Raw genomic sequence first — 47,431 nt, forward strand, 5'->3', positions numbered from 1 at the left:
TCCGCTCGACTTGCATGTATTAGGCACGCCGCCAGCGTTCGTCCTGAGCCAGGATCAAACTCTCCATATAAGAGTAAGATTTAGCTCTGATAAAAAATTAAGATTAACGTTGACGTTTTTATTCGTTCAGTTTTCAAAGAACAATCTTTTTGTTGTCGCTCATTAGGCGACTTAACTATCTTATCATAACCAAGTTAGTGAGTCAATAGTTTTTTTTATTTCTTTTTTTCGGCTTGCTTGCTGTCTTGCAGCAACAGATATTAATATACCACCTATATAAGAGGTGCGCAATACATTTTTATTAAAAATATACACCATTATTAAAGAAAAACTATTCTTATTTTTCCGCTTTTGCTTAGCGTGGACACTTGCAGGCCAGGAGCTAATTTTTCTCTCTTAATTGTCCGCTCCCGCTCTTAAAAACCCCATTTCCTTCTATAATAAAAAAGCTGGAGGCAGGCCCGGTTGATCGGGTCTGCCTCCAGCAGGCAAAAAAGCTGCGGCCTTATTTTTTCTATTAACGGTGGCGCATCAGCGGGAACAGCAGTACATCCCTGATGGAAGGGGAATTTGTCAGGAGCATGACAAGGCGGTCAATCCCGATTCCCAGTCCTCCTGTCGGCGGCATACCGTATTCAAGGGCTTCAATAAAGTCATCATCCATCATATGCGCCTCATCATTTCCTTGCTCGCGCTCTTTCAGCTGTGCTTCAAAGCGTTCGCGCTGGTCGATAGGATCATTCAGCTCCGTGAAGGCATTAGCGTGCTCACGGGCAACAATGAATAATTCAAAGCGGTCAGTGAATCTCGGATCCTCTTCGTTCTTTTTCGCAAGAGGGGAGATCTCAACAGGATGCCCGTAGATGAATGTAGGCTGAATCAGCTTTTCTTCTACTTTCTGTTCAAAGAATTCATTGACGATATGGCCATATTCCATTGTTTCTTTGATTTCTACATTATGTTCCTTTGCAAGGGCCTGGGCCTCTTCCTTGCTCATCTGTTGCCAGAAGTCTACACCAGTATGCTCCTTGATTGCATCAACCATATGAAGTCTTGTCCATTCCGGCTTTAAATTCACTTCATAGTCACCGTATTGGACAGTCGTAGTTCCAAGGACTTCTTCAGCTATATGCGCAACCAGGTTCTCGGTCAGGCTCATGATATCGCGGTAATCTGCATAAGCTTCATAAAGCTCGATCATTGTAAACTCTGGGTTATGCCTTGTAGAAACACCTTCATTACGGAATACGCGGCCGATTTCATACACTTTCTCCAGCCCGCCCACAATCAGGCGCTTTAAGTGCAGCTCGATTGCGATACGCATATACAGTTCCATATCAAGAGCATTGTGATGGGTAATGAACGGGCGTGCAGATGCTCCTCCTGCGATTGAGTGCATCATTGGCGTTTCCACTTCAAGATAGCCGTGGCTGTCCAGATAGCGGCGCATCGATTGGATGATGCGGCTTCTTGTAATGAATGTCTTTTTGCTTTCCTGGCTCATGATCAGATCCAGGTAGCGCTGGCGGTATCTTTGCTCAACATCCTTTAAGCCGTGGAATTTCTCAGGCAGCGGACGCAGTGACTTGGTCAGAAGCTCGAATGCCTCCACCTTGATGGAAAGTTCGCCAACCTTTGTCTTGAACAGTGTGCCTGTTACGCCGACAAGGTCGCCAAGATCAGCACTGTTAAAGATTTCATAGCTTTCTTCCCCTATAGCGTCCTGTCTTACATAGATCTGGATCTGGCCCTTAAGGTCCTGGATGTGTGCAAAGCCCGCTTTTCCTTTTCCGCGCTTTGTCATGATCCGGCCGGCAAGAGTGACAGAAATATTCTGTTCTTCGATTGCTTCTTTCTCCTGTTCGCCATACTCATCAATCAAATCCTGGGACTGATGGGAACGCTCAAATCTCTTACCGAATGGATCCATTCCTTTTTCCCGCAGGCTGTTCATTTTTTCCCTGCGGACTCTCATTAAGTCATTTAACTCTTCACGGCTTTCGCTCACGGAAAATCATCTCCAATACTGATCTTTTTATGTAAACCCTCATTCAGGAACATCAGGTTTGTTTTGTATACTTCTATTATTTTACACAATTGACGTGAAACAGACATCATAAATGCAGAAATAGCGAAAAACTGCCAGCAAACCACTGGCAGTTTCTAATTATAACAAAAGTGTTTCAGATAGAGAAGAAAATGATAGCATGTTAGCCTGCCTGGATTTCCTTGGCTTCCGCATCAAGAGCAAGCGCATTAAGGAGAGTTACAAGCTCTTCTCTTGTATTGCATTCATTGACTGCATTGCGGGCCTTGCCATTCCCTCTTATTCCCTTTAGATACCAGGCCGCATGCTTTCTCATTTCGCGCACAGCGATATACTCGCTCTTCAGGGCAATCAGGCGGTCAAGGTGAAGGATGCATACATCTATTTTTTCACGCACAGATGGTTCATCCATCAGCTGCCCCGTTTCGAGGTACTTAACGGTACGGTAGATCATCCACGGATTCCCGAGTGCAGCGCGTCCAATCATAACGCCGTCCACCCCTGTTTCTTCCAGCATTCTTTTCGCGTCCTGCGGAGTCTGGACATCGCCGTTTCCAATCAGCGGTATGGAGATACTCTGCTTCACTTCTTTAATAATATCCCAGTTTGCCTGGCCTTCATACATTTGTACACGCGTCCGTCCATGAAGGGCAACTGCCTTTCCTCCGGCACGTTCGACAGCCTGGGCATTGCGCACAGCATATATATGGTCATCGTCCCAGCCCATCCGCATCTTAACGGTTACAGGCTTTGAAACAGCCGCTGTTACAGCCGAAACCATTTCATAAATTTTATCGGGATCCAGCAGCCACTTGGCGCCGGCATCACATTTGGTGATCTTCGGAACCGGACATCCCATATTGATATCAATGATATCAGCGTTTGTATTTTCATCTACAAACTTGGCGGCTTCAACCAGTGTATCTTTTTCTCCGCCAAAAATCTGCAGGCTTAAAGGCTTTTCCCGCTCATCTATATACAGCATGTTCATCGTCTTTTCATTTTTCATGACGATTCCTTTATCGCTGATCATTTCGGCACAGACGAGGCCTGCCCCGAATTCTTTAACGGTCAGGCGGAAGGCTGAGTTGCAGATTCCGGCCATCGGCGCCAGGACAACAGGATTCTTCATCTCAATGTTGCCAATCTTAAGCATGTCGGTACCTCCTGTTTCTTTCAATCTCTATTAGTCAATCTCCTGTGTCGGAGTTAATTCTTCAATGCTGATTTTCAATACATGCGCTACCTGGACGATGAAATCATCAGCGGGCATACGATTGCCCCTTTCAATTTCGCCAAGTACAGAGACTGAGACACCCAGCTCCTTCGCAAAGCTTTCCTGTGTAAAACCTTTTAATTTTCGAAAAGCCCGAATACGTCTTCCCCATTTTTCTGCTTCCATATTCGCACTCCTTCTCTATCAGGTATTTCCTCCAGCAATGCTTCAAGAGGCGTGTCCATTACCGGAACATCCGTTCTCTCCCCTATTTCAGCAAGAGGCACAATGACAAATGCCCGTTCCTTCATTCGGGGATGAGGAATGATAAGGTCCTCTGTTATCATATTTTCGTGATTATACAGCAGAATGTCAAGGTCTATAGTGCGCGGACCCCACCGGATATCCCTTTTTCTGCCAATCTTCTGCTCGATGGACATGCATGTTTCCAGCAATTCATGCGGCGATCTGTCTGTATCTGCAGCTATGACCATATTTAAGAATTCCCCCTGGTCCTCGTAGCCGACCGGATCTGTTTCATAAATGGAAGAATAACTTGCCAAATCTATTCCAGGATGCTCTGAAAGCATTCGGATGGCTTCCTTGAGATTCGCCGCTCTGTCCCCCATATTGGAGCCCAATGCGATAAATACCCTATTTTCCACGCTTATCGTCCCCTTGTAATTTCAACTGCTACAGAATCATAGTGGCCAGGGATCGGCGGATCCGGCTTGATGACTCTGACGGTTACTGAGCTGATTGCAGGGAACCGCCCCAGCATCTCAGCAGATATTTTTTCAGCCAGCGCTTCTACGAGTTTGAACGGCTTTCCTTCAACAACCTCTTTGCAGACCTGATAGATCTCTCCATAATTGATGGAATCCTCGAGATTGTCGCTTTTACCCGCTTTCTCTAAATCCGTCTCTACAATTACATCAACAGCAAAACGCTGTCCTAGCTTTGTTTCTTCGGGAAAAACACCATGATAGCCATAGAATTTCATATTATTTAAATATATTTTATCCATGCAGCTCCCCCTTCCCCATCAGGGCATCCATCATTTTCGCCAGACGGCTCATCTCCTTTACATCATGGATCCTGATGATCTGGCAGCCTTTTTGGATGCCATAGCAGACGGTTGCCCCTGTTCCTTCCACCCTTTCCTCCACAGGGAGATCAAGGATGGTGCCGATAAAAGATTTCCTTGAGGTACCTAGAAGCACCGGATAACCGAGACTGGTGATTGTGTCAAGATTCCTCATCATCTCAAGATTGTAAGGCAGGTTTTTCGCAAACCCGATTCCCGGGTCAAGAATGATATTTTCCTCTTTAACCCCCGCATTCCTGGCAATATGGATGCTTTCATACAGATCATTGAGCACATCTCGGACAAATACGGAATAATCCCCGTTTTCCCGGTTGTGCATCAGGATGATGGGTACCTCAAGCCTTGATGCCGTTTCTGCCATCTTAGGGTCCTTCTTCGCCCCCCACACATCGTTGATGATGTGGGCGCCCGCGCTGATGGCTTCTTCTGCCACAGCCGCTTTATAGGTATCGATCGAGATTGGCAGAGGCACTTCCTTCGCAACTGCCCTGATCACCGGAATCACCCGCTCAAGCTCTTCTTCTGCAGAAACCTCGTCAAAGCCCGGCCTTGTCGATTCCCCGCCAACGTCAATGATATCAGCTCCGTTAGCAGCCATCTCCAGCGCATGCTTCACCGCCTTGTCAGCATCAAAGTATTTTCCTCCGTCAGAAAAAGAGTCGGGGGTCGCGTTCAGGATCCCCATCACTAATGTTTTTTTTCCATAGTCCAGCTCATATGGCCCGCAATTTATGATTTGTCTGTTCATCTCTGTCCCTCCATTAGAAGTCCTTCTCGTCCCCATAGATGACTGCTGTATTTCCTGTACTCTTTGTGCAGCATTCCGGCAAGACGGCCGGCGCCCCCTGGAAAAGAAACACCGGCAAAGCTTGCGGCAGGTGCAATCTCCTGAATGGAGTTGGTAACAAACACTTCGTCTGCACGCATCATTTCCTCTGCCTGATAAAAGCCTTCCTGCACCTGCAGGCCATTTTTTTCGGCAAGCAGCAGCACAAATTGCCTGGTGATGCCGTTCAGGATGCCCGTTTCCAAGGATGGGGTATATAAAATATTCCCTTTCGTCCAGAAAAGATTAGAGACAACCCCTTCAGCCAGAAACCCTTCTTTTGTCAGAAAGATCCCTTCCTGTCCAGGTGTATTCCCAAGCTCTCTTTTAGCAAGGATGTTGTTCATATAGTGGTGGGACTTCAGCCGTTCATCCCCCTCTGGCGTATTGCGCCTCATTTTGAGGAGGACCAGCTGTTTTTCCGCCATTTCCCCCGCTGGCGGCAGCGGCCGTGCAAAAAGGATCGTCTGGGGGCTGCTGTAAACATCAGGGGGGAGGCCAAGCTCTTCAATGCCTGCAGATACATTCAGCCTTACATTGGCATTTGTGCAGCCATTCCGTTCCAGCACCATGCTGATTTTCCCCGCTAGTTCCTCTCTTGAAAAAGCAGCCTCGATATTGAGAGTGCTGAGCCCCCGGTTAAGCCTGTCCAGATGATCATCCAGCAGAAACGGATGGCCATCATATACCCTGAATGTTTCGAAAAGCCCCATTCCGTAGAGAAAGCCATGGTCAAAAGGCGAAATCACCGCTTCTTCAGCTGAAATAAGCCGGTCGTTTATTAAAATATGCATACTTAAGCCCCAACCATCTTAGCATTTTTATAATGGGCGATGAAGTTGCTTAATAGTACTTTCCCCGACTGTGTCATGATGGATTCTGGATGGAACTGGACACCTTCTGCACTCAAGGTTTTATGGCGGATGGCCATGATTTCGCCTTCCTCTGTCCATGCAGAAATTTCAAAGCAGTCTGGCAGGGTTTCTTTTTTCACAATCAAAGAGTGATATCTGGTTGCCGGGAAAGGGTTCGGCAAACCGGCAAAAATGGTTTTGCCGTCATGGTAGATTTCCGAGGTTTTCCCATGCATCAGCCTTTCTGCCTGCACAACATCCCCGCCGAATGACTGGGCAAGAGACTGGTGACCAAGGCAGACGCCAAAAATGGGGATCTTTCCTGCAAAATGGGAGATCGCTTCCAGGCTGATTCCTGCTTCATTCGGGCTGCAGGGTCCTGGGGAGATCATCAGAAAAGAAGGGCTGGCTGCTGCAATGTCCTCCAGTGCCGCCTCATCATTTCTTTTTACAACCAGCTCTTCTCCCAGTTCCCCCAAATATTGAACGAGATTATAGGTAAATGAATCAAAGTTATCAATCATATAGATCATATCAGATGCTCCCCGCCATTCTCGGCCAGCTCCTTCGCCTTCCAGAGGGCCATCGCTTTTTTGAGTGATTCTTTATATTCATGCTTCGGATTGGAGTCGATGACAATGCCGGCTCCTGCCTGCACATGGGCCTTGCCGTCTTTTACGAGCATGGTGCGGATGACGATATTCAGCTCCATATCCCCGTTGAAGCCGATCCATCCGATTGATCCTGTATACAAGCCCCTTCTGACAGGCTCCAGCTCTTCAATGATCTCCATCGTCCTGATCTTCGGCGCCCCGGTAATCGTCCCGCCGGGAAAAACAGCATCTATGACATCATAGGGAGATTTGCCTTGTGCGAGAACTCCCCTGACATTGGAAACAATATGCATCACATGGGAGTACTTTTCAATCACCATGAATTCATTCACTTCCACTGATCCGTATTCGGCAACACGGCCGAGGTCATTCCGCTCCAGGTCTACAAGCATGACATGCTCTGCCCGCTCCTTCTCATTCTGGATCAATTCCTCGGCAAGCCTCAGGTCCTCCGCTTCATCGGCCCCTCTCGATCTAGTGCCCGCTATCGGCCGCGTGCTGATCTCCTGCCCGTTCTTCTTGACCAGCAGCTCAGGCGAACCGCTGACAATCTGGTAATCAGGTGTATGGATAAAAGCCATATATGGCGACGGATTGAGCTGGCGGAGCTGGTCGTACACATCAATCGCTTCGACACCGATCGGTCTTGTCTGCCTAACCGACAGATTAACCTGGAATACATCCCCCTTGGAAATGTAATCCTGAATCCTGCTTACCGCTTCCTTGAATTCTTCTTCTTTCATTGATACTTCAAGATCTTCGCCAGCCTGTGTTTTTTCCGGGATATGAAGGGCAGGAACAGTGCCTGTCCAGCGGCTCACCCAGTCATCCGCCCTTTTTTCAATACGGCCGGCATCAACTGAGGAATCATATAAAAACAGAAGCCAGAGTTCCTCCTCTTCATGATCAAAGACAAACCATTCCCTGAACAGAAAAAAATGGACATCAGGAAGCTCTAGGTCGTCTTCTGACCAGACCGGGAGCTTTTCAACATATCTTGCATAATCATAGCTGATATATCCAATTGCCCCTCCCTGGAAGTCCGGCAGCTCTTCCAGCCTGTCAGCTTCATAGCGGCCCATATATTCCTTCAGGCAATGAAGCGGATTACCTTCCAGCAGCTCTGTGCCTGCTTGGGTTACAGCCTTAAGCTGCACGCCCCGGCCAGTCAGGATCACTTCCGGGTCAAAGGCTGCCATGCTGTACCTTCCGCCACGTCCGCTCTCCAGGAGGACATGATTCTCTTTGCCTGCAGATAAATGACGGTAATGCTGATAAAACTCTGTATATGTATAAGCAGTTCTCCTGCTGTAGATTGACAGCTTCTCCAAACTGAACACTCCCATCCCAATAACTACTTTTCATCATACATGATTTGGAGCCGCCAGGACAGGTCCTCTGCTCTTTGTAAAAGCAGAAAAAAAACAGCAGCCGGGCGGCTGCTGCTCTTTGTATCTTCTATTCTTCGAACTGGTACAGCGGTGTGCTCAAATAGCGCTCCCCATTGCTCGGGATGATGGCAAGGACTTTCTTGCCTTTTCCGAGCTCTTTGGCAACTTTGAGGGCCGCATAGATGGCTGCACCTGATGAGATTCCACCCAGGATTCCCTCTTCTTTTGCCGCACGGCGGGCATATTCAAAGGCATCATCATTCGTTACCTTGATTACCCCGTCATATACTTCAGTATCAAGGATATCCGGTACAAACCCGGCGCCTATGCCCTGGATTTTGTGAGGGCCCGGCTTCCCGCCGGAGAGGACCGGTGAATCTGCGGGCTCTACCGCATAAATCTTAACTGAGCCAAACTTCTCCTTAAGCACCTCTCCGGCACCTGTGATCGTTCCGCCAGTGCCGATTCCTGAGATAAAAGCGTCGACCTGATCCATCTGTTCAGCAATTTCCTTTCCTGTTGTCCTTCTGTGGACCTCTGGATTGGCTTCGTTCTTGAATTGCTGAGGCATGAAATAGCCATGCTCCTTCGCCAGCTCTTCAGCCTTGCGGATCGCTCCTCCCATTCCCTCAGGCCCTGGAGTGAGCACAAGCTCCGCTCCATAAGCGCGAAGAAGATTGCGGCGCTCCATACTCATCGTTTCCGGCATGACGAGGATGGCCTTATAGCCTTTCGCTGCTGCGACCATCGCCAGTCCGATCCCGGTGTTCCCTGAAGTCGGTTCGATGATTGTATCACCGGCTTTCAGATTCCCATCCTGTTCAGCAGCTTCAATCATGGCAAGCGCAATCCGGTCCTTGACGCTGCTGCCTGGATTCATATATTCCAGCTTCAAGTAAACATCAGCACTATTGTCATCTGTCAGCCGGTTCAATTTGACGATCGGGGTCTGCCCGACCAATTCTGTAATCGAGTTTGCTACACGCACCATTTACATCCGCTCCCTAATCCGAGTATTTTTATTGGTTTTATAAAAAACTTAACAGCGCAACAGAGAATTGTCAATCAATATGCAGTCAAATCGACCCTATTTTTTAGAATTTTCTTTTAATAAAGGAGCCTTGGAATTCACTATGTAGTATTATATACCCTCATGCCTGCCTTTATGTTGCGGATAAACAAAAACGGACAGGCTGCCTGTCCGTTTTCATCCTATTGCTTTTCTTCCTGTTTATCATAGAAAGAGTCGACCTTGATTTCATTCCAGAAAGGTTTGGCCGAAGCTGGGGTGTCCATCTGCTCGAGAGCGACCTGCCGGCGGATTTGGTTTTTCACATCCTTGAAAGCATAATTGCGTCCATCCAGATGCTCATGCAGCAGGATTACTGCATACCCGTCCTCTACTTCAACCGGTTCACTCCATTCCCCTTCTTTCAGCTTTGCCGCTTCATCAATGAAATCCTGTGAAAAGCGCTCATCCTCTTCGCTGATGAAGCCAGTTTCCCCGCCCTGGTTTGCCGTGAATTCATCAATCGACCTCTCCATGGCCAGTACCGGGAAGCTGGAGCCATTTTCAAGCTCTTTTATGGTCTGTTCAGCTTCCTTTTTTGTTTTAACGACAATTTGGGAAATATGATAGGAATCCGGAACCTGAAAAAGACTCTTATTTTGATCATAATAGTCCTTCATTTCCTCTTCAGTCACCACAACATCCCTTGTCAGCAGTTCCTCCAGGAGCAGGCTGTATTTAATCTGCTCCTTCCACTTGCTTTCATCAAGCTGCTGCAGCCGGTTGCCCTGGTACATGGTTTTGACCAGCGTGAGCTCCCTTTCGACCGCATCCTTTGATACCTCAACATCGTATTTCTCCGCCATGGCTCCGATCACTTTCTGGTCAATCAGATCATTCAGCACTTCCTTGCCATAGCGCTGCTCCATTTCGTTCAGCCATTCTTCTCTCGTAATTTTATCTTTTCCGACCTCGGCCACTGTTTCCCCGCTGCCGGCAAACAGCACAGCTGGCCTGATAGTCAATAATAAGATAAAAATGATGTTCAAAACGAACAGGCTGGCAATAATCAGCCAAAGATGCTTTTTTTTCACAGTTTCCTCCCCCAGAAAACAGCTTTATACCGCTTCGCTTTTTAGTGCCTCAAGCTCTTCTTTTGAGTAATGGTATTTTTCGTTGCAGAAATGGCATTGGGCTTCTGCTTCGCCGTCTGTATCGATCATATCCTGGATCTCATCCCTGCCCAGGCTGATGATGCTCGTTGCAAACCGCTCCTTGGAGCATGTGCATTCAAAGGATACTGGCATTTTTTCCAGAATCTTGACATTTCCCTCTCCAAGAATCTCATTCAAGAGCTCTTCCGGTGTAAGGCCTTTTTCAATCAGCTTGGACACAGGAGGAATTTCCTTCAGCCTGTTCTCAATTCTTGTAATTGTCTCTTCATCTGTTCCTGGAAGGAGCTGAAGAATGAACCCTCCAGAGGCAAGAATCGTATTGTCCGGATTTACAAGAACACCGACTCCGACAGAGGAAGGAAGCTGCTCAGACATAGCAAAATAATAAGTGAAATCCTCTCCAAGCTCACCTGAAACGATTGGCACCTGTCCTGTGAAATGCTCTCTCATCCCGATGTCCTTGACGACAGTCAGCATGCCATCAGTACCGACTGCCCTGCGGACATCCAGCTTCCCTTGCTCATTCAAGTCGAAATGGGTCTGCGGATGTGTCACATAGCCGCGGACCTCTCCCTTAGAATTGCTGTCAACCAGGATTGGGCCAAGCGGGCCGCCGCCTTCAATTTTGATGGTCAGCTTTTCCTCGCCTTTCAGCATCGCCCCCATCATCACACCTGCAGTCATTGCCCTGCCAAGAGCAGCAGAAGCCGTCGGCCACGTGTAATGCCTTCTTTGCGCCTCTCCCACCGTATCTGTGCTGCGGGCAGCGTACGCACGCACCTGTCCATTAAAGGCAAGCGCCTTAATCAAATAATCTTCCATCTTGTACTCCTTTCAAAGCTGTATTTCCTATTTCTTTATACTTTCCCTATTTCGTTTATAAATTAACTGTAATCCTTTCAATGTTAAAAACGGGTCGACAATGTCGATCATATTTGATTCCTGGGCAATCAGATTGGCAAGTCCACCGGTGGCAATGACCAATGGATTTTCATCACTCTGGTCCTTCATCCTCTTCACGATGCCCTCTACCTGTCCAACATATCCGTACACAATGCCTGATTGCATGGCGGCTACCGTATTCTTGCCGACAATATGTTCAGGACGGGCAATTTCTATCCTCGGAAGCTTAGCGGCCTTTGAATATAATGCCTCAGTCGAAATGTTGACGCCTGGTGCAATTGCTCCGCCCATATACTGCTTATCAGCATTAATATAGCAGTAAGTTGTCGCAGTCCCAAAATCGACGATGATAAGCGGTCCTCCATACTCATGGATGGCTGCAACTGCATTTACAATCCTGTCAGCGCCCACCTCGCGCGGATTTTCATACTTGATATTAAGACCGGTCTTAATGCCGGGGCCAACGACAAGGGGCTTATGATGAAAGTACTTCTGGCACATTCTTTCAAGCGCAAACATGATCGGCGGCACAACCGAAGAAATAATGATGCCATCTATGTTAGAAAATGAGAGATTCACATGCTCAAAAAGAGATTTCACGATCATCCCATATTCATCTTCTGTTTTATTCCGGTTCGTCTCTATTCTCCAATGGTGCTTCAGCTCTTCGCCATCATATACACCAAGCACAATATTTGTATTTCCCACGTCAAATACAAAGATCAACATTCTCACCACTTTTATAATTTTTCTAACACAAACACACTGCCAACATCATATCACAACTCCTGCCGAATCGTAATAGAAAAAGACCTGCACCCTGTCCTTGCCCGCCAGGAGATCCTGCATGCCTGAAAACAGACGCTGCTGCTGAGCCTGTGCCCATTTAAAGATACCCTTATTGTTTCCCAAAAAGCAAAAAGCTGACTCAGGCGGCCAGATTGTGGCTTTCCTGAGTCAGCTTCTTTATCGATTATAGGTCGCGCTTTTCGTCAGCGCTGCCGGTTGGGCCGGCATCATCCTTCGGTGCAACCGGATCATTTGAATCTGCCGGATGGATTTCCTTCACAGCATCTTCATCTTTCTTGATGTTGATATTGACCTTCACATCATCTGTGCTTGCGTCGATCACTTTGCGGTCAGGCAGCTTGCCATTGTCCACAAGGCTCTTGATCTGTTCAGCATCAAGAGTTTCAACTTCCAGAAGTGTGTTGGCAATCAAGTCAAGCTTATCGCGGTTTTCTGTAAGGACTTTTCTTGCTTTTTCATAACACTCTTTAATGATGCGCTGGATTTCCAGGTCGATTTCGTAGGCAATCGCATCAGAGTAGTTCTGCTCGTTGTTGAAGTCCCTGCCAAGGAACACTTGGCCCTGGGACTGTCCGAACTGAAGCGGTCCGAGCTTATCGCTCATACCGAATTCAGTCACCATTCTCCTGGCAATGCCGGTTGCGCGCTGGAAGTCATTGTGCGCGCCTGTGCTGACTTCGCCAAAGACAATCTCTTCGGCAACACGTCCGCCCAGGAGGCCGACAATCTTATCCAAAAGCTCCGGCTTCGTCATGAAGTATCGGTCTTCCTTCGGCAGCATGACGGCATATCCGCCAGCCTGGCCGCGTGGAACGATGGTTACCTTATGGACCATTTCAGCCTCATCCAGCATGACACCGATCACAGTATGCCCGGCTTCATGGAATGCCACGATATTTCTTTCTTTCTTGGAAATGACGCGGCTTTTCTTGGCAGGTCCGGCTATAACTCTGTCCGTCGCCTCATCAATATCGGTCATATCGACTTTTTTCTTATTCTGGCGTGCCGCGACAAGGGCAGCCTCATTCAATAAGTTTTCAAGGTCGGCACCTGAGAAGCCTGGCGTCCTTGCTGCAATAGCCTTCAGATTTACAGACTCATCAAGCGGCTTATTGCGGGCATGTACCTTCAGTACTGCTTCACGTCCATTAACGTCCGGACGGTCAACAGTGATCTGGCGGTCAAATCGTCCCGGACGCAGAAGGGCCGGGTCAAGAATATCCGGACGGTTCGTTGCGGCTACGATGATGATTCCTTCGTTAGCCCCGAATCCATCCATTTCAACAAGCAATTGGTTCAGCGTCTGTTCGCGCTCATCATGGCCTCCGCCAAGTCCGGCGCCACGCTGGCGTCCCACTGCATCAATCTCATCAATGAATATAATACACGGTGCATTTTTCTTGGCGTTCTCAAACAGGTCACGCACACGGGATGCACCGACACCAACAAACATTTCAACGAAATCGGAACCGCTGATCGAGAAGAACGGTACGCCTGCTTCACCGGCAACAGCACGCGCCAGCAGGGTTTTACCGGTACCCGGAGGTCCGACCAGAAGCACCCCTTTAGGAATTCGGGCCCCAAGATCCGCGAATTTGCGTGGATCCTTCAGGAACTCGACGACTTCTACAAGTTCTTGCTTTTCTTCATCCGCACCAGCAACATCCTTGAAGCGGACTTTCTTTTTTTCTTCACTATAAAGCTTGGCTTTGCTCTTGCCGAAGTTCATGACCCGGCTGCCGCCGCCCTGTGCTTGATTAAGCAGGAAGAAGAACAGGATGAAAATGATGATGAACGGAATGATGCTAGTGAAGAATGTTACCCAGCCGCTCGTTTCCTTGGCAGGCTGTACATCCACCTTCGCATTGGCTGCCGCCTCATCTATGCGGTCCAGCAGATTGTCGCTGTTCCATACATATGTGATAAAGAATTTATCTTCATCATAGCCTTCAAGCTTGCCCCGCACCTCAAATACCCCGCGCTCAGGCTGCATTGAAAGCTCTGTTACCTCGCCGCTGTCCAGGTAACCGACGAATTCGTCATAAGATATATGGTCTGTCGGCTCATTGTTGCCGTTAAAGAAGCTGACAACGCCTATAATGACTAAAAAGATTAATAAATAAAAGATGGTATTCCGGAAGATCCGATTCATCCCTTACCTCCTCCCACGGTAAACAAACTATATTGTATAGTATCATAGTAAATCATGCCAATTCAAGAAATTACACTTTTGAAAACCGGGCTGGTCCATGCTTTTAGCAAGGCTTGTCATAAACCTCTCACATATAGGATTGCTTAATCATTGTTTGTGTATACTTCAGGCTTCAAAACCCCTATATATGGAAGGTTGCGGTATCTTTCCGCATAGTCAAGGCCATAGCCAACCACGAATTCATCCGGAACGATGAACCCTACATAATCGGCTTTGATATCTGCCTTTCTGCCGGTCGGTTTATCCAGAAGAGTGACAATCTTGATGCTTTTTGCTTTCCTGTAGCGGAACAGTTCAACCAGATAGCTTAGTGTCAGGCCGCTGTCGATGATGTCTTCAATGATCAGGATGTCCCTGCCTTCCACTGAAGTATCCAGGTCTTTCAGGATTTTGACTTCTCCGGAAGAGACTGTTGAATTGCCGTAGCTGGAAACGTCCATAAAGTCCATCTCAAGATACGTATCAATGCGCTTCAAAAGGTCTCCCATGAAAGGCATTGCCCCTTTCAGGACGCCGATTGCCAAAGGATAGCGGTCCATATATTCCTCAGTCAGCTGCTGGGCAAGCTCTTTAGTCTTTGCCTGGAGTTCCTCTTCGGAAATTAGTACTTTTTCGATATCGTTTTTCATGAATAGTGTGCCCCCTAGAAGATCAATGCTTTATATATGTTAAAAAAATATTCCTGGTGTCAGAACCTGCAGGCAGCATATAAGCAGATTTGCTCAATCCGGGAATCCAGAGGATTTCCCCGCTGCTGTCAGTCACGATGGGCCAGCTGTCCCGTTCATGCAAAGGGATTTTCCTGTCGATAAAAATAGATTTCACTTTTTTCGTCCCGTTCATTCCTTTTATCGTCATTCTGTCCCCGGCTTCGCGGGTGCGGACAATAAGCGGAAAATGCACATTATCCCTGCTGACTTCAAAGCAATTCAGATCTGCCGTTCCTCTATGATCTCCGCTCTCTCCTGCCAGTAGGGCACCGGCGCTCGGAAGCTCGATTTTTCCGGGCTGATTTATCTCAAAACGATAGGCTTGCACCTCAGAGTGGCTGTACCTGAAGTGGCAAAAGCCGTATGATCGCACAATTTTTAAGCCGTTTGGGAAATCAAGTGAACCGGAAGGATGAGGATTGTTCAATATTGAAAATATCTTCTCAATATGTAAGGCGGATAATGATGCAGGCCTCTCTTGATAGAGATAGTTTAATATTAGTTGAATACCTCTCCTTTGTAAAGGCATTGGCATTAGCATGAAGCGTTCTGCATCAATCGTGATTTCGGCATCTTCCTTCTTCTTCATTACTGTATTCATTTCCCGGGCCGTTAATTCCTGAAGGAGCTGTTCATCGCCGCGCAGCTCTTCGCTGAAACGCTGAAAATGAACATGGGCCTGCGGGTTTTCCGACTTCAGGAATGGCAGGACGTTTCTCCTGAAACGGTTTCGGCTGTAAACATCCTTTTCATTGCTCGGATCTCTTCGGGGGTCCAGCTCATTGCTTAAACAATACTCTTCAATCTCTCCCCGCTCAAGGCACAGGAAAGGACGGATGATCTCCCCGCCGCCAAACGGACGGGAGAAAGGGATCCCTGATCTTGCTTCCCCTGTGCTGCCTCTTGTCAGCCGCATCAGGATGGTTTCCATCTGATCATCCCCATGATGGCCGAGTGCCAGGTATGATGCCCCTGATGCCTTCATGGCCTCTTCAAAAAAGCGGTACCGGCATTCGCGCGCCGCCGTCTGGGAGCTTTTACCGGATTCCTTCATATATGCCGATACATCCTCCCTCCTCATCTCAAACGGAATGTTCCGCTCTTCACAAAAGGATTGGACAAATCGGGCTTCCTGATAGGATTCCTCACCCCTGAACATATGGTCAAAATGAATCGCCGCGGGTTCAGCTCCCCACACCTTGCGTTTTTTCCACAGCAGGTGGAGAAGTGCAAGGGAATCGGGGCCTCCGGACACGCCTACAAGCACCTTTTTGCCTTCAAGCCGCACACCATGATGCCGAAGGAAAGCTTCGGCTTTTGCATCAAGCATAATAAATTCTTCCTTACCTGAAAAATCTATAGTCCCTTATACCCCTGGTGATGGGTGAATAACCTTATTGAAGGAAACTACTATATTAAGAATAGCATCTTTGCCTGCAATCTCCAAAGCATAACCCTGATGGAATGCATATTGCATCCAGGGGGCTTCTGCCTGCTCCATTATGTACGTATGCACAAGCGAAAAGTTTCATCATTTTTCTTTAGACCAGCTGTCCATAAATATAAACGAAATAAAGGACTGAAATAACAAAGACAATGAGCACCGTTTCCAGGAATCCGCCTTTCTTCTTCTGATCCTTGGCTCCCTGCCTGGTCCGTGAGGGGGCTGGCCGAGGACCGGCAGCCTGGTTCCTGGCTGCACTCCGCCTGGCCGTGCGGCTTTCAGGCTGCCCCGCTGCAGGCAATGCAAGAAGCTCTTTCCTCATTTCAGCAGCGGATGCATACCTTCCCTCCAGTGCCTTCATGAGCATAAGCTCATATTTCATCAGCTCTTTGTTCTGTCTGATCATATCCCTGAGCTGGCCGATGCCACCTGCAGTCTTATTGAACCGCTTAGGATAATATAGATTAATCAGCACCATTGCAGCAGCGAATAAGTCATACTGCGGATCGGCCTTCCTTGTACCAAGCCCCCAATATCCGCGGTCGTAAAACTCAGTAAATTCCTTGATTGCCCTCCCTTTGATGGTTGTACCGCCCACATCGATGCAGCGTATCCTCGGAGGAGGGGAAGTCACTATCAGGTTTTCCGGCTTAAGATCGCCAAACACCCATCCGCTCTGATGAAGCTTTTCCAGATCGCTGAGCAGCTGGGAAAGAAGCACTTCTGTCCAGGAAGGACCTTTTTGCCGGATGAAGCCGAGCAGATCAGGTCCGTGTATGTATTCCATTGCATAAAAGGAAATCCGGGCATCCTTCCTCTCCCAGTCATCGACATCAAGCAAAGAAGGCCCGAGGGCAGAACCCTGGACCTTGGCAAAGGATTTGAGCACATTTACTTCAGAGGTAACGGACATTCCATTATCACTCATCTTTAAGGCAACCTGCTGATTCCGGCACTGGGCAAGATAGACGATCCCATTCGCCCCCCAGCCAAGCTCCCTTATAATCGTATACCGGTTGCGATGCCATTTCCCTTCGATAATCGTCCCAGGGCTTACTTTACATAGACTCTTCAATGTATTGTTCATCATCACGGGAAAGCAAGCTCCTTAGTGAACGTTTTTTCTTGAAATAGCTTAAAGCTTCACGGATTGCCGGCCCGGTAGGGGTGATGCCTCCTGTTGACAGCTTTGAAAAAATGCTTGTCAGTGATTCGAGCCTTGGCGTCCAATCCAGCAGTTTTTCGACATCATTCTTTTTCCCGGGAAATACAAAAACTGCAAAACGGTTATCGCCAGAACGGGCATTCAAGCTCAAAGACAAATCGAGAAGGGCTTCCTTGACCGTCGGGAGTTTATGCTTCATGCTCGCACTTGTATCGACGAGGACCAGCACCTCAAGCTCGACTGTTTCCCCAAGCTCATCTACAACCTCCATGACCTCTCCCCTTTTTTCCGGCGGAAGGTCTTCAACCGTCTGGGAGCCGCCCAATATTTGCTGGAGCTCCTTATTCACCACACCCTGGAGTGTTTGCGTCATTGCCTTTCTCGTTACCATCTGGACCGTCTGGGATAACGCCTGCGAGTATACGACCTGGCTTACCCCGCCCCCGGAGAGGGCAATCCCGTCAATTTCATTCATGCCCCGTTCGTCAATGACATCCTTCTCCATTACTCCGATGACATTTACCGTAATGCCCTGTTCTTTCGCCAAAGCTGACATGGCCACAGGATCTTCGCCCTGATTGGAGCAGCCGTCTGTAATAAGCAGAATCTGTTTCAGTGTTCCGGTCTTCATATAATCTCCCCTCCTGTTCCTTATTGGTACCATTTTCGACGGAACAGGACGGAAATATACATGTTCGGAGGAAGAGAGGGACAAAATAATCAGTTGGCTTTTTGGCGCAGCTTCTGGACCGGGATGGAAGCCCATTTTGGCGTATTATGCTTTATTTTGGATACTACCACAGTCATATCATCCTCGATCAGGCCTGAACGAGACCTGATGACCTCCTCCATGATCAGGTCGGCTATTTCCTGAGGATCCTCTGTTTTCAGCTCATGGATCTTCCGCTTCATCCACAGGTCATAGTTTTCCACATGCTTTGGACCTTCAAAAACACCATCGCTCATCATGATCAGGAGATCGCCTGCCTTCAGCTGCTCACTGACCACATCCACCTCGAATTCCTGCAATATCCCCATCGGCAGATTGCTTGCCTGAACCTTGAGGACCTTGCCGCCTCTCTTAATGAAGCTTGGTGTCGATCCAATCTTCAGGAACTTGGCTGCTGCATTTTGCAGATCGACCATGGCCAGATCAAGAGTGGAAAAGATTTCGTCCGTCGTCCTCAATGACAGTACAGAGTTGACCGACTTAATCGCCACCTTCTCCTCTATCCCTGATTGAAGAATCTTTTGAAGCAGCTGGAGGGTTTCCTTGCTCTCAATATGGGCCCTTTCGCCGTTCCCCATCCCGTCGCTGATGGCAATGGCATATTTACCTCCTCCAAGCTCGATGGTCGAGTAGCTGTCACCGGAAATCAGCCCGCCATCCTTTGCTGCATGGGCCACCCCGGTTTCAACCGCATAGGCTTTAGCCGATCGGAAAGTCACGTAGCAGCTGCCGCTTCCAAATGTGGAACACTCCTCTGAATTGACAAGAATGGTTTCTCCCAATATATCTGACAGCATCGGGGCTATCAGTTTTTCACACTCGCCGTGCCCCCTGCAGTAGGGGATCGTCATATCAATATCGACATTCCCCTGCTCCAGGCTGTAAATCTCCACCTGTTCGATCTGGATGCCAAACCCCTGGAGTGCGTCGAGGATGGACTCCTCCTGCTTATGATGATTTTCCCTCTCCCGCTGGATTTCTTTCGCAAAATCGCCCATTACCTCTGACACGCCCAGCAGCTGGTCTGCCACAAGCCTTCTGCTCTCCTGAACCTGCTTTTTGAGCTTCAGATTTGCCTGATAAAACGTCAGCTCCTGATGCATCGTTTCCAATACCTTTTTAGAGCGGGTGCAATGTTTTTCCCACTCCCTTGTCAGCCTTCCGGAAACGGTCCCCTGCTGGGCATCCATTTCATGCATAATTTCCTTCATATATTCATAGGTTGTATCAAAGTTCCTTGCCCAGCAATGATCTTTCTTGAAACAGGTCTGGCATGTTTTCTCCGTGACATTGCTCAGGAAATAATCCATCTCCCTTTCCTCCCCATCCCAATCAATGGGATTATCATGGGAAGAGAAACTTTTGGACAGAGCCTGGAATACAGTCGAGAATTGGGCAACGCGCTGGGCTGTAACGTCCCGCATCTTCCGCATATACTGCTGCTGCTCAGCCGCATACTCTGGGGTCCCCGGTATATGCCTGGCAAGCTTCCCTGTCAGTGCCTGCGGGGTCAGGAAAAATAAGACCGTTGCTGCACCAGTCTCCAGAACTGTTTTCAGCAAGGTACCCGTTCCTTCCCCATACATCCCGATTAATAAGGTGGCAATCAGCAGTCCGCACGCTACGCCAAGCTTTCTTCCTTCCTTCAGCAGGCCGCCCAGGAGGCCGGAGAAAGCAAGAAGGCTCATATGATAGAAACTAGAAACATTCGCCAGGCTGAAAATCAATCCGGTCACCACCCCGACTGTTGACCCGACCGTTGCGCCTGCAACAAATGCAAATAATAGAACCAGATATCTGGATAATATATGTTCAACAGACAGGTCATACACCGACCAGCCGATCGTTCCGGTCATGACTGAGGCTAGCATGATGATCAGGCAGACTATTTCCTCAGTTTTCAAAGACTGCCTTCTTTTTGATATGCTGAGCAATGGCAGGCTCTGCAGGAAAATCAGAGTAAGGATAAAGCCGAGGCTTGCTTCCACGCCGGCCATCATCGCATCATAAAGCGCCAGCTGTCCTGAAACAATATAAGCTTCTGCAATCTTCCCGATCGCCAATACGAAAAATGTATAGACCGGCAGGGCCCTTACTTCATTTTTCAGCCACTTTTTAGAAACCCGGAAGGCGAAGAGGAATATAAAGCAGATTCCAAACACTGATGCTGCATTCATCATAGATAAAGTGAATGCACCGGCAGTAAGCCCAATCAGGGCCAGCGGTGCCTTATCCCTCTTGATCAGATAGACCGCTGCAAAGAACGGCAGGCTGAAGGGCGTCAATTTCGCCAGGATGAGCGCCCTTCCCAAAAGAAATCCGATCAATAGAAGGATATAGCCCTTTTTGATAAAAAAGGTCTCCATCTTCATCTGGAACTTGTGAAGGCCTTTTGCCAATTCGAGCTTCGATCCGTTGAAATCAACTTCCCCAGCAGGATCCATTACCGTCTGTTCCGCCTTTTCCATTTATTCCACTCCCCGTATTTGTATCGTTGCTGATTATTATAAAATTGGTTATGCATAAAAGTTTGTCAAAAGAGGAGACAAGCCCATGTTTTTCTTTCGACGGCTTTCCTCCTAATAACAAAAAAGCAAACAATATAATGGAAGATAATCCCTAAAATATAATTTATGTTTTGAATATTCACTCAAAAAGAGGTTGATAATGCCTTGAAAGCGCGATTTGCCCGCCAAAAAAAATTGGCGAACCGAAAAAAAGGAGAACCGACATTTTTCTTTTAAAATATTATTGACACCACGGTCAATCCTTTGTATTATATTCCTTGTGCTTATATTATGGCGGTGTAGCTCAGCTGGCTAGAGCGTACGGTTCATACCCGTGAGGTCGGGGGTTCGATCCCCTCCGCCGCTATCCTTATCTTTAATACGGCCCCTTGGTCAAGCGGTTAAGACACCGCCCTTTCACGGCGGTAACACGGGTTCGAATCCCGTAGGGGTCATCTGAAATGCGGAAGCGGCTTGCTCAGAGCCGACAAGCTTAAGAAAAGAAGGCTGGAAGGTTGCTTTTTACCTTCTGGCCTTCTTTTCTTAAGACCTCGAGGCTCTAGCCGCTGGAGCTGGACAAATCGAAGTGCGCAGGCGACTGTTTAGGTGCGACAAGCATAAGGCGCTTTAGAATTGAAGGCGTTCTTTGCCTTCGGTTCTAAAGTGACTTATGACCTCGAGCACCTAGGAGCCGCAGCTGGACAATGAAATGCGGAAGCGGCTTGCTCAGAGCCGACAAGCTTAAGACGCCTCAGAAATGAAGGCGTCTTTTTAGTTCTATTTTTGAGACCTAGATTAAGACTCGATGGTTGTCTGATTCTTCCCATACATCCAAAAACACCTGCTCAATTGGGAGCAGGTGTTTTTTCGTTCTGTTAAAGCGCAAAAAAAAAAGACAAGCCCCTCGGCCTGTCATGGTCATGCAATATATAGAAAAAATCAGCAGCAAGTTATCCTCGTTTAGCGCCTCTTCCTCCGCGTTTGGATTCAGTATTGCGTTTTAGCGAGGCCAATCGATCTTCACTGTCTTTCAGGAACTTGGCCATTTTAGACTCAAAGTTCTCTCTTGGCGGACGGCTGTCATTGGATCTTCCGTGGCGCGGACGCTGGGATCCGGAATATCCGCCCCGTGAATCGCGGCGTTCAGGCCTGTCAGTTCTTTCTGGTCTGGCAGGTCTCTCTGGCCTGTCTATTGCTTTCTTGATGGATAAGCCGATCTTTCCATCCTTCTCCACATTAATGACTTTAACCTCTACCTGGTCACCGACCTTCAGGTGATCATTAATATCCTTAACATAGTTATCTGCGACCTCACTAATGTGGACAAGACCGGTTGAACCTTCCGGCAGTTCTACGAACGCGCCGAAGTTTGTAATGCCGGTTACCTTTCCTTGTAACTTGCTGCCTACTTCGATTGACATAAAAAGATTTTGCCTCCTTAAAGATTAAAAGAATTAAACTTACTTTATATTATACAGAATTTCAAAAAAGAGTGTCAATAAGACTGCTACTCGGATGTTTTTTCCTTTTCCTTCTTTCCATCCTTGTCCTCAGGCAGATTAAAGATGATTTCATCCTTTTCGGAAAGGAAATAGTTCTTCCTCGCAAGCTTGGCTATATATTCATCATCATTCAGTTTGACGATTTCTTCTTCCAGGAGGACCTCATTCTTTTTAAGGGAGGCGAGCTTCTTTTCAAATTTCTCTTTTTCGAGGGCCTTTTCTTCAAGAGCAGAGGATTGCGTGACGAGTGTAGAGATCATCAATACGGCGATGGCTGCAGCGACAACGAAAAAGACAGTCAGCCTGCGGATAAGCAGGACTCTCTTCCTGGCTGTGCTGATCTCTGCATTCTCTTGCTGTTTGGCATAGTTTGTCTCGATTTTTGCTACTTTGCGTTTCCTGATGGCACTCACTCTCGCAGCCCCTCCTTGCCCATTTATTTATTTTTCCATCTGGTTATTAAGCTGTTTAAGTTATTCTTGAATGTGTGTAAATTTCCTGCCAATTTATTATATAACTTCTCGACGCTATTTTTAATCTTTTTCGGCAAAATAAACCAAAAAAGTGACCAAATCCATTTGACAGGGCTTAAAATCACTTTTAAAAGGGTCCATATGATCCTAAGTACCAGCTGCATAAGGGCCAGTATGCCTTTTCCGAGCAGCACAATAAGGGAAATAATACCCATGATGATCGATTGGATCGGTTTATAAACCAAAAGGTGCGCCATTCTGACAAAAAAGCGGAATATCGCGGCAATCGCTCCTATCAAAATTTCAAGCAGCCGGAGGAATCCCTGCTTAAGCAGGCTCTGGTAGGCGGCAAATCCGCAGAACAGGGCAATAAAGATGTAGAACCTCAGCTCTCCCTGGTTGATTACGAACAATACATAAAAGACAGCAAGTCCCTGCAGACTCCAAAATAAAAAATCATTGATGAAGACAATCCAGCTTTTTCTTTTGGCGCGGCGCAGGAAGCGGTTATATGTATCGAGCGACGCGCCGAACGCGCTTCCCATGCCAATCATGGCAAGCATGGTAAGAAACTGCGCAGAAAGGGTCATCGGAATATCTTGCTAAAGAACCCTTTAGCTTTTTCCCCTTGCTGTTCATCCATATATACGAGGTCAAATACTTTCCCCTTAATGGATACGATCCCTTTCTCCACGTCCAGATTCTTCATCTGGAGATTCTGGCCGCGGATGGCCAGGAAGCCCATGACTGTCTCCAAAAGGAATTCTTCATTATCAAAGCTTTCGACCTGCTTGACGCCGGTAATATCCAGAAGCTTTCGTCCCCTCATGATGACATCATGATCAGGAGCATTGCTTTTGCCTGTGTTTGATTCATAGTATTGACTCATCCTCATCCCCCACAATCGCATAGTACAACCTTTTGTACATGTTATGAGGGAGGGGGGCCGTTTAGAACAATTCAGTCAGGTCCGGCCATTATACAATACCTGTTTCCCCGCTGGTGCTGACTTAAACATTAATTTTCCTGCTGGCCGGTGCGCTCTTCCTTCAGGATGGTGTACATTTCAGCGGCTTCTTCCTTGCGGCTTGTTTCCTGGAGGCGCTCGATCTTCGCTGTTACAATCCGCTGCCCGAGCCTGACCGTCAGCTCATCGCCGACCTTTACGGTTGAGCTGGCCTTCCCCTGCTGTCCGTTGATCAGGATCCTTCCCTGGTCAGCCACTTCCTTTGCCAGCGTTCTTCTTTTAATCAGTCTTGATACCTTCAAAAATTTATCCAGTCTCATTCTTGTCTCCCCCTTTATAGTCCTTGCTGTTTCGCTTCATCCCAGAACCGGTCCAGCTCTTCCAGGCTGTATCCGCTGAAGTCCCGGCCGCTCTCCCTGACTTTATCTTCAATATACTTAAAACGTCTGATGAACTTCTGATTGGTCGTGAAGACCGCCTGCTCCGGATCGATCTTGCAGAATCTCGCAATATTCACAAGTGCAAACAGGATATCGCCGAACTCTTTTGCTGCTTCTTCTGATCGCGGGTCCCGGTTCATTTCCTCTTCAAATTCAGACAGCTCTTCTTTAACCTTCTCCCAAGCCGGCCCGATTTCCTGCCAGTCAAAGCCTGCGCCGGCTGCTTTCTTCTGGATATCCGCCGCCTGGAGCAGCTGCGGCATTGATTTGACGATTCCGCTTAAGAGCGACTCAGGAACTGCTCCTTTTTCTTCAGCCTTGATTTCCTGCCAATTTTTCAGCACCTGCTCTTCTGTATCCGCCGAGGCGTCGCCAAAAACATGGGGATGCCTGCGGATCATTTTTTCGCTGACACCCTGAATGACATCATCTATAGAGAAATAGCCGTCATCTTCCCCGATCTGCGCGTGCAGAACTACCTGCAGGAGCACATCTCCCAGCTCCTCGATCATATGGTCGATATCTTCATTATCAATCGCTTCGATAAGCTCATAAGCTTCCTCGATCAAGTATTTCCTGAGCGATTGGTGCGTCTGCTTGAGATCCCACGGACAGCCGTCCGGCCCCCTCAATGCGGCGATGATTTCCCGGAACTTGCTGAATTCCCTGTAAAGGAGGGTTGCATCCTTTACCGGCGGCACATAGACTGAGGTCAGGTTATTGATTTCCGCTTCCCGGTCAAGCTCAAACAAAGGCACCTTCCTGATGCTTTCCCTGCTGCTCCCTGCTGCCGTGGCAATATAAATTTCATAATCGTACGGAAGCATTTCCATCAGGGTCAGCTTCACATTGCTCGCCACGTAGGTATCATACACCTGCCCGATGATCATATGATGCTTAAGCATCACTTCATCTTTCTTCAGATCAGTGGCATCCAGCAGCTGAAAGCCTTCGATCGGATCTATTTTCAGTGCCTGAAACAGGGCGTCCAGAAAGCTCTGGCCTCCCCCAATCACGATATCAATTCCCAGCACAGGGCCTTTCTCAAGCAGAATCTGAACCGTTTTCTCCGCAACCAGCGGATGGCCCGGTACAGCATAGACAACATCCCTATCTGCTGCTTTCGCCAGGAGAATATCGCAAATTTCCTCATATACCTCTTCAAAGCGGCTGTGCTTTTCGTATATACAATCAAATGATTGAAAAGCCATCCCTTCATCTTGAAGCTCCCGGATCACCGGGTGGTCCTCTGTCCTTAAATATACCGCCCCCTCAGCCTGAAGAGCTTTATAGACGCCAAAGGGCAGCTGTTCAAGGTCTCCCGCCCCAAGGCCGTAAATCGTAATCTTATTCATGTCAAATCATCTCCTGTTCCTGCCGGGCAGCAAATAGCCCAGCTTGCTTCCAAAAGGCAGCATGCTGATTTCTTCTTTTCTAAAAGTCTCTCCTTTTAAAGCTAAAAGCATGAATACAATTCCGCCTGTTGCAGCTGCACTTAAAGCTATAAGGCCGGCCGCAAGGCGCCCTTCCCCTGCCAAAGATCCTGCTGCCAGCAGGTAGGCCTTCAAATACAGCAGCATGACAGCAGCAGCAGTTCCGAGCCCCAGGATGAAGCGGCCCCGCACTAAAGGCTGCCGGAATAAGAAGCGGAGCCTGGCGAGCAGGACAAGCAGCACAACGGCGAGTGCTGCACATGCAGCAATAGCTGCTCCCATCGTCCCTGCAGCCGGCACAAGCAGAATGTTAAGGATATATTTTATCCCGAAGCCTCCAATAATCACTGCCGCCGGGAAAAAGGTGTGGCCCAGCCCCTGCAGAATGGCCGCCAGGGTCATGATGATCGAGGCAAAGAAAATGAACAGGCTCAGCACTGAGAGCACTTCTGATCCTTCCGCATTCTCAAACAGCATGATATTGACCGGCTTGATAATGGCCCATAATCCTAAGGCCGCACCTGTCCCAAAGAGCAGGCTGACACGGAGGGCTAGGCCTGCCTTTTCAGCAAGGAACTTCTGATTGTTTTTCAGCTTTTCAGCTGTGATGAGCGGAACAAGCGAAAGCGACATTGAGGTGGCAATAACGGTCCCAAGCTGTATGAGCGGCTGGCCCCTGTCATAAATCCCTTTCAGCTTCTTTGCCTCTTCAGCATCCAGCCCTGCCGATACAAGCAGGGAATACAGATTCAGAGAATCTGCCAGCTGAAGAAGGATAAGCAGCATAGAAGCCGCACTGATGGCCGCACCCTGGAGAGCGATGGTTTTCATCGTCTTCAGGACTGCTTTTCCACTCAGTTCAATACCCTCTGCCCCAGCTGCTTCCTTTTTTATCACACGCCAGAAAAAGGCGGACAGGATGACTGCAGAAGCAATGCCTCCTGTCACTGAACCGAAAATGGCCCCGCTGCCGGCTGTATATAGTGATGCTCCTTCTTTCATGAGGATGAACGCAGCAGCCAAAATGGTCGCCACACGGATGGCCTGCTCTCCCACCTGGGAAACAGCAGTCGGAAGCATGTCGCCCCGGCCCTGGAAATAACCCCTGAGAAGAGCTGTCGCCGGCAGAAGAAGGAAGGCTGGTGAAAGAGTCCTTAAAAGGATACCCAGCTTTGGATCTCCCATTTGCGAAGCAATCCAATCTGCCCCGGCAAACATTATCAAGAAAGCAGCCAGACCAGCGGCCAAAAGGAAAAGACCGGAGGCCGCCAGCAGCTGAAGAGCTTCTTTCCTGCTCTTTGCCTGTTCGGCATAAAGCTTTGAAATCACGACCGGAAAACCGTATGTAGACAGCACGATGGCAATCCCGTAAAAAGGATATACCTGCTGGTAAATATAAAAGCCGACATCCCCTACGATATTCTGGAAGGGGACTCTGTAAACTGCGCTCAAAACCTTTGTGATCAAAGCGGCAGCTGCAAGGATCAGGGCTCCTTTGAACAGATCTCCTGATTGATTAACGGGCTTCATTGCCCATCTCCTTCCAATAATGAATTCGAAAAGTATTATAGCATAACTATTGGCCGCAGGATGGGATGATAGCGCATTAACCTTGTTTCGTTATCCGTCTGTCATAAAACAAATAGCTTTGAAGCATTCATTTTCATTTTTCCCATAGAAAAAAGGCAGCCAGGCTGCCCCTTTTCATCTCTATAAGATTCAAAATTGGTATTAGGACTCCATCTGCCTTGCCAAGAATCCAGCTGCCGTTTCTACAGCCTTCTGTTCTACATCACCAAGCGAATCTTCCTTCGCATAAATGATGACTGCGCCTATCGGATCGCCATTGGCAATGATCGGACCGATTGTATAAGCAGAAAGGCTTTCCTCATTCCCATCCGCAAGGGCATACTCACCTTGAGTGTTGACGAGGACAGAAGTTCTGTCTTCCATTGTTTTTTCCAGCAGATCACTGATGTTTTTGTTCAGATAATCCTTTTTTGATCCGCCTGCCGTTGCGATAAATGTATCCCTGTCACAAATCAGGACCGGGTTTCCAAGGCTGTCATACAGAGCTTCTGCATATTCTTTTGCAAAATCGCTTAATTCGCTGATTGGCGAGTACTTCTTTAAGATGACTTCACCATCGCGGTCTACAAATATTTCCAGCGGGTCACCTTCACGAATTCGCAGTGTCCTGCGGATTTCCTTCGGGATTACTACACGACCCAAATCATCGATACGACGAACTATACCAGTTGCTTTCATCCTGCGTTGCCTCACTTTCATCTGATGATTTTTAGCAGGAGTAGATTTCTGCTTCCTTTTGTTGAAATCTTCTCCATGTTTGAACTTAGTATCTTTCATATGGAAAGTTCTATACACTTGCAAATATTTTTTCTCTCGGGTGATAACATTTCCTCAATAGGATAAACATTCCAGTATAAAAATCCTTACCATTTGAAATACCCTTGTCTACTCTAATTAAACACTTTTCTCATTTCATTTAGGTGACAGGAACTTTTCCATTACTTTACGATATTGGATTTTGCTGCTTCTTTTTGGCCTTATCTATTCCAAGAATCATATCATAGGCGGTGTTAAGCCATTTGTCTGTACTGTAACCCTTTGTCTGGATGACCATCTTCAGCTTCTTGCCTTCCATGCCGAGGCCGACCATCCGTCCATGTTTGGTGCTTTCCTGGAAGATTTTCTGTCCGTCAATCAGAGAGCTTGCCTCCTCTGACAAGAGAATCAGGACTTCAGCCTTGGACTGTTTGATGAGCTCTACACCGGCCTCCTGGGCATGGACCTTCATCTCGGCGACCCGGAACAGGTAAGCGACCTCATCCGGATAATCTCCGAACCTGTCTGTCATTTCTTCCTTCAGCCCTTCGACCTCATCCATCGAGTCGATGCCGCGGAACCTTTTATACATTTCAATCTTCTGGTTTCCATCCGCCAGATAAGCATCAGGGATGTAGGCATCGATTTCAAGATCGATTTCCACAGAAGGCTTTTTATATGTTTCCGGATTTTCCTTCCGTTCTTCTATCGCCTCTTTAAGCATCTGGGAATACAGGTCAAAGCCGACAGAATCGATGAATCCGTGCTGCTGAGAGCCGAGCAGATTGCCGGCACCCCTGATGGAAAGATCGCGCATCGCAATCTTAAATCCAGACCCCAGCTCCGTGAACTCCTTGATGGCCTGGAGGCGCTTTTCTGCCACTTCAGTCAGCACTTTATCCTTCCGGTAGGTGAAATACGCATAGGCAACTCTGTTTGAGCGGCCAACCCGCCCCCTCAGCTGGTACAGCTGGGAGAGCCCCATCCGGTCTGCATCAAATACGATCAAGGTGTTCACATTCGGGATATCGACTCCCGTTTCAATGATCGTTGTGCTGACAAGGACGTCCGCTTCTCCTTCAAGGAAGCTCAGCATAACTGATTCGAGCTCATTTTCAGTCATTTGGCCATGGGCGGCAACCACCTTGGCATCCGGGACAAGCATGGAGATTTCCTCTGCCTTCCGTTCGATGTCCTCAACCCTGTTATACAGGAAATATACCTGGCCGCCCCGCGCCATCTCCCGTTCGATGGCTTCACGGACAAGTCCGCCATTGTATTCCATTACATAGGTCTGGACCGGGAATCTGTTCTCCGGCGGTGTCTCGATGACAGACAAGTCTCTCACGCCGAGCATCGACATATGCAGGGTCCGGGGAATCGGCGTCGCAGTCAATGTCAGGACATCAACATTTGTTTTGAGCTGTTTGATCTTTTCTTTATGAGTGACGCCGAACCGCTGCTCTTCGTCAATGATGAGCAGCCCGAGGTCTTTATAAATGATTTCCTTTGAGAGCAGGCGATGGGTGCCGACAACAATATCAACGGTGCCGTTTTTAAGGCCCTTGACTGTCTCGGTCTGCTGCTTCTTTGTCCGGAAGCGGCTTAAGAGCCCGATCTCAACAGGGTATTCCTGGAACCTTTCTCTCATTGTCTGGTAGTGCTGCTGGGCAAGGATCGTTGTCGGCACAAGGATGGCCACCTGTTTGCCGTCCGCAATTGCCTTAAAGGCAGCCCTGATGGCCACCTCAGTTTTCCCGTAGCCAACATCGCCGCACAGGAGGCGGTCCATCGGCCGCTCTTTTTCCATATCCAGCTTGATTTCATGGATGGACCTCAGCTGATCCTCTGTTTCCTGGTAAGGGAAGGACAACTCGAATTCGCGCTGCATGTCCCCGTCAGGAGAGAATGCATAACCTTTCGACGCTTCCCTCTCGGCGTACAATTTGATCAGATCGTCCGCTATATCCTGAACAGAGCTTTCAACCTTCTTCTTGACACGCTTCCAGTCATTGCCGCCAAGCTTATAGATCTTCGGCTCTTTGCCTTCAGACCCTACATACTTCTGGACAAGATCAATCTGATCGACCGGAACATACAGCTGGTCGCTGCCTGAATAGCGGATATTCAGATAATCCTTATGAAGGCCATTGATTTCGAGTGTTTCAATGCCAAGATATTTGCCGATCCCGTGGTTCACATGGACAACATAATCGCCGATTTTAAGCTCTGAATAGCTTTTGATTCTTTCAGCATTCGAAAGCTTCTGCCTGCGCGGTGACCGCTTTGCTGTTTTCTTGTTGAAAAGCTCTTCTTCCGTGATGACGGCAATTTTCTGGATCGGCAGTTCAAAGCCTGTCTGCAGGCTTCCTTCCGTGATCTGGAACTTGCCCTTCAGCACTTCTTTATCAGGCTCGATGACAGCAGCCTCAATTTCATAGTCTGCCAAAACGCTTTGAAGCTTTTTGACCCGGGCCATGTCAGGGCCGAGGAACAAAACAGAGAAGCCGCTCTTCCTCCAGCGTTCCAGCTCGCTTTTCAGCACATTCAGCTGGCCGTGGAAGTTCTGCATCTGCCTGCAGGAGACATTGATGATATTCTGCGGATTCGTATTCGGGACATGCCTTAAAAATAGGGACATGTAAACGATCGGCTGATATGACCGGGCGATGAATTCCTTCAGGCTGTGGGAAATTTTGACGTCATGGACAATTTTTCCTTCGCCAAGCAGGCTTGTATACCATTCTGCCTCCTCTTTCTCAAGGGACTCATTCATCTCCTGGACCCTGCTGATTTCATCGATAAAAATAAGCCCATCCTGCGGAAGGTAATCTAGCAAACTATTATTGGATTCATAAGCATAGGAGAGGTATTTGAACATCTGCTCAGGCCTTTGCCTGTTCCGGAGCTGCTCCAGTTCATACCCGATATTCTGGGCCAGCAGCTCTTTTGCCTTCTCATCCTTCAGCTTCTTCAGACTGGCTGAAAGGCCTTTTTCCAGCTTCTCATATACCCTGTCATAATGCTCATCCTCAAAAGGATTCTCGGTTGCAGGGCCGATATGGACCTGCTTCAGCTTTTCTTTCGATCGCTGGTCTTCCAGGGAAAAAGAACGGATGCTGTCAATTTCGGTGTCAAACAGCTCAATCCTGATCGGATCCGCTTCGGTCAGCGGATAGATGTCCAGGATGCCGCCCCTGACGCTGAATTCTCCCGGGGATGACACCATATCAGTTCGGCTGTAGCCCATTTTGACAAACTCAAGAAGCTGCTCCTCTATTTCTATATCATCGCCAAGCTTTAATATCAGCTGGCGCTTCTTCCAAAGGGAAGGAGGCGGAAGCACCTTCCTCATCCCGGCCATAGGGATAATGACAATGCCGGTGCCCTTCCCGCTCCAATGGTTGAGCGCGTCGATTCTCTGCGCCCTCAGCTCGGGGCTTGCAATGCTGAGCTCCGATGCGATCAGTTCATTGGCGGGATAAAGATATACATCATCCTCGCCTATCAGATTGACAATATCATCATATAATTTCTGTGCTTGTAAAAGATTGTGAGTTACAACCAGCATAGGCTTTTTTGTCTGCTCATATATAGAGGCAAGGAAAAGCGTCCGTGCCGAGCCGGTCAATCCGGCCACCAGCTGCTCTTTCAGCCCCCCGTTCACTCCGGTGATGACTGTCTTGATATCATCCTGCCGGGTGAAAAGCTGTTTTAATCCTAGCATGGCAACCCCTCCTCTCGTCCTAAGTCGTTATGTGTGCATATGAAAACAGAAAAACGCTTTGGAGTGTCCGTCCAAAGCTTTTTAATGAATAAGGTAATCGTTCTGATGGTAATCAGGATTTCTTTCCAGTGATTCCTGGCAATCCTCGCAGATCGATGTTATGTGTATATCCCCGGATGACCCATAGAGAATCATATCCTGGCGTTCTTCTTCATTCAATTTATGGAACCCAAGGCTTTCTGCATGCATTGACAAGTTATCCAGCGTTCCCATCTTCATGCCGCAATGGCGGCAATGATAATGAAGTGCCATGCCTGTCCCTCCCTGTCTAACAATTGTTATTGCTAGTATTGCCCCGGGAAGGAATCTTATTCACTTACAGAGTGCAGCAGAAAACGCTAACTTAACTTTATCATATGTAAGACCAAATGAAATAATGAAAAGCTAAGATTGGTTATATTGATTCATGACCTCAAGGAAAGGCTTCCTGATCCAATCTATGCAGGCATCAGCCGAGCGGTCTGTCGCCTCATCCATGACCTTCTGCTCTTCTGCTGTAAAACGGCCGAGCACATAATCAGTCACCTTCATCCCGCCTTCAGGGCGCCCGATCCCGACGCGGATGCGGCTGAATTCCTGTGTGCCTGTGTGCGCAATTGTTGATTTGATGCCATTATGGCCGCCTGCGCTGCCCTTCTGCCTGAGCCGGATTTTCCCCGGCGGCAAATCAAGATCATCATAGATGACAGCCAGATCTTCTGTGTCAATATCATAATAGTCCATCAGCGGTCTGATCGATTCTCCTGACAGATTCATATATGTAAGCGGCTTTAGAAGAAATACCTTTTCTCCATCGACGCGCCCCATGCCGAACACACCCTTGAACTTTGCCTGGTCCAAAGGGATATTCAGCTTCCCGGACAGCCTGTCAATAACATCAAAGCCTATGTTATGCCTTGTTTTCTCATACTCTTTCCCTGGGTTCCCCAGCCCTACAAACAATTTCATGTCTTATTACCTCCGCCTATCAACGTAAGAAAAGGTCTGACCAGAGCGGGCCAGACCCTTTATTGTTTACTCTTCGTTTGCTTCAGTTTCCCGGCCTTCCTGATTCTCAGGGATGCCTGGCTCCTGCTCTTCGCCTGTGCTTATTTCCTCTTCCTGCCTTGGCGCAAGGATGGAAGCAATGACTGTTTCATCATCCGTATTGATCGTGAAGCCGCGGCCCGCTTTAATATCTGCGGCCGTAATGCTTTCTCCGACCTGGAGATCTGCTATGTTTACTTCTACGCTCTGCGGAATGTCATTCGGCTTGGCCGATACAGATAACTCATGGACAGGCTGCTGAAGGACTCCGCCGTCTTTAACGCCTGCCGCATCGCCGACCAGCTCGATCCTCACCTCTGCCGTGATTTCCTGCGACATATCAACCGCCCTGAAGTCCAGGTGGGTGATTTCATTTTTCAAAGGGTCCGCCTGATAGTCGCTCAGCACCACATCATGTTTTGTGCCTTCTACATCAAGAGAAAAAACAGCATTCCTGCCTGTTTCCCGGATTGTTTTGATAAAATCAGGGCCATTCAGGTAAATTGCTTTGCTTTCGATTTTATTCCCATAAACAACACCAGGAATATTCCCCTCATTGCGCAGCTGCGTCAGATTGGAATTGCGGAATTCTTTTCGTTCTTTGGCTTGAAGTACAGTGCTCATAAAAAACGTCCCCTTCCTCAATTTAAGGTGTAATTAAAATGAACCATGCAAATGGACTGCATACTTATCTTTTTAAAAATGCCCTAAATGGAGATGTTTTAAACACATTTGCCTGCAAGCTGTTTTATAACATGAGTATAGCATAAAAGGCTTGCCCTGCGGCAAGCCTCTTGTACTGCTGAATTAATCGAACAGAGTGCTGACAGACTGCTCCTCGTGGACGCGGATGATCGCTTCCCCGATAAGAGGGGCTACAGACAGCTCCCTGACTTTTGCGATTTTCTTTTCTTCAGGCAAAGCAATGGAGTTTGTGACAGCCAGTTCTTTAATATTTGAGTTCTGAATCCGCTCGATCGCCGGCCCTGACAGCACAGGATGTGTGCAGCACGCATAGACTTCCTTCGCGCCATTTTCAATCAGGGCGTTCGCAGCAAGGGTGATCGTGCCGGCCGTATCGATGATGTCATCGATAAGGATAGCAATCTTGCCGTCGATATTTCCGACGATATTCATGACTTCCGCCACATTCGGCTTAGGACGGCGCTTGTCGATGATGGCGATTGGAGCCTTCAGGCGCTCAGCAAGCTTGCGTGCGCGGGTTACTCCCCCATGGTCCGGTGATACGATGACAATATCGCCATCCAGATCTTTGTTTCCGAAATAATCGGCCAAAATCGGCACACCCATCAGATGGTCGATCGGGATATCGAAGAAGCCCTGGATTTGCGGCGCATGAAGATCCAGCGTGATGACACGCGTCGCCCCTGCCGTTTCAAGCAGGTTGGCTGCAAGCTTGGCCGTGATCGGTTCACGGGCTCTCGCCTTGCGGTCCTGGCGTGCATAGCCGTAGTAAGGCATAACAATGTTGATTGTCTTGGCAGAAGCCCTCTTCAGTGCGTCAATCATGATCAGAAGCTCCATCAAGTGCTCGTTTACAGGAGAGCTTGTGGACTGGATCACGAATACATCACAGCCCCTGATGCTTTCCTCGATGTTAATCTGGATCTCTCCATCACTAAAACGCGTAACAGAGCACTTTCCAAGCTCCACTCCGATAACCTTTGCAATTTCCGATGCCAGATCACGATTTGAATTCAGGGAAAACACCTTCAAGTTTGGATCTAAATACTGGTTCGACATGTTAACCTCCATTAGCTTTTTATCACTATTATTTCTTGTTATTAAGCTTGCTCACATAATCTTCTTTATTCGTCTGTCTTGCACGGGCCACTGCCAGCGCTTCTCCAGGCACATCTTCCGTGATGGTAGAGCCGGCCGCTACATACGCGCCTTTTCCGACCGTTACAGGTGCAACCAGATTGGAGTTGCAGCCAATGAATGCACCGTCTTCGATTTTTGTCAGGAATTTATTTTTTCCGTCATAATTGACTGTGATTGAGCCGCAGCCGAGGTTCACATCGCTTCCGACTTCCGCATCCCCAATATAACTGAGGTGGGAGGCCTTGCTTCCTTTGCCGAAAACAGACTTCTTAATTTCAACGAAATTGCCGACCTTCACTTCATCATGGATATCTGACTGAGGACGGATATGGGCAAACGGCCCAATCGCTACACCACTGCCGATGCTGCTGTCGTGGGCGACAGAATGCCTGATAACAGTGGTGTCCCCGATCGTACAGTCCTTGATTTCCGTGTTGGGGCCGATCACGCATTCTGAGCCGATCACCGCAGCCCCCTGGATGACTGTTCCCGGATAGATGACTGTATCCTGGCCAATCACCGCTTCAGGGCTGATATACGTCTGTTCAGGATCGATGAGCGACACACCGTTTCTCATATGCTTCTCATTTATGCGCCTTTTCATGATGCGTTCTGCCTGAGAAAGAGCAACACGGTCATTGACGCCCAGTGACTCATCGAAATCGCCTGTTGCGAAGGCTGATACCGTCTCACCTTCAGTTTTCAGGATTTCAATGACATCAGGCAGGTAATACTCTCCTTGGACATTGTCATTGCTGACATTGTTCAGGGCACGGAAAAGCGATGCGTTATCAAAGCAGTATGTACCTGTGTTGATTTCGGTGATGTTTCTCTCCTGCTCTGTCGCATCCTTATGCTCGACGATTTTCTCGACATGCCCCTCTTCATTCCGTACAATTCTTCCATATCCTGCAGGATCAGGAGCAATGGCAGTAAGGATGGTTGCTTTTGCACCAGTTTCCTCATGATGGCGGAAGAGCGACTCCATTGTTTCTGCCTTGATGAGTGGTGTATCCCCGCACACAACGATGGTCACACCCTCTTTTCCTTCAAGGGCATCCTTAGCCTGCATGACAGCATGGGCTGTGCCGAGCTGTTCCTCCTGAAGCGCATAGCTGCTTGCATCACCCAGCTGGGATTTGACAAGCTCGGCGCCATGCCCGATGATGGTGACGATTTTTTCTATATGAAGATTCGATACTTGATCCACAACATGCTGAACCATTGGTTTGCCGCAAACGGGATGAAGCACTTTATAAAGCTTTGACTTCATGCGTGTCCCTTGGCCTGCGGCTAAAATTACCGCGAAACGTGTAGACATTTACAGGCCTCCAATTTACCTTTTTATCCATTAAGAATATATCTCAAAAAGCCTTTCATTTCAAGGAATGTTGCCAAAGTACATATTTTTGTCATAAGGAAGATTTTCTGGGAAGGAAATTATTTGAGAAGGATGGTTTATACAGGGGTCTTACAGGGGAAAGGCAATAATAAGGAGCAGGCAGTGAAAATGGCCATAAAAAAGAGCCTGACTAATGAAGTAGGCCCTCGTTGCAATTATACTTAAGAAGCTCCGGCTTCTTCAAATTCAACTTCTAATTCGCCTAAGCGGTGATATTCTGCCAAAACAGCTTCTTGGATCTTGCCGCGCGTTCCGGAATTGATCGGGTGAGCGATATCACGGAACTCTCCATCAGGTGTACGTTTGCTTGGCATTGCGACAAATAGGCCATTATTGCCGTCAATGACACGGATATCATGAACAACAAACTCATGGTCTAAAGTAATTGAAGCAATTGCTCTCATCCGTCCATCTGTATTTACACGGCGCAATCTTACGTCAGTTACCTCCATTTGGTTCACCACCTTTACTAGTAAATAAATTCTAATTTTATTAATTCAACAAATTTTCCAATTCTCCTTCTTAAATGGGAATTTTTTTTTTGGGTTTTTTCCCGTGCTCTGGGGAAAAGGAAGCAAAAGGAGGCGCTTACAGCATGTGCGGACCTTCCACAGCAGTACAAACCACCTAAATTTACAGGTAATTCAGAAAATATTTTGAGGTAAAAAAAAGCCCCCGTTTTATTTAACGAGCGCTATTACTTCAATTTCAACCAGTGCATCTTTTGGCAGCCTTGCTACTTCCACACAGGAACGGGCCGGCTTGTGCTCTCCGAAATATTCTCCATACACTTCATTGATCTCCGCGAAGTCATTCATATCTTTGATGAAGACCGTCGCCTTTACGACCGTTTCCAGCGAAGCACCCGCTTCCTTCAGTACAGCCTGGAGGTTCTTGAACACTTGGTGCGTCTGCTCCTTGACATTGCCATCCACCATGATGCCTCCGGCAGTCAATGGAATCTGGCCTGAGCTGTAAAACATATTGTTTACGACAATTCCCTGTGAGTATGGTCCGATTGCAGCCGGAGCCATCTCTGTATGAACTTTTTTCATGGCTTCTCCCACCTTTATCCGTTCTTATGCCTGAAATAGTTTCCCTCTGTCACATTGATTTTCTTCTCTTTGACATCCACATCTGCAAGCTGGACAAGAGACAAATATTCATCAACAAGGCGTTCTTCAGCTTTTTCTGCTTCCACCAGGACCGCAATCCCGGCAACATGTGCCTTGAATTCCTCCAGCATGCTGATCATGCCGTTGACCGTACCGCCTGCTTTCATAAAATCATCGACAATCAGCACCTTCGATCCTTCTTCCAGGCTTCTTTTCGAAAGCACCATCGTCTGGATGCGCTTGGCTGACCCTGAAACATAGTTGATGCTCACTGTCGATCCTTCTGTCACCCTGCTGTCTCTCCTGACGATCACGACCGGCACATTTAAGTATGCCCCGACAGCGTAGGCAAGCGGGATCCCTTTTGTTGCCACGGTCATGACTACATCGATATCAGCATCGGCAAAAGCGGAGGCAAAGACTCTTCCCGCCTTCTGGACAATCGCCGGATCGCCGAGGATATCAGTCATATACAGGTAGCCTCCCGGCAGGAGCCTTTCGGGGCTAGCAATGACCTCACAAAGCCCGCTTATAAAAGGGCGTGCCTCATCATCGCTTACCTTTACAGAGTATTTCACTCCACCGGCTGCACCCGGCACTGTCTGAAGGGTGCCGATTCCCCGCTGTTCGAATGTCTCTTTTATAATGGCCAGGTCTTCGCTGATCGAAGATTTGGCAGAGCCGTAACGGTCGGCAAAAAAAGTGAGGGACACCAGCTGCCGGGGATGCTCCAGCAGATAATTCGTCATATCTATTAAGCGCTCGCTGCGGCGAAACTTCATCATTACGAAACCTCCGGAATCCGAATAATTAACGATAATATACCACTAATATACGGATTTAATCAAGCTTATGCTGATCACCCAGCATTCGTACCGCGAAGACCTGATCACAGAAGCCTTTCAGGCCGTTATAAATCCGGTGCATTCTTGAATCATGGTGAACAAGGCCGAACACCGTAGGCCCCGATCCGCTCATCAGCACAGCATCCGCTCCGAACCTTTTCATCTGATCTTTGATTTGTGCGACTTCAGGATAAAGATTGAGCGTCACATCTTCCAGTACATTCCCGACATTTTCGCATACGCTGCTGTAATCGCCATCCTTGATCGCCTCTACCATGCCCGCGGTATTCGGATGATGGATCCCTTTCAGATCGAGGCGCCTGTATACATCCGCAGTCGATACCCCGATGAATGGCTTCGCGAGGATCACCCAGCATGTCGGCGGTGCCGGCAGATGCTTAATCATTTCTCCCCGCCCCGTCGCCAGCGCAGTACCGCCATAGACACAGAAAGATACATCTGATCCTATTTCCGCTCCGATCTCTGCAAGCTCATCCAGTGAAAGGCCGAGCCCCCACAGCTTATTCAAGCCTCTCAGGGCTGCTGCTGCGTCGCTGCTGCCGCCGGCAAGCCCTGCCGCGACCGGAATGGTCTTTTCTATCGTAATGGCCACTCCCTGTTTTACCTTGAACCGCTCCTTCAGCAGGGATGCCGCCTGGTATGCGAGATTCCGCTGGTCATCAGGCACAAACCGGTTATGGGAAATGATCCTGATTTCGTCTTTTTTCAATTCAGTCAATTCAAGGCGGTCGGCGAGATCGATCGTCGTCATGATCATCTCCACCTCATGGTAGCCATCCGGCCGTTTATATAATACATCCAGCGATAAATTGATCTTAGCCGGCGCCTTTACTAAAAGCTTCAAAATACCCACCTACTTCTGCTCATTTCAACGTCTCAGTTTTTGTCCTATTTTACCACAAAACAGGGCTTGTAAGACGTTCGAATCAGACATTCTTCAACAAATAAGTAATTTTACCATGCGAATGGGAAAGAGAAAAGGCAGAATGAGCTGTCTGGAAGGGCCTTGGAGCCCCTTAGACGCAAAAAACCCGGGGGTTGCCCCCGGGCCCGCAAATGCAGCTGTTTGGTTTCAAGCTTGAAGCAGTGAACATCATTTTTTACTGAAGGAGGCTCTGCTGTGCTTTTTCTACCGCCAGTTTCACCATATTGCCGGCATCCTTCGCACGGATGCCTCCCCAGCCTTCCTTCTGGACAACATCATAGAAGCCGAGCTCTTTCGCCAGTTCTTCCTTGAATCCTTCTGACATGACGCCTTTTCTCCTGCTCAATGCAACATCCCCTTTTTAAGCATTGCGGTATTTTTATTGTAGGCGGCATCAAGCCTGCCCATGCAAACCTATATTTGACTGTTTCTGCGGGAGCAAATTAAAAAGCAGGGGCGGCAAAAATCGTTTTGCCGCCCCTGCTTTTTAGAAAAGGATATATATCAGCTTAAAGCCATATGTCCTGATGCGTCTTCGTAGAAGGTAATTTGAACCGTTTCTGTTAAAACATCTGCATAACTGTAAGATACGCGTTCGAATGCATTTTCATCCTGATCAAGTTCAATCACAAATACAGAGGGATATGTTTCTGCCAGCACGCCTGAACGTTCAATCGTTTTCCTGCGCCCGCCATTGGCTTTAAGCAAAAGCCTTTTCCCCAAATTTGAATCAAGAGCCTTTTTTATGTCCGTTAATGTTTTTGCCATTCGGTCCACCTCACTATGTAAAGTATATCACACTGACACAGTAGAGTCAAATAAAAACATAAATTATAACAGTCTTTAAAAAAGATTGTCAATATATTTTCGTCTACTTTTTATCCTATTTTTCAACATTTTTATCATTCCCTAAAATAAGCGAATTATGTGCCAAATATGAATAAGACAGGAAAACCTTGCTGCTTATCATTTGGGCAGCCTGAAAACAGAGCTGGCGAAAGCCTGTCCTGCCTGACTTAAGCAAATGCCATGACAGTGCCTGAACAAAAAAATAAGCCCGCTCTTATGCCGGCTTATTCCCCTTATTCCGCTCCTTTATTAAACGGCATGCCCGTCCGGAGCACACCTTTTGTCTCTATCCCGCCAAGCCCCTTTTCGCCTGTCAGCGTATTTCGGAGGACGTCCCATACATTAATCCGCTCCATAAAAGGCGTGAAACTGATTTTAGCCACAATATAGACGGGATCAAGGGCATGGATATTGACACGTGATGGCGAGCTTGCAAAATTGGCCCCTGCGTGGATCAGGGATTCGAAATGCGACTGGCAGGCCCCTGCAAATATGACCAGCTGATCCAGATGGGGAATCTTTCTCCGCGCTTCCCTGACCGTCTGGACAAAATGCTTGGAATGGCGGTAAGCATTGATATCGGTCACCTTGCCTTTGGCCTTTGAGTAGGCATCATGCCCTGTGATGACCAGGATATCCGGCCTGTAATAGTCGATGAGCTGGCCTATTTTACTCGGCATCTCTTTTTCATTGCAGTGAATCCCGGTTACCGGGACACCGATCTTCTCATATAGGGAAAGGCATTTCTTTAAATAGGACGGATCACCGTCCAGATGAAGCACCCTGCCCGGGATCTGAAAATAATTGAACGGCTTGCTGTATGCGCCGGTTGCTTCGTATTCCTGCTTCTGCTTCAGGAGGCTCACATCCTGCCTGAACAGATTATAAGACTGTTCCTCAAGGGACTGATACTGCCTTGACATCTTCATCCGCTCTGACTGGTTGATCACAATCAGATCTTCATAAGGCGCATCCGCTATCAGCCTGATATCCTCTCCATACAGAACCGCGAGCTTCCGGCCTTCTTCTTCACGTATATCGATCACCCGAAACATGATGTCACAGTTATATGAAACCCTTCCTACAATATCCATAAGGTTAATGCTCACTGGCGTCACTCCATTAAGCTCCTGTGCCGAGCTGGTCTAATCGCTTCTGGTTCTTTCATAAACTATGCAAATGCCCCTGCACATGTGCCTTCCGGGTGAATGGGCGGCAGCAGGCAAATAAAAAAAGAAGCCCGGCGATTTCCGGGCTCCTGCTCGTTAATTTTTAAAATGGGGATAAAGTTCATCGCTCAGGCGGCCAAACTCTCCGATTGAAAGGGTCTCCCCGCGTCTGGAAGGCTCAATGCCTGCTGTCTCCAATGCAGCAAGGATGGCCTCTTTTTTCTGCTTTCCTTCATGCAGCTGGCTTGTCAGGTTGTTGAGGATGGTCTTCCTTCTTTGAGCAAAGCTTGCCTTTGTCACCTGGAAAAAGAATGCCTCATCCTTCACCAGCACTGGAGGCTGCTCCCTCCTCGTCAGCCTGATCACGGCCGAGTCGACATTCGGCTGCGGAACAAATACAGTCTTGGGAACGATCATGACCGTTTCTGCTTCTGTATAGTACTGGACGGCAATTGAAAGCGATCCATAGTCCTTTGAGCCCGGCTTGGCCGAAATGCGGTCAGCCACTTCCTTCTGGAGCATGCAGACGATCCCGCGGATCGGCAGTTTTTCCTCCAGGAGCTTCATGATGATCGGAGTGGTCACATAATACGGGAGATTGGCAACCACCATCAGATCCTGGCCCGGTGCAAACCTTTCCTCGATTGTGGTTTTAACATCAGCCTTCAGGACATCCTGATGGATCACTTCAGCATTCGGATAAGGTGCGAGCGTTTCCTTCAGGATCGGAAGGAGCCTCTGGTCAATTTCAAAGGCGACCACTTTTTCGCTCCGCTTGGCCAGCTGCTCTGTGAGTGCCCCTATGCCGGGCCCGATCTCAATTGCTCCTGAACCTTCCCGAAGCTCGGCATGGTCGACGATCCGGTTCAGTATATTGGTGTCTATCAGGAAGTTCTGCCCCAGGCTCTTTTTAAAGCTAAAGCCGTATTTTTCAAGTATGGCACGTGTTCTAAGTGGTGTTGCGATATCTTTATGCATGGCGCTCCTCCTGGTCGATCGCTTCAATGGCAGATGCAAAGTCTTCTTTCGGGACCTGGAACATCATCAGTCTCTTATGAAGCTGTTTTCCGTTAGTATACCCAATCTTAAGAAGCCTTCCCAGCTTCTCCCTGCGCTCCCTCGCGCTGCTCCCGCCGATGAGGCCGGCCAGGATCAAATCTTCCTGGGTAATTTCCTCCCGGGCTGTTTCCTGCATAGTCTGGGCCTCCCGGAGTGCTTTCCTGATCGTCTCAGGGGAAGCGTGCTCGACCCCCAGGCCTCTGCCCGACTTCGGCAGTGCATCCGTCTTATCTATGAAAGCATGCTTGCAGCCAGGCACATGGCGGGTGATGCTATCACGGATCTTCTGGCCCGGAAAGTCCGGGTCCGTCAGAACGATGACACCCCTCTTGCTTTGAGCATGCTTGATTCTTTCCAGAGTTGCCGCATTGATGGCTGAACCGTTCGTTTCAATCGTGTCAGCATTGACTGCCCTCTTTATAGCCGTCGTATCATCCTTGCCTTCCACTACAATGATTTCTTTAATCTTCATTGGTCCTCCAAAATTAAAATGAAAAATTTGATAAAAACTTGAAACATTTTTGTAATCTGAATCGTCTAATAGTATGAGTAACAATAAAAACAATCCGTCTGTGTTTTATTATATATTACCGAATCGCCGGGAAAAAATCATTCCGCATTGCCAGACTCCGCTAAACCAAACAAAAAAACAGGAGAAATTCTTCCCCTGCATAAATCGTTTAGTCTAATATTTTGATTTTAACCGTCTTTCTTCCCCACCGGTATGCATCCGACTTGGAAGCAAAGAATACATCGATTTTATTGCCCTTAATGGCAGAGCCGGTATCGGCTGCCACTGCATACCCATATCCTTCGACATAGACTTTCGTGCCTAGCGGGATTACCCGCGGATCAACGGCGATGACTTTTATGCCTGGGTTTGATTTAAGATTGATCCCTGTAGCGGTTATGCCCGAGCATCCGCTGCAGCTTGGAGTATATGCAGTAGAGGAAACATACATCTCCCTGCCGGACTCGCTTGAGCCCGCTCCGCGGGAAACAGCAACCCTCTGCGCCATAACCTTCGTGCCGACAGCAACAATCTTATCCTTTTTCTCTTTTACTTTCTTTTCACTGAGCAATTTTCTGGATGTTTCTTTTCCGTTTTCCAAAACAACTTCATACTGCCTTGATAAAAGGCCTTCCTGCCCGTGGGAGACAACCTGTTCCTTCCCCTTGGCAAGGCTGGCGTCCTTCTTTGTAACCACGGCATAACTGATTGGTTCTTCCACTACATCGGTGACTTTTTCAACTCGAATGACATTGACAATGGCATTTTCCTTGACTGTCTCTTCTAGCTTTGGTTCAACACGGTCCATATTGTTTAGTGTAATTCCCTGCTGCGATAAAAAGTCAGCGACCGTAGTCGAAGTTGACCACATTTGTTGTTTCTTGCCGCCCTCAATGAGCGTCAACGCAAAAGCTTTTTCCACTTCTATCTTTAAATCGTCCTTAATTCCCTCATCCGGCTTCGGATTGACTTTATCATGCTCTGAAAGTGCAATATTCTGCTCCTTTAAAAGCCCGCCAACCGTATCCGCCGTTGTCCAAATCGTTTTCTTCCCGCTGCTGTCTGTCAGTTGAACCTGTTTTGCCGGCTCCCATACTACCTCTAAGCCGTCCTTTACCTTTGTGCTTCCCGAGGGAAACAGATAGTCTTCTGAGCGAAGGGATATTTCCAGATCATCGAATATATCTTGAACTGTATCTGCATGTGTTTTGATGACTTTGTCCTGGCCATTCATGGAAACTGCTACTGTTTTTTTCGTGGTTTCAAAAATCATGAACCCGGCAGCTGCCGAAAAAACTATTAAACTAGCAACCATGACGGTCAGTTTTTTCTTACTCAAAGACTTGGAAAACAGGTTTTTCATGTTCTCAATCGCGATGAAAAACGCCTCCTTTTCTCTTCGGAGTGATTATATAGAGTATCTTGCCGGCTGTCAACTCAAACACTTTTCTCTCATTTTGCTGCTTTCCTGGGCGGGAGGGGAAAACGTATTTCCTATTATGCAAAAAAAACAAGAGAAAGGAAAGAGAGACTTATCGACACGGTTATCCTATGATGAAAAGGAGGCGTGTAGAACTTTTAAGAATTGGACTTAATAGGGACAAGCTCCCCCATGAATCGACAAAAACGCTTAGCGGTTGATGCCGAATAATCTTTTTGCATTTTCCGTTGTCGCTTCTGCCACTTCTTTGAATGCCAGCCCTTTCAGTTCGGCAATCTGCTCAGCCACCAGCTTAACATAGGCAGGCTCATTCCTTTTTCCCCGGTAGGGATGCGGAGCAAGATAAGGGCAGTCGGTTTCAATCAATAGCTTTTCAAGAGGAACTGCCTCTGCGACTTCCTTCGGTTTTTTCGCATTTTTGAAGGTTACCGGGCCACCGAGAGAAATATAGAAATTCATATCAAGGCATTCCTTAGCCACTTCGACACTCCCGCTGTAGCAATGCATGATGCCGCCGACCTCTCCCGCTCCCTCTTCCCTCAGGATTTCCACAACATCAGCCGTTGCGTCCCGATTATGGATGACAATCGGCAGCTTAACTTTCTTCGCCATCCTGATCTGCCTTCTGAATACATCCTTCTGGACATCCTTCGGCGATTTATCCCAATGATAGTCAAGCCCCATCTCCCCGATTGCCACTACTTTTGGATGGGCAGCCAGCTCCTCGATCCAGGCCAGGTCCTCATCAGTCATATCAATAGCATCGACAGGATGCCAGCCGACACATGCAAAAATAAAATCATAGGCTTCTGCCAGCTCCATGGCTTTGGTGATTGTCGGGCGGTCAAAGCCGACAACCACCATATGGGAGACACCTTCTGCCTGCGCCCTCCCGATCACTTCTTCCAGATCTTCCTCAAACTGTTCGGCATTCAAATGTACATGCGTGTCGAATAACATAGAAAAACTCCTTACTAGAGTAAAATATTATATTTACATCTCTATTATTTCATTTATGTTACAAAATATCTTTCCTGGCCTTAAATGAAAGAAAACATAGGGCTGTCCGACGCTTATGAAACGCAAAACATCCCTATGTCCATTCTACTGGCTTATTTTACACGCGCTCCGTTTGGCAGCGACTCGGCAATAGTCGCAAGTGACAGCGCTCCGTCCTCGCTTCCGGCCAGGATCATGCCTTTTGAAAGCTCGCCCCGCAGCTTAACCGGCTTAAGGTTGGTCACACAGATAACCTTGCGGCCGACAAGCTCTTCCGGCTTATAGAATTTTGCAATACCGGAAACTACCTGCCTCTTTTCATACCCAAGATCAAGCTGAAGCTTTAGAAGCTTATCCGCTTTCTTAACCGGCTCAGCCGAAATGACTTCAGCTACCCGCAGGTCCAGCTTCATAAAATCATCAATTGTGATTTCCTCGCTGTCCGGCTTCTCAGGCACCTTCTTCTCTTCTGCTGCAGGAGCTGGTGCGCTTCCCTGCATTTTTTCTTTAATGTATTCCACTTCTTCTTTCATATCAAGCCTTGGGAAGATCGGGTCTCCTTTGACTACCTTCGTATTCTCCGGAATCAGGCCGAACGTCTCGAGGCTTTCCCATGATGTCAGCTCTTCTGTATTCACATTCAGCTGATTTAAGATTCCATCCGGCGTGCGTGTCAGGAAAGGCTTCAGCAATACGCCGGTCCTTCTCAGAGACTCAGCCAGGTGGAACATCACATTGCCCAGCTCTTCCTTGCGTGCTTCGTCCTTCGCAAGCACCCATGGCTGTGTTTCATCGATGTACTTGTTCGTCCTGCTCACAAGCTGCCACACAGATGAAAGGGCTACAGAGAATTCCATCTTTTCCATCGCTTCTTCATACTTGGCGACTGTTTCTTTGTTCATATCAAGCAGCTGCTTGTCAAACTCGCCTTCAGATCCTTGATAGGCAGGTATCGTTCCGTCAAAATACTTCTCGATCATTGCCACCGTACGGTTAAGCAGATTGCCCAGGTCATTTGCCAGGTCGAAATTGACCCTCTCAACAAATCCTTCCGGTGTAAAAACACCATCAGCGCCGAACGGCACTTCGCGAAGGAGGTAATAGCGGAGGGAATCCAGTCCGTAGCGGTCAATCAATGTAACAGGATCAACGACATTCCCTTTGGATTTGGACATTTTCCCATCCTTCATCAAAAGCCAGCCATGGGCAAATACCTTCTTTGGCAGCGGCAGATCCAGCGCCATCAGCATGATTGGCCAGTAGATCGTATGGAAACGGACAATTTCCTTGCCGACCAGATGGACATCCGCAGGCCAATAGTTCAGATATTTGGAGTCGTCTTCTGTTCCGTAGCCAAGGGCCGTAATATAGTTGGAAAGCGCATCGATCCATACATATACCACATGCTTTGGATTGTCCGGCACTTTTACGCCCCAGTCAAAGGTTGTCCTTGAAACAGCCAGGTCCTCAAGTCCAGGCTTGATGAAATTGTTGATCATTTCATTCTTGCGTGATTCAGGCTGGATGAAATGCGGATTTTCTTCATAATACTTAAGCAGCCTGTCTGCGTATTTGCTCACCTTGAAGAAATAGGATTCTTCCTTCACTTTATTGACAGGGCGTCCGCAGTCAGGGCAGTTGCCGTCAACCAGCTGGCGCTCTGTGAAGTATGATTCACAAGGCGTACAATACCAGCCTTCATATTCTCCCAAATAAATATCGCCCTGCTCAACCAGGCGGGCGAAAATCTTTTCAACCACCTGTTTGTGGCGATCCTGGGTCGTGCGGATGAAATCATCATAGGAGATGTCCAGCTTGCTCCACAGGTCCTTGATGCCATCGACGATCTCATCAACATACTCCTGCGGCGTTACGCCTTTTTCTTCAGCTTTCTGCTGAATTTTCTGTCCATGTTCATCCGTACCGGTCAAATACATTACATCATAGCCGCGCAGGCGCTTATAGCGGGCCATCGCATCTCCGGCCACTGTTGTGTAGGCATGGCCGATATGCAGATTTCCGCTCGGATAATAGATCGGGGTTGTAAGATAAAAGGTCTTCAATTTTCCTTCCATTGGTTTCCCTCCTGTTAATGTTCAGCAAAGTAAGAGCAAGCAAAAGAAACAAGCTCGTCCATCTATTTGACATGGCATCTCAGGCCCTGAATGCAAAAAATCCCGCCCTTTCCAGGACGAGAGCGAAAATCAGCCTAGCATGCCCGCAATCAAGCAAATTCACTATGTTTTCTATACTCGTCAGCATAGCCTCTTATACCCTCAAAATATACCTAAAAATATCAAATAGTGCAACTAAGAAAGGCGGAAGCGGCTTGCCCAGAGCCGACAAGCATAAGACGCGGCAGAATAAAAGGCGTTCTTTGCCTTTAATTCTGCCGTGGCTTATGACTCGAGGCTCTAGCCGCTGGAGCTGGACATAAGAAAGGCGGAGGGCGCTTGCTCAGCCCCGACAAGCTTAAGACGAGCAGAGCGGAAGGTTGTTCTTTAACCTTCTGATCTGATTGGCTTAAGACTCGAGGGGCTAGCGCCCGGAGCTGG

Annotated in this window: 45 protein-coding genes, 2 tRNA genes and 1 rRNA gene; 2 read left to right on the top strand and 46 right to left on the bottom strand. The window is 48.0% G+C overall.

Annotation, left to right across the window (positions count from 1 at the left end):
* The 20 genes from CYJ37_RS26280 to spoIIE form a co-directional block, all read right to left on the bottom strand.
* A 16S ribosomal RNA gene (locus tag CYJ37_RS26280) occupies positions 1 to 70 on the bottom strand; the annotation flags it as partial.
* A 447-nt stretch (positions 71 to 517) separates the two neighbouring features.
* Positions 518 to 1,975 (bottom strand): lysine--tRNA ligase, encoded by a 1,458-nt coding sequence (lysS, locus tag CYJ37_RS26285; protein ID WP_101553002.1) that lies wholly within the window; start codon positions 1,973 to 1,975, stop codon positions 518 to 520.
* Between the two features lie 235 nt (positions 1,976 to 2,210).
* Complete coding sequence (dusB, locus tag CYJ37_RS26290; protein ID WP_101552974.1) at positions 2,211 to 3,203, bottom strand: tRNA dihydrouridine synthase DusB; 993 nt, start codon at positions 3,201 to 3,203, stop codon at positions 2,211 to 2,213.
* Positions 3,204 to 3,233: 30 nt separating this feature from the next.
* A complete protein-coding gene (locus CYJ37_RS26295; RefSeq protein WP_009796137.1) occupies positions 3,234 to 3,449 on the bottom strand; it encodes a helix-turn-helix domain-containing protein in 216 nt (71 codons plus the stop codon).
* Positions 3,401 to 3,928, bottom strand: a complete 528-nt coding sequence (folK, locus tag CYJ37_RS26300) for a 2-amino-4-hydroxy-6-hydroxymethyldihydropteridine diphosphokinase (RefSeq protein ID WP_101552976.1) — start codon at positions 3,926 to 3,928, stop codon at positions 3,401 to 3,403. Before folK ends, CYJ37_RS26295 begins: the two co-directional genes overlap by 49 nt.
* A gap of 2 nt (positions 3,929 to 3,930) precedes the next feature.
* The gene (folB, locus tag CYJ37_RS26305; protein ID WP_009796139.1) at positions 3,931 to 4,290 is read right to left on the bottom strand and encodes a dihydroneopterin aldolase; all 360 of its coding nucleotides are present in this window, start codon (positions 4,288 to 4,290) and stop codon (positions 3,931 to 3,933) included.
* Positions 4,283 to 5,119, bottom strand: a complete 837-nt coding sequence (folP, locus tag CYJ37_RS26310) for a dihydropteroate synthase (protein WP_101552978.1) — start codon at positions 5,117 to 5,119, stop codon at positions 4,283 to 4,285. Before folP ends, folB begins: the two co-directional genes overlap by 8 nt.
* Complete coding sequence (gene pabC / locus CYJ37_RS26315; RefSeq protein WP_101552980.1) at positions 5,116 to 5,991, bottom strand: aminodeoxychorismate lyase; 876 nt, start codon at positions 5,989 to 5,991, stop codon at positions 5,116 to 5,118. Before pabC ends, folP begins: the two co-directional genes overlap by 4 nt.
* A gap of 2 nt (positions 5,992 to 5,993) precedes the next feature.
* Positions 5,994 to 6,584: an aminodeoxychorismate/anthranilate synthase component II gene (pabA, locus tag CYJ37_RS26320; protein WP_009796142.1), complete on the bottom strand. Its 591-nt coding sequence runs from the start codon at positions 6,582 to 6,584 to the stop codon at positions 5,994 to 5,996.
* Complete coding sequence (locus tag CYJ37_RS26325; protein ID WP_142385328.1) at positions 6,581 to 7,996, bottom strand: anthranilate synthase component I family protein; 1,416 nt, start codon at positions 7,994 to 7,996, stop codon at positions 6,581 to 6,583. The genes pabA and CYJ37_RS26325 overlap by 4 nt, the downstream gene beginning before the upstream one ends.
* A 127-nt stretch (positions 7,997 to 8,123) precedes the next feature.
* Positions 8,124 to 9,047, bottom strand: coding sequence for a cysteine synthase A (cysK, locus tag CYJ37_RS26330; protein ID WP_022543210.1), 924 nt, complete (start codon positions 9,045 to 9,047; stop codon positions 8,124 to 8,126).
* Between the two features lie 221 nt (positions 9,048 to 9,268).
* Positions 9,269 to 10,159, bottom strand: a complete 891-nt coding sequence (locus CYJ37_RS26335; RefSeq protein ID WP_009796145.1) for a peptidyl-prolyl cis-trans isomerase — start codon at positions 10,157 to 10,159, stop codon at positions 9,269 to 9,271.
* Positions 10,160 to 10,183: 24 nt separating this feature from the next.
* The gene (gene hslO / locus CYJ37_RS26340; protein WP_009796146.1) at positions 10,184 to 11,062 is read right to left on the bottom strand and encodes an Hsp33 family molecular chaperone HslO; all 879 of its coding nucleotides are present in this window, start codon (positions 11,060 to 11,062) and stop codon (positions 10,184 to 10,186) included.
* A 27-nt stretch (positions 11,063 to 11,089) separates the two neighbouring features.
* Entirely contained in the window at positions 11,090 to 11,869 is a 780-nt protein-coding gene (locus CYJ37_RS26345; RefSeq protein WP_165352714.1) for a type III pantothenate kinase, read from the bottom strand.
* Between the two features lie 247 nt (positions 11,870 to 12,116).
* On the bottom strand, positions 12,117 to 14,105 hold the full coding sequence (gene ftsH, locus CYJ37_RS26350; protein ID WP_009796149.1) for an ATP-dependent zinc metalloprotease FtsH: 1,989 nt from the start codon (positions 14,103 to 14,105) through the stop codon (positions 12,117 to 12,119).
* A gap of 143 nt (positions 14,106 to 14,248) precedes the next feature.
* Positions 14,249 to 14,794 carry a hypoxanthine phosphoribosyltransferase gene (gene hpt / locus CYJ37_RS26355; RefSeq protein ID WP_009796150.1) on the bottom strand — a complete coding sequence of 182 codons (546 nt, stop codon included), beginning with the start codon at positions 14,792 to 14,794 and terminating at the stop codon, positions 14,249 to 14,251.
* Positions 14,795 to 14,816: 22 nt separating this feature from the next.
* On the bottom strand, positions 14,817 to 16,205 hold the full coding sequence (gene tilS, locus CYJ37_RS26360; RefSeq protein WP_009796151.1) for a tRNA lysidine(34) synthetase TilS: 1,389 nt from the start codon (positions 16,203 to 16,205) through the stop codon (positions 14,817 to 14,819).
* Between the two features lie 211 nt (positions 16,206 to 16,416).
* Positions 16,417 to 17,409: a serine/threonine protein kinase gene (locus CYJ37_RS26365; protein WP_009796153.1), complete on the bottom strand. Its 993-nt coding sequence runs from the start codon at positions 17,407 to 17,409 to the stop codon at positions 16,417 to 16,419.
* Entirely contained in the window at positions 17,378 to 18,115 is a 738-nt protein-coding gene (locus CYJ37_RS26370) for a vWA domain-containing protein (protein WP_009796154.1), read from the bottom strand. Before CYJ37_RS26370 ends, CYJ37_RS26365 begins: the two co-directional genes overlap by 32 nt.
* Positions 18,116 to 18,204: 89 nt before the next feature.
* The gene (gene spoIIE, locus CYJ37_RS26375) at positions 18,205 to 20,682 is read right to left on the bottom strand and encodes a stage II sporulation protein E (protein WP_101552983.1); all 2,478 of its coding nucleotides are present in this window, start codon (positions 20,680 to 20,682) and stop codon (positions 18,205 to 18,207) included.
* A gap of 332 nt (positions 20,683 to 21,014) precedes the next feature.
* On the opposite strand from spoIIE, the gene CYJ37_RS26380 reads away from it, so the two are divergent.
* Positions 21,015 to 21,088, top strand: a tRNA-Met gene (locus CYJ37_RS26380).
* 16 nt (positions 21,089 to 21,104) lie between these two features.
* Positions 21,105 to 21,176: transfer RNA gene (locus tag CYJ37_RS26385), tRNA-Glu, on the top strand.
* 495 nt (positions 21,177 to 21,671) lie between these two features.
* On the opposite strand, the gene CYJ37_RS26390 is transcribed toward CYJ37_RS26385, so the two are convergent.
* The 26 genes from CYJ37_RS26390 to metG all read right to left on the bottom strand — a co-directional run bounded on the left by CYJ37_RS26390 (position 21,672) and on the right by metG (position 46,951).
* The gene (locus tag CYJ37_RS26390; protein ID WP_009796156.1) at positions 21,672 to 22,142 is read right to left on the bottom strand and encodes a S1 domain-containing RNA-binding protein; all 471 of its coding nucleotides are present in this window, start codon (positions 22,140 to 22,142) and stop codon (positions 21,672 to 21,674) included.
* Positions 22,143 to 22,228: 86 nt separating this feature from the next.
* The gene (locus CYJ37_RS26395; RefSeq protein ID WP_101552985.1) at positions 22,229 to 22,636 is read right to left on the bottom strand and encodes an FtsB family cell division protein; all 408 of its coding nucleotides are present in this window, start codon (positions 22,634 to 22,636) and stop codon (positions 22,229 to 22,231) included.
* Positions 22,637 to 22,659: 23 nt separating this feature from the next.
* Positions 22,660 to 23,286, bottom strand: coding sequence for a spore cortex biosynthesis protein YabQ (gene yabQ, locus CYJ37_RS26400; protein ID WP_009796158.1), 627 nt, complete (start codon positions 23,284 to 23,286; stop codon positions 22,660 to 22,662).
* The gene (gene yabP / locus CYJ37_RS26405) at positions 23,283 to 23,585 is read right to left on the bottom strand and encodes a sporulation protein YabP (RefSeq protein ID WP_022543208.1); all 303 of its coding nucleotides are present in this window, start codon (positions 23,583 to 23,585) and stop codon (positions 23,283 to 23,285) included. Before yabP ends, yabQ begins: the two co-directional genes overlap by 4 nt.
* 128 nt (positions 23,586 to 23,713) lie before the next feature.
* The gene (locus CYJ37_RS26410; protein WP_009796160.1) at positions 23,714 to 23,983 is read right to left on the bottom strand and encodes an RNA-binding S4 domain-containing protein; all 270 of its coding nucleotides are present in this window, start codon (positions 23,981 to 23,983) and stop codon (positions 23,714 to 23,716) included.
* A gap of 14 nt (positions 23,984 to 23,997) precedes the next feature.
* Positions 23,998 to 25,458 carry a nucleoside triphosphate pyrophosphohydrolase gene (mazG, locus tag CYJ37_RS26415; RefSeq protein WP_101552986.1) on the bottom strand — a complete coding sequence of 487 codons (1,461 nt, stop codon included), beginning with the start codon at positions 25,456 to 25,458 and terminating at the stop codon, positions 23,998 to 24,000.
* Between the two features lie 6 nt (positions 25,459 to 25,464).
* On the bottom strand, positions 25,465 to 27,066 hold the full coding sequence (locus CYJ37_RS26420) for a putative polysaccharide biosynthesis protein (protein ID WP_101552988.1): 1,602 nt from the start codon (positions 27,064 to 27,066) through the stop codon (positions 25,465 to 25,467).
* 201 nt (positions 27,067 to 27,267) lie between these two features.
* Positions 27,268 to 27,804 carry a stage V sporulation protein T gene (gene spoVT / locus CYJ37_RS26425; protein WP_009796163.1) on the bottom strand — a complete coding sequence of 179 codons (537 nt, stop codon included), beginning with the start codon at positions 27,802 to 27,804 and terminating at the stop codon, positions 27,268 to 27,270.
* 265 nt (positions 27,805 to 28,069) lie between these two features.
* The gene (gene mfd / locus CYJ37_RS26430) at positions 28,070 to 31,609 is read right to left on the bottom strand and encodes a transcription-repair coupling factor (protein ID WP_101552990.1); all 3,540 of its coding nucleotides are present in this window, start codon (positions 31,607 to 31,609) and stop codon (positions 28,070 to 28,072) included.
* An 81-nt stretch (positions 31,610 to 31,690) separates the two neighbouring features.
* Positions 31,691 to 31,921 carry an anti-sigma-F factor Fin family protein gene (locus tag CYJ37_RS26435; protein ID WP_022543206.1) on the bottom strand — a complete coding sequence of 77 codons (231 nt, stop codon included), beginning with the start codon at positions 31,919 to 31,921 and terminating at the stop codon, positions 31,691 to 31,693.
* A 132-nt stretch (positions 31,922 to 32,053) separates the two neighbouring features.
* Positions 32,054 to 32,617, bottom strand: a complete 564-nt coding sequence (gene pth, locus CYJ37_RS26440) for an aminoacyl-tRNA hydrolase (protein ID WP_101552992.1) — start codon at positions 32,615 to 32,617, stop codon at positions 32,054 to 32,056.
* A gap of 66 nt (positions 32,618 to 32,683) precedes the next feature.
* Positions 32,684 to 33,319 carry a 50S ribosomal protein L25/general stress protein Ctc gene (locus CYJ37_RS26445; protein WP_009796167.1) on the bottom strand — a complete coding sequence of 212 codons (636 nt, stop codon included), beginning with the start codon at positions 33,317 to 33,319 and terminating at the stop codon, positions 32,684 to 32,686.
* 183 nt (positions 33,320 to 33,502) lie between these two features.
* A complete protein-coding gene (locus CYJ37_RS26450; protein WP_009796168.1) occupies positions 33,503 to 34,459 on the bottom strand; it encodes a ribose-phosphate diphosphokinase in 957 nt (318 codons plus the stop codon).
* 28 nt (positions 34,460 to 34,487) lie between these two features.
* Positions 34,488 to 35,861 carry a bifunctional UDP-N-acetylglucosamine diphosphorylase/glucosamine-1-phosphate N-acetyltransferase GlmU gene (gene glmU, locus CYJ37_RS26455; RefSeq protein ID WP_101552994.1) on the bottom strand — a complete coding sequence of 458 codons (1,374 nt, stop codon included), beginning with the start codon at positions 35,859 to 35,861 and terminating at the stop codon, positions 34,488 to 34,490.
* Between the two features lie 242 nt (positions 35,862 to 36,103).
* On the bottom strand, positions 36,104 to 36,394 hold the full coding sequence (spoVG, locus tag CYJ37_RS26460; protein WP_009336662.1) for a septation regulator SpoVG: 291 nt from the start codon (positions 36,392 to 36,394) through the stop codon (positions 36,104 to 36,106).
* Positions 36,395 to 36,622: 228 nt separating this feature from the next.
* A complete protein-coding gene (gene ridA, locus CYJ37_RS26465; protein WP_009796173.1) occupies positions 36,623 to 36,997 on the bottom strand; it encodes a 2-iminobutanoate/2-iminopropanoate deaminase in 375 nt (124 codons plus the stop codon).
* Positions 36,998 to 37,011: 14 nt separating this feature from the next.
* Positions 37,012 to 37,839 (bottom strand): pur operon repressor, encoded by an 828-nt coding sequence (gene purR / locus CYJ37_RS26470; RefSeq protein WP_035403610.1) that lies wholly within the window; start codon positions 37,837 to 37,839, stop codon positions 37,012 to 37,014.
* Between the two features lie 58 nt (positions 37,840 to 37,897).
* A complete protein-coding gene (gene ispE / locus CYJ37_RS26475; protein ID WP_009796175.1) occupies positions 37,898 to 38,767 on the bottom strand; it encodes a 4-(cytidine 5'-diphospho)-2-C-methyl-D-erythritol kinase in 870 nt (289 codons plus the stop codon).
* Positions 38,768 to 39,023: 256 nt separating this feature from the next.
* Complete coding sequence (locus tag CYJ37_RS26480; protein WP_009796176.1) at positions 39,024 to 39,194, bottom strand: small, acid-soluble spore protein, alpha/beta type; 171 nt, start codon at positions 39,192 to 39,194, stop codon at positions 39,024 to 39,026.
* Between the two features lie 158 nt (positions 39,195 to 39,352).
* Positions 39,353 to 39,616: a biofilm formation stimulator Veg gene (gene veg / locus CYJ37_RS26485; RefSeq protein WP_009796178.1), complete on the bottom strand. Its 264-nt coding sequence runs from the start codon at positions 39,614 to 39,616 to the stop codon at positions 39,353 to 39,355.
* A 314-nt stretch (positions 39,617 to 39,930) separates the two neighbouring features.
* On the bottom strand, positions 39,931 to 40,806 hold the full coding sequence (gene yabG, locus CYJ37_RS26490; RefSeq protein WP_022543205.1) for a sporulation peptidase YabG: 876 nt from the start codon (positions 40,804 to 40,806) through the stop codon (positions 39,931 to 39,933).
* 156 nt (positions 40,807 to 40,962) lie between these two features.
* On the bottom strand, positions 40,963 to 41,844 hold the full coding sequence (rsmA, locus tag CYJ37_RS26495; RefSeq protein WP_009796182.1) for a 16S rRNA (adenine(1518)-N(6)/adenine(1519)-N(6))-dimethyltransferase RsmA: 882 nt from the start codon (positions 41,842 to 41,844) through the stop codon (positions 40,963 to 40,965).
* Positions 41,837 to 42,397: a ribonuclease M5 gene (gene rnmV / locus CYJ37_RS26500; protein WP_009796183.1), complete on the bottom strand. Its 561-nt coding sequence runs from the start codon at positions 42,395 to 42,397 to the stop codon at positions 41,837 to 41,839. Before rnmV ends, rsmA begins: the two co-directional genes overlap by 8 nt.
* A 208-nt stretch (positions 42,398 to 42,605) precedes the next feature.
* On the bottom strand, positions 42,606 to 43,799 hold the full coding sequence (locus tag CYJ37_RS26505) for a G5 and 3D domain-containing protein (RefSeq protein ID WP_022543204.1): 1,194 nt from the start codon (positions 43,797 to 43,799) through the stop codon (positions 42,606 to 42,608).
* A 267-nt stretch (positions 43,800 to 44,066) separates the two neighbouring features.
* The gene (locus CYJ37_RS26515; protein WP_101552998.1) at positions 44,067 to 44,837 is read right to left on the bottom strand and encodes a TatD family hydrolase; all 771 of its coding nucleotides are present in this window, start codon (positions 44,835 to 44,837) and stop codon (positions 44,067 to 44,069) included.
* A gap of 152 nt (positions 44,838 to 44,989) precedes the next feature.
* The gene (gene metG, locus CYJ37_RS26520) at positions 44,990 to 46,951 is read right to left on the bottom strand and encodes a methionine--tRNA ligase (protein WP_101553000.1); all 1,962 of its coding nucleotides are present in this window, start codon (positions 46,949 to 46,951) and stop codon (positions 44,990 to 44,992) included.
* Positions 46,952 to 47,431 lie beyond the last annotated feature (480 nt).

The sequence above is a fragment of the Bacillus sp. UMB0728 genome (genome assembly GCF_002858875.1).
Classification (GTDB): domain Bacteria; phylum Bacillota; class Bacilli; order Bacillales; family Cytobacillaceae; genus Bacillus_AB; species Bacillus_AB infantis.

Coding starts and splice junctions, on each gene's coding strand:
- spoIIE (WP_101552983.1), bottom strand. CDS start 20,682: ATGGAAAAGGCGGAACAGACGGTAATGGATCCTGCTGGGGAAGTTGAT.
- CYJ37_RS26505 (WP_022543204.1), bottom strand. CDS start 43,799: ATGAAAAACCTGTTTTCCAAGTCTTTGAGTAAGAAAAAACTGACCGTC.
- ridA (WP_009796173.1), bottom strand. CDS start 36,997: ATGAAAAAAGTTCATACAGAGATGGCTCCGGCTGCAATCGGACCATAC.
- pabA (WP_009796142.1), bottom strand. CDS start 6,584: ATGATCTATATGATTGATAACTTTGATTCATTTACCTATAATCTCGTT.
- yabP (WP_022543208.1), bottom strand. CDS start 23,585: ATGAGTCAATACTATGAATCAAACACAGGCAAAAGCAATGCTCCTGAT.
- CYJ37_RS26435 (WP_022543206.1), bottom strand. CDS start 31,921: ATGGCACTTCATTATCATTGCCGCCATTGCGGCATGAAGATGGGAACG.
- CYJ37_RS26445 (WP_009796167.1), bottom strand. CDS start 33,319: ATGAGCACTGTACTTCAAGCCAAAGAACGAAAAGAATTCCGCAATTCC.
- hpt (WP_009796150.1), bottom strand. CDS start 14,794: ATGAAAAACGATATCGAAAAAGTACTAATTTCCGAAGAGGAACTCCAG.
- CYJ37_RS26450 (WP_009796168.1), bottom strand. CDS start 34,459: ATGTCGAACCAGTATTTAGATCCAAACTTGAAGGTGTTTTCCCTGAAT.
- rsmA (WP_009796182.1), bottom strand. CDS start 41,844: ATGCATAAAGATATCGCAACACCACTTAGAACACGTGCCATACTTGAA.
- purR (WP_035403610.1), bottom strand. CDS start 37,839: ATGAAGTTTCGCCGCAGCGAGCGCTTAATAGATATGACGAATTATCTG.
- folP (WP_101552978.1), bottom strand. CDS start 5,119: ATGAACAGACAAATCATAAATTGCGGGCCATATGAGCTGGACTATGGA.
- CYJ37_RS26410 (WP_009796160.1), bottom strand. CDS start 23,983: ATGAGACTGGATAAATTTTTGAAGGTATCAAGACTGATTAAAAGAAGA.
- rnmV (WP_009796183.1), bottom strand. CDS start 42,397: ATGAAGATTAAAGAAATCATTGTAGTGGAAGGCAAGGATGATACGACG.
- veg (WP_009796178.1), bottom strand. CDS start 39,616: ATGGCAAAAACATTAACGGACATAAAAAAGGCTCTTGATTCAAATTTG.
- CYJ37_RS26365 (WP_009796153.1), bottom strand. CDS start 17,409: ATGATGAACAATACATTGAAGAGTCTATGTAAAGTAAGCCCTGGGACG.
- folB (WP_009796139.1), bottom strand. CDS start 4,290: ATGGATAAAATATATTTAAATAATATGAAATTCTATGGCTATCATGGT.
- mfd (WP_101552990.1), bottom strand. CDS start 31,609: ATGCTAGGATTAAAACAGCTTTTCACCCGGCAGGATGATATCAAGACA.
- pabC (WP_101552980.1), bottom strand. CDS start 5,991: ATGCATATTTTAATAAACGACCGGCTTATTTCAGCTGAAGAAGCGGTG.
- ftsH (WP_009796149.1), bottom strand. CDS start 14,105: ATGAATCGGATCTTCCGGAATACCATCTTTTATTTATTAATCTTTTTA.
- tilS (WP_009796151.1), bottom strand. CDS start 16,205: ATGCTTGATGCAAAAGCCGAAGCTTTCCTTCGGCATCATGGTGTGCGG.
- CYJ37_RS26295 (WP_009796137.1), bottom strand. CDS start 3,449: ATGGAAGCAGAAAAATGGGGAAGACGTATTCGGGCTTTTCGAAAATTA.
- glmU (WP_101552994.1), bottom strand. CDS start 35,861: ATGTCTACACGTTTCGCGGTAATTTTAGCCGCAGGCCAAGGGACACGC.
- metG (WP_101553000.1), bottom strand. CDS start 46,951: ATGGAAGGAAAATTGAAGACCTTTTATCTTACAACCCCGATCTATTAT.
- spoVG (WP_009336662.1), bottom strand. CDS start 36,394: ATGGAGGTAACTGACGTAAGATTGCGCCGTGTAAATACAGATGGACGG.
- yabQ (WP_009796158.1), bottom strand. CDS start 23,286: ATGACCCTTTCTGCGCAGTTTCTTACCATGCTTGCCATGATTGGCATG.
- lysS (WP_101553002.1), bottom strand. CDS start 1,975: ATGAGAGTCCGCAGGGAAAAAATGAACAGCCTGCGGGAAAAAGGAATG.
- pth (WP_101552992.1), bottom strand. CDS start 32,617: ATGAAATTGTTTGTAGGGCTGGGGAACCCAGGGAAAGAGTATGAGAAA.
- dusB (WP_101552974.1), bottom strand. CDS start 3,203: ATGCTTAAGATTGGCAACATTGAGATGAAGAATCCTGTTGTCCTGGCG.
- CYJ37_RS26420 (WP_101552988.1), bottom strand. CDS start 27,066: ATGAAGCCCGTTAATCAATCAGGAGATCTGTTCAAAGGAGCCCTGATC.
- hslO (WP_009796146.1), bottom strand. CDS start 11,062: ATGGAAGATTATTTGATTAAGGCGCTTGCCTTTAATGGACAGGTGCGT.
- mazG (WP_101552986.1), bottom strand. CDS start 25,458: ATGAATAAGATTACGATTTACGGCCTTGGGGCGGGAGACCTTGAACAG.
- CYJ37_RS26515 (WP_101552998.1), bottom strand. CDS start 44,837: ATGTTATTCGACACGCATGTACATTTGAATGCCGAACAGTTTGAGGAA.
- cysK (WP_022543210.1), bottom strand. CDS start 9,047: ATGGTGCGTGTAGCAAACTCGATTACAGAATTGGTCGGGCAGACCCCG.
- CYJ37_RS26390 (WP_009796156.1), bottom strand. CDS start 22,142: ATGTCAATCGAAGTAGGCAGCAAGTTACAAGGAAAGGTAACCGGCATT.
- CYJ37_RS26370 (WP_009796154.1), bottom strand. CDS start 18,115: ATGAAGACCGGAACACTGAAACAGATTCTGCTTATTACAGACGGCTGC.
- spoVT (WP_009796163.1), bottom strand. CDS start 27,804: ATGAAAGCAACTGGTATAGTTCGTCGTATCGATGATTTGGGTCGTGTA.